The sequence below is a fragment of the Glutamicibacter sp. BW78 genome, from assembly GCF_002332245.1.
In the GTDB taxonomy this organism is placed as follows: Bacteria; Actinomycetota; Actinomycetes; order Actinomycetales; family Micrococcaceae; genus Arthrobacter_H; species Arthrobacter_H rhombi_A.
Map to the genome: position 1 here is coordinate 1 of NZ_NRGU01000030.1, position 57,671 is coordinate 57,671.

Sequence of the window (57,671 nt, forward strand, 5' to 3'; positions counted from 1 at the left end):
GTTCTTTATGAGTCAACGCGAGTACTTGCAATAATGGAAAGTACTTTCTAAACTGAGTGCGTCAGGTGGTCGGGCTCTCCGGCCCGGCCGCCCCGTCCCAGGAGTCGAGATGCACACAGCAGAGAAAAAGACAGTCAACGGCCAGCGCTACGCATGGATCGGCTTTGCCCTGGGCATCGCCTGCATGGTCGGCCTATTCATCTTCGGCCTGACCACGGGCAAACCCCAGCTCCCGGTCATGGCCGGATCCATCGGCGCCCTGCTGGGCGCCGTCTGGGCTTCCACCTCCGCGGCTGCCACTGCCGCCGCACGACGCGAGTCCCTGGAACCGGCGACGCCGGAACCCATGCCGGAAACCACCCCCGCCCATCCCACCGCCGAAGCCGCCCGTGGCTTACTGGACGAGGCGAGCCGGTTGGAGTCCGCCTCCCGCTCCGGAGCCAGCTGGCCGCATATCACCATGCTGCTGGGGCTGGGAGCCATCAGTTCCCTGACCATGATCTCCTTCTGGTTCGTTGGACGATTCGACGAGTCCGCCGTGGCCCTGCCGCTCATCGCCCTCTTGATCTGGCTTGGGATCCTGCTGGCTTTCATGATGGTCTTCGGGCGTTCTACCAAACGCGGTTTCGCCCGGCGTTGGGTGACGTTCATGGCGATCTGGGGTGGCCTCTGGGCGCTCGGCGTCATCCTCACGACCACGGTGTTTTCCGGCGAACTCTGGTTCACCCTCGTCATCGCCACGGCACTGACGCTGAACTCGGTCATCGGTGCCTGGTGGGAGGCGGACAAATGACCACGGCACAGGAGAACCAGGATGAGCACCCTCGGCTCAAACTCTCCGACCAACTCGCCCACCCCGTGCGCTTCTCCCTGGTCGCCGCCATCGCCGGCACCGACGAATCGGAGTTCGCCGTCGTACGGGATCATCTGCAGGTCAGCGATTCGGTCCTGAGCCGCCAGGCCTCCCAACTCGAAACGGCAGGGATCGTGAAGGTCCGTAAGGGCTTCGTCGGCAAACGTCCGCGGACCTGGTTTTCACTCACCTCCGAGGGGCGGGAGACCTGGGACCGGCACCTCGCAGCCCTGCGGGACATCGCCGACGGCGGATAGGGAACCGCGCTCCTCCTCCTTCTATGGCCACCTGTCGACTGCTTTGATCCTTTAGGCCTGGACCTTGCCCGTAGTGACGATCTCTGCCAGTTTTCGTCGATAGGTCGCGAGCGAGTGCTTCTCTTCAGCAGCCACCGCATCAATGGCAGCCTGGGTTGAGAAGTCCTCCCAGTTTTCATAAATTCGTTGCAAGGCATCCGCGATGGCGTGATGATCATTTGGCTGTATGTAAAGCGCCGAACCATAGCCGCGTGCGGCTTCACGCAACCCGCTCGTATCGCTGACCACTACAGGGCGTCCAGCCAGGATCCCCTCTACGGCGGTGTTACCGAAAGGCTCATCCACAGTCGACGGCACAACGAGCACATCAGCTTCGCCAAGCAGTGGCCAGATGTCCGGTGTGAAACCGGGGAAAGCCACCTGCTCTCCCAGCCCCAATGACCTCACCGAATCGTGCAAGTCCCTTTCGAACGCCTCGTTACCTTCAAAGGCAGCACCGGCGATCGTCAGGTGAGCCCGTATCCCTCTATCCTTCAGGTCCTTAATGGCTCGAATGGCAACATCTGGCCCCTTGCGCGTGGAAAGGCGCCCCAGAAAGAGAACACGAAGCTCGCCAACGAGCTCGGGGCGGACGATCTTTCGTTTCTTTGGACCGGGCACACCGTTGTAGAGAATAGTGCTGCGACGAGCCAAACTCGGCAACGCATCGGCCAGCACCCCAGTGCTAAATTCGCTATTGGTGACCACTGAACGAGAAGCTACATGAGGCACGTACAACGCGCGGCGCAGCCATCTCCCAGCAGAAGCTTCAGCTTCGTGAATATGACTAACTACGGGGGTTCCGGTCAATCTAGCCAAAATGGGCCACATCGGCAGAGTAATTGTATTGACGAGGACAACGTCGGGTTTAAACCGATGGATCATGCGAAGGCCCGCCAAAAAACCAACCGCCGAGTCCCGGACCAGTTCAGGCCAGCGCTTGGGATGCAGGAGCCTTTTTCGCAGGACAAGTGATGGTCCGTGAACCGTCGTAACGCCCTCTCCTCGCAAAAGATCGCTGAGGGGCCCTGTCGTGGGGATATAGGCGACCACTCGAATTCCTTGTTCAATCAGTCCGATCGCACTTTCCAAGACTACTCGGTCAGAGCCGTAGAGTTCTGCTCCCGGGTGGACAATCAAGCATGTGCGCGCGGCTTCGTTTGGCTTGTTCATTAATTATCCGCCATCTCCTAAACATGTGCTCCGTGGTGAAGTACTTCTTCCCGCTACTCGCCATCAAGGACTACGGCTACGCTGTACGGTACGGTCCGGAAACCAATTGGCGCTGTCGGAGGAGACAACCTGAGTAAGCACAATTTCGATCCGCAGCTTGTGACTACCCTAGTCGTCTGCTCAGCAAATATCTGCCGCTCTCCTACTGCCGCGTTTGCGTTATCTCAATTTAGTCGTCTGAGTATCCAAAGTGCCGGCATCCGCCCTGTAACCGGAGCAAACATTTGTCAGACGGCGGCTCATCAGCTGAGCGAAATCCCCGGTGGGTCGGAGTACGCTGGTGAATTCTCGTCTCAGGGAATAGAAACCGTGGACTTGCGTTCTTTCGAACTCATCTTGACGGCGACCGGATCAATAAGAGGAAAATTGGTTCAGCAAAACCCTGGTCTGCGGGGCCGCATCTTTACGCTCCTTGAATCAAGGCACCTCGCTGAGAGAGCGTTGTCTTCAGAGGAGTGCACCATCCTAAATGAGGGTGGAATGAGCCAGGTCCTCGTCCGACGTCGCGGCACACTGCCCACGCAGGCCCCCACCCGCCGGTGGCTGCGTGGAAGAAGCCCCTCTCCCCTCGATCTGATTGATACTCATGGCACGCGCAGCCAAAGAAAGCATGAAAAAACAATCGCCCAAGCACTAGCGGTGGGCTATAGGCTCGGAGAGTCCCTTACAAGTTGGTGCGCCACCCCGGAGGCATAATTTCAGGGGCGGCGCACCTCGTGGTGCGACTATTCTGCTTCTGCGGCCTTGACTTCGAGGTTGTCAATACTGACCTCTACTGGGCCATTGGTCGCGCCGCCACCTAGATACCCCGAAATCGAAATCGTTCCGGGCCCCTGCAACAAGGCCTCGTTGTCCGTCGAGCTAACAAGCCAGTCGCCGGGCTCACTCGAGCCAGCCTCCCAAACCTTGGCCCGCCACGTTGTTGTCGAGCTAGTCGTCTCCGTTTGGATCCGCACGTTCAGACGCTGTCCCGCCTTTTGCATATATCCGGGGAGCACCTTGTTCGCGACCATCGTTTCGACTCCGTTGACCTTCTTCACGAGCCCAACCTGCACGGAATTATCGGATCTGAATTGGATCTTCACCATGTAATTCCCGGATTCCGCCTGATGCAATCCCGTGTCGAAGTGAAGGTTGGCACCCTCCATCGTTTTGTCCGTCCCAACCACAAAACTAACGTCCAAGTCCGAGGCATTGACTCCAGACAACGATGTTGACCGGGTCTGGGATGGTTTTAGCTCCATCTTGCCCTCACCATCGGCAACGGAGAACCCCGCCTTGCCGGACCATTCCCCACCATCATCGGCCGTACCCCAACCCGTGGAAACATCACGGTTGAAATCATCACTGGCAACGGGGGCATCCGCGGGAGTTTCACTGACCTCGATGGACTTCTTCACGGTGTCCTTCGACCCCAAGCTATCCGTCACCGTCAGCACTACCTCATACGGGCCAGCCTCCGAGTAGGTGTGATCAGCAGTGACTCCCGACCCAACGGCCGAACCATCACCCCAATCCCACGAATACTCCATCGTGGCACCATCGGAAGCCTTCGAAGCACCCGCATCAACAGAAACCGCCAGAGCCGAAACCTTGGCCGTAAAGGCACCAACCGGCTTCGCGTGAGCCACCTCAATAGCCTTCGAAGCCACCTCGCTTTCTGCGCCCGTCGAATCCTTCACCACGAGCTTCACGGTATAAGGACCGGCCTTAGCAAACTGATGCTCCGGCTTTGCAGCGGTCGAACTCTTCCCATCACCAAAGTCCCAGGCATAAGACTTGATCGTTGCATCATCGCTAGCAGTGGACCCCGTTCCGTCAAACGCAACCGTCAACCCCGAAACCTCATGCCCAATCTTCGCCACCGGAACCGCATGCGGCGCAGTGGGTTCAACTTCAAGACTCGCCGAGGCGGAAACGCTCTTTGCGCCCATGGAGTCAGTCACGACCAGTTGCACCGTGTAAGGACCGGCTTCGGCGTACTCATGTTCTGGTTTGGAACCGGTCGCAGTTCCGCCGTCGCCGAAGTCCCAGGCGTACTCCTGGATCGTTGCCCCATCAGAAGCCGTGGAACCGGTGCCGTCGAAGGCCACGGACAAGCCTGTCGCGTCATGTCCTATCTTGGCGACCGGTTCGACATGTTCGACGCTCACGGTTGTGGATATGGGTTTGCTTTCAGCACCCATCGAGTCGGTGACGACCAACGTCACAGTGTAGGTACCAGTCTCAGCAAACTGATGTTCCGGCTTCGCCTTTGTCGAGTTTTTCCCGTCTCCAAAGTCCCATGCATAGGAATCGACCGTCGCATCGTCGCTGGCTGTAGAGCCTGTTCCGTCGAAAGTCACCATCAGCCCCGAAATCTCATGCTCGATCTTCGCCACCGGAATAGCATGCGGGGCAGATACCGTGACCTCCTTCGACGTCGTCGCTGAAAGGCCGGCGTCGTTTGTCACGGTGAGTTCCACGGTATATTTCCCGGGTTCTGCATACGCGTGTGTGGACGTTGCTCCGGTTCCAGGGCTCGTCTCGTCGCCGAAGTCCCAGCTATAACTAGAGATGGTGCCGTCACCCGGAGTAGAGCCACTGGCGTCAAAGGTTGCTTCGAGCCCCTCGGAATCGGCACTAAAGGAAGCAGTTGGCAATTCCTTGTCCGCACCGAGCGCGTAATGAGTTGCGGCTTGAGCCGGAGTCAAAGCGCTGTCGTATACAGCAAACTCATCAAGAGCACCAGCAAAGTATTCACTCGTCGGCCCGTTAGGCCACCCGCTGAGTGAGTCGCCGCCGACACGCCAATATCCGGTGTAAGACTGAGCTGAGATCGTTGAAGGATCTGAAGCAACTTCCTGCCCATCAACGTAAAGGCGCATACCATCCCCGCTTTGCGAAGCAGCCATGTAATGCCATTCTCCGTCGTTGTATGATTCGGTGCTGGTGACAGTCTTAGCCGCCCCGGGGTACGTCCCAAACACCATCCGACCGTCGTTACGCATATAGACATGTCGATCATAGGACGATGACAGTCCGCTCTTATTGGAGCCGTATCCGACGAGCTTCCCACCACGGCTCGTATCAGTCTTAAACCACATTTCTGTAGTGAAGGCATCTCCCACGGGAACATTCTTCGACGTTGCGATGAGACCATTCGCGGAACCTGAGAACGTGGAGGCTTCTGAATTAGCTCCTGCAACCCCGCCAGGAGTTGTGGTGCCGACACCTGAACTGACCGTTCCGTCATTGCCACCAATCCAGTCCTGCGCTGCCGTTGTAGGGGCGCCTCCCAATGGCCAGTACAGGGACGGTGAGTCAGCAAGGACTTCAGTCCGATACGCTGATGGCTCAGCACTACTCACATCTACGGAAACTTGGGAACTTGTTACTGAGTTTCCATCTCCATCCGAGACCGTCACATAATATTTTTGTGATGAGCTAGGAGCCAGACCGGTATCAGTTAAGGACACGGTAGGCAGGTCCCAGAACTTGGAGGCCACCGTCTTTTTCGCGACGGGCCCCGACTTCCCAACCCTCATTAATTCATAGGTCAGATCGATATCATCCCGGTCCCAGTTCGCTCCTATGGCGACTCTAACTGTTCCGCTTGCGTTCGATTTAGCCACCGGAGCCCAGCTAGCTTTAGAAATACGAGGCCCCTGTTTAGCACCCCCTGGTGGGTTTGATGAGAAGCGTACCAATCCCTGCTGACGCTTTCCGTTGAGCCCGACGAATTCGCCAGCAACCGACATGTAGTCGCCGTCTCCGACAATGGAGAAGCCTGCCTGGCCCATTCCCGACGCCGTGCCGGTATACCAATCAGGCCACCATCCAACGAAAGCCGGTGCGGGGTACCCGCTCCAATCCTTATAGATGTTGTTAACCCACGGGCTTCGTGACAACGTCCCCTTTGCTGCTGCGGTCAACGCTGTGGCATGACGCATATTCGATGAGGGGTTTTGGGGAACTCCTCCAGCAGACTCACAAGCATGTTCGTGGCTGGTGGTGTAAACCGTTTTGCCGTCCGAATAAACTCCATAATGGTCTCCGTGACAATCCGCTATCCAACGTATCTGTCCACTATCGGGATCCGCAGAAAAAGTTCCTTCCAAGTTTCCGGTTTCCACGTCGGCAAAAACCCATCCAGTGCCGTAGACGGCATTATCGTCTACCGCCAACCCCCAAATCCCTGCTTTACCGGCGCTGCCACCAGTATTTTTACCGTTCTTGACAGTGTTCGGGGCGTCCCAAGGGAGCAACGCCCCGGTCGTCAGGTCAAGAGCAGCCAGTCCGCGCTGCGAAACATCGTTCACAGTTGCAAAACGGCCAGCGACAATAAGCTTGTCCTTCTTAGCCGTCAACTTCATCGCGTCAACTTGGAGGTCCGTAGAAGGGGCCCATCCAAGAAGGCCACCGGATGTGTCGAATGCAGCGAACCCCTGCCGAGGGACCCCATTCCCAGCACCAATCAAACCACCGACATATACGGCCGATTCCGTAACCGCAATGGCATTGACATAGGCACCGCCGACGGACGCGCTGAAACCGTTGACCAGAGCACCTGTGGCTATGTCGAAGGCTGCAAGGTTCCACCGCGTTTGACCGTCCACATTGTTGAACGAGCCGCCAACATACAATCGTTTTCCGTCAGGAGAAACGGCCACTGATTTAACGGTCCCATTAATCTTGGGAGCGAAAGCGGTCAGTTCACCGGTTGTAATGTTGTAGGCCAGCATGTTGCTGCGAGGGATAAGGTTTTGTCCAGGTTCCGCTCCGGCAGGCCTGGCATTAGAGAACGATCCGCCCGCAAAAACAATATTTCCCGACATCGCTTGAGCCCAAACCACACCAGAATCGATCTGGGCCGTGGGCAGACCGTCAGCGGACATGTCCGTGTCGCTTCGTTGTTGGACGGGTGCTGGGACTGGCAGAATTTCCGCAGCAGCATGTGGCGCACCGCCAAGGACGAATGAAGCCGCGGCCAACACGATGGCGAAGATCGCGGCCAACACGGAGGTGGCACGCGAAGGGATGGTTTTCATGTGTGAGTCCCCTACTTTGGTCATCGGATCAGGAGGCGTTGCCGTTGAAGTCGGCGATCGATTTTCCGGCCAGATACTCGACGGATACGGTGAGGTTCTTCCGGTGCTTTTTAGGAATCAGGAAAACGTAGGTCGCCGTCTGGTGACTCCCAGGAGCTATCTCGCCCGAAAATGGAGAGTATGGATCAGAGGTCGTTGGTTGCGCTGGATCCCCGTTGGACTGCGTTATCGAGACCATCGCAGAATCCACATTGATCGCATTTTTTGATGAGTTCGTCAGCAGCACTTTGAGTCCGAGCGCAGGTCCGGCAATCTCTCCTGGTGTCTCAGCTTTTGTGATGAACGGCGTGACCTTTTCAACTTTGACGTGGACCCCCTCCGGCAACGCTGCTTCGCGGCCCAAATCAACCCGCCTGATCGAGCCTTTCTGCCGGCGTTTCACTTTTTCGCGAATATTCCCAGACGAAGGTGCGGGGACGGCTTTCGTCCGCGGCTTCGGAGCTTCCGCGTTGGTGCTCGACTTTTGTGGAGCACTACTCGCTGCGGTTGAAGTTCTTCCAGATGCGTTGGCTCCAGAGCTGCCGCCTGACTCCATGGAAGGTTTCGCCGCGACGGCTGGTGTCATGTCTCCCGCAGTGCTGCAACTGCAGAGACCCATTGTCATCGCCGCGATGGCAACAACCGTTGATAGTTGAACCATGCGCTTACGGTACGTCGGTCGCTCCATGCTAGGTGTCCCCCCCCCTGCAATTCCTTCAATTGGGCAAAGCTGCTCTCTGCGAGGAACATACCCGACTCATCCGATCCACCACACGCGTACTCGGTACTTGCTTCATCGTCGTTGCACCAGTAGTCATGCTGGCTCTCGGAAGTACCCCACTCGGCCCTCGAATGCTGGCCACCTGACCTGCCTGTCGCTGCTCAAGTTTCAGAGATTTTTGGTTGACCGCTGTGCTACATTCAAGTTTATACATCGCGTGAACGTAATCGACCTGAGGGGGTCAGGTGATGGCGGATACTCCCGCCCTGAAGACGACCTTTGCACTTATCGTGGTCAACTACGGCTCAAGCCTCTTGCTCGAGCGAAACCTATCGACAATTAATGTCAGGGATGCGGGCGGTTTTGTCGTAGTCGTGGACAACTTCACCAATCGTCAGGAAAAAGATCGAGTAGCTAACATGGCCGCGGAAAACGAATGGGATTTCCTGGCTCTCGATTCTAACGAGGGGTTCGGCGGCGGGGTCAATGCCGGCGCTAAGGTCGCATTCGGCCGAGGCGCAGAGAGCATTATTACCCTCAATCCAGATGCCTCGATCAACTCAAATGATCTCAAAAAACTCGCAGAAATCGTTCATGCAGAACCCGACCTGATGGTTGCGCCAACAATTCGAACAAGTCAAGGAAATATTTGGTTCGATGGTATGTGGCTTTTCCAAGAATCCGGCCGTGTCGCTAGCAACCGCCGACGCAAACAACCGCGCGGGGCAAAGGCCTCATGGATAACCGGAGCATGCTTTGCCATTTCGCGAGAATTGTGGCAAAAAGTCGGTGGATTTGACGACGACTACTTCCTCTACTGGGAAGACGTGGACCTGTCGCGTCGTGTGGTCAGAAATGGCGGTCGTTTATCAGTCGCCAAGAATCTGACCGCGATTCATGATGAAGGCGGAACCCAAAGACGCGCTGTCGACTCTCAAGCGAAGTCTGACCTCTACTATTACTACAATATTCGCAATCGGCTCGTTTTCGCAGCGAAACACCTAAGCCACCTAAAATTTCTGAGTTGGATTGCCCAGACTCCGTTCGTCTCATATGAGATTCTCTTGAATGGCGGTCGTCGACAACTCCTTCATTCTGTAGGCCCATGGAAGGCTTACATCCAAGGAATACTCAGCGGGATTATATTCGCATTGAAGATTAGACACCGATGAGCTGTCGTAGTCATCGTGCGGGGCTATCAGTAACTCTCGAGAGCCCGTACCCAATTACGTTCAAGTCCCTTCATCCACTTGCCTTCCTGCTATTTACAGGCGGGGGAGGGTCTAAATGAGCGCGGATTCGCTGAGCACTTTATTGGTTCTCGGTGCAGCGGCTGCTACCGCCGCGACAGCATTTATATGCTTCCGACAGACACCACGGCTGGTATTCACGGCCTGGGCCATCTGCTTGTTTTTCGTACCCGTTTGGATTGGTGCCCAAATCGGGGTTTTTCTTTCTTGTGTGACCGTTTTGGGACTCTTGATTATCGCTTCCGGTAATTGGGCGCGCCTGTCATTCTCTACCGCAGACGTCTTTGTAGCTGCATTCGTTTTACTCGTCTTCATCGCATACGCCTTCGGATGGACAACTTGGGGATATGCCAACGTCGTCCTCATTGCCTGGACCATCCCATATTTGACGGGACGTATCGTTCTTTCCAAGATCTCTACCAATTGGCTCTACTCAACAATCGCAATCGCGGCATCCGTAGCTGCCATACTTGCAATCATTGAATTTATGACCGGTACGAATATCTTCGTGCTCGCTCCAATGCACAACCGCCTTTACTCTGTCTGGGGTTCACTTCAAGTCCGGGGAGGTTTAGTCCGTGCTGAAGGCGCATTCGGGCATTCCATTGCCTTGGGCGCCGCGCTCGCCATGAGCAGTGCCTTTATATTGAGCACGAAATGGCCAATCTGGGTTCGCCTCACCTTGTTGGGAACTGTTGCACTGGCCACGGGCATAACGCTAAGTCGCATCGGTCTCGTCGGCCTCGTCGTCACGACTGTCGTCAGCTTGATCTTCCTGAAGGACCACATCACGAGATCGGCCCGTGTTGCCACGATAGCAATGCTCACCTTGGTTGCTGCGGTGGGAATTCCAAAGCTTGTGGCTGTATTCACACGAGCAGGACAGGAAGCATCGGGCAGCGCCGAGTACAGGGCAGACCTCTTCGTGTTATTGAAGGATATTTCCCCTCTGGGCATTGCTTCTAATTGGAGCGTCCTGCCAAATGGAAAAACGTACTATGGAACTTTCCAGTCAATTGACAGCGAGATGGTGCTGACGGCACTACGCTTCGGATTCCTTCCGCTCCTATTCCTGCTCTTTGGACTCAGCATGTGCGTTTGGACAGTAGTTCGTGGCCGCGCAACACCGGCTTCCGTGGCTCTCTTAGGACAGATTCCGGGTCTTGCGACGGTCGCGCTTATCACCCAGTACGCCACCTTCGTGTGGTTCGTTGCGGGGCTAGCCGTCGCCACTAGTTGTTTGCGGCAGAGTTCAGGTCCAAACCCGGGCCCAGAACCTAATACCCACATTCCCCGCCAGGAGTTCGCATGACCAGCAAAAGTATTACCGCCAACAATCGTCCAGCCCGGATGCTGATCGCATTAAAGAAGCGGTGGTACGTCGTCGTGGCTACAGCTCTCCTCGCAGGTGTCATGACATTCGCGTACTCAGCGACGATACCGCCTGTTTACCAAGCCAGCGCGTCATTATTTTTCTCCCTACGCGATGGAGATAGCGGGGCCGATATCAACCAGGGTCTTACTTACACGCAAAATCAGATGCTTTCTTACGCAGAGCTAGCCACCTCGTCGTCAGTCTTGGACAAAGCCTATAGCAACGTTAACGGTCAGGTATCTATGAACGAACTACGTCGTTCCATCAACGTCACTACGCCACAAAACACGGTAATACTAGAGGTCAAAGCCCGAGCATCTAGCCGTGACTTGTCTGCTCGTATGGCGAACAGCGTCGCTGATAGTTTGCTGGACGTCGTTTCAGAGGTCGCGCCAGCAGATTCGTCGGGCAAGCCGACGGTCGTAGCCAGGGTTATCGAGCCTGCGGCTCCTCCAAGGTTCCAATCAGCTCCGAATAAGTCAAAGAACACAGTGCTCGGTACTTTTATCGGAGGAATCCTGGCGTTTCTCGGTCTGTTTGTTTCGGTCCTACTGGACACTCGTATTCGGTCTGTGGCAAGCCTCAAGTCCATCACGGACCTGCCCCTGCTCGGAACCGCAGAACGCACCCCACGTTCCAACGATCGACGTCCTGTCGCCCTTCGTTTTCCCCGAGGAATGGCTACGGAGAAGTATCGGCAAATTCGAGCTGCCTTACGTTTCACTTCTGTGAGTCGCGAACTACGGACCCTCGTTGTTACTTCATCCATCCCTGGAGAAGGCAAAACCTTAACCTCGTTGAACCTGTCACTGACCATGGCCGAAGGCGTGGAACGAATTTTGCTCATAGACGCAGATCTACGACGGCCACGAGTTGCCGACTATCTTGGTCTCGAACCAAGTGTGGGCTTGACGACCGTTCTTGTCAATGGACTTCTTTTAAGCGAGGCCGTTCAGCATTTTGGCGATACAAGGTTAGACGTCCTAGCTTCAGGGGACGTCCCCCCAAACCCCTCGGAGCTATTGGATTCCAGACGAATGCGGGAGGTCTTGGCCGAAGCCAAAAAGACGTACGACATTATAATTATTGATACAGCACCAGTTCATTCTGTTTCGGACGCTTCAATTATCTCTCAAGAAGTCGATTCAACAATTATCGTAATTGACTCTTCAAAACTACGTCAGGCTCAGCTCGAGCAAACGAGGGACATTCTCGACGCCGCCGGAGCGCATATATCCGGTCTCGTCCTCAACCGGGTCAAACCGGCTGACCGGAAGGACCGCTATTACGAGACCGCGCATCACGACTCTTCCGTAAATGTTTCACCAAAGGCATCACCAGCAACTCATTCTCATACGCGCCGCCAACGACAAAGGGCTAAGGCAAGTGACAATAAATGAAACTTCGCCTAGGAATCGTAGTTACCTATCAGTCGTCCGCGGCAGGTGAGCCAAAACCACTCGAAACCTCCGGCCGTAGAGAACTGACCGAGTTTCATGAGTTTGTGTATCGAAGCGTTGCAGACCTGGGCTTAACTAATGGTTGTCTCCCGGCTGCACGTATAAGTGCAACGTCTTTATCACCGATCTCGGTGCAAGTTTTCAACGGCATATTACTTCTTCATTAGGTGCACATGGAAAAAAATGAGTTACCAAAAGCACTAGTAACTGGACTAGGTAGGAGAGCAGCTCGTGGTGCCGCTGTCACTGCTACGGGCCAAATTGGCCGAATACTCATCCAGCTCGTCTCTGTCGTCATTCTGGCGCGGCTACTCTCACCAAACGACTATGGCCTTTTTGCCATGGTCATGTCGATCGCTGGCATTGCAGAAGTTTTCAGAGACTTCGGGCTGTCGCAGGCAATGATTCAAGCCAAGAACGTCAGCCGCGAACAGAGGGACAGTCTTTTTTGGGTAAACAGTGGTATTGGGTTGGGCCTGACCTTCATCGTCTTCGGCTCTTCCTGGGGAATCGCTAAATTTTACCGCCACGAAGAACTAGTGGAACTGGCCCAAGGAGCCGCGCTAGTATTTTTCATCAATGGTCTTGCTACACAATACCGCGCAAGTCTAAGTCGGGCGCTACGATTCAAAGCACTTGCTTTTATCGAATTGTCTTCGGCGCTGGTAGGCATGAGCGTAGCTATATTCATGGGATTTATGGATTTTGGGGCCTGGTCGCTCATTGGTCAGTTACTTGCCCAAGCGACAGTCTTCTTTGCCTTCGCGGCCATCAGCTCCCGTTGGATCCCACGCCTGCCCAAACGATCCACATCCATCCGAGGCTTCATGCGCTTTGGACGCAACATGGTCGCAACCCAACTCGTCGGATACGTGGGATCCAATGCGGACCGTGTCATCATCGGGTCGTTTATCGGTGCTGCCCCCCTAGGGTTGTACACCCGTCCTTACCAACTGGTCATGAACGTCGCAAATCAGTTACGTGCACCAATTACCAATGTCGCCATTCCAATACTTTCTCGTCTACAAGAATCCCCGAGACGCTACTGGGAGTTCACTAAGATCGGACAAACTGCTCTCGGCTACTCGATCGTTGCAGCCTTCGGGCTCGCCGTTGGCGCTTCATCGCCATTAACACGAATTCTTCTTGGGGAGCAATGGCTGGATTCTGCACCTATCATGAGCCTGCTAGCGTCAGCGGCAGCACTCCAGACCTTGGCCTACTTTGGCTACTGGGTGTATGTCTCCAAGGGAATCACCGGCGTCCTCTTTAAGTACAACCTGCTTAGCGTCATCATCAAGATCGGTTGTTTACTCGTTGGCGTCCGGTGGGGGGTATCCGGCGTGGCCGCTGGATACCTAATCGCGACAGCTGTCTCGTGGCCACTTTCACTGTTTTGGATCAATAAGTCGATAGATGGCGTCCCCATCCGAGACTTGACCCTAAATTTCCTCCGAATGGCTTCGCTCGCTGCCGCCGCCGCAGGTGCCTCCTTCGTACTCAGCACTCTAACTCAAGAGCAAGGACCTTGGGTGTGCATCATAGCCTCTGTATGCGGGACTATCGCTGTATACGCGCTTTCTATCCTGTTCCCAGCCGTTCGCCGAGACATGCAGGAATTGTGGGTCCTTCGCCATCACTTAGCGCGAAAATAGCTCTCCAACGACGACAACTAGAAATGAAAGGTACTATGCGCATCCTCGTCCTATGGGCACACGAATCGTCAACAAACCTCGGAGTTGCTGCCTTGGCGCGAGGTTCTAGAGATCTTCTGCTTAAAGTGTGGCCGGAAGCAGATATCGAATTCGTCAATTATGGCGCCCGTCCGCTCCCAGTTCCTTGGGGTCGGCCACGCTCCCTTATTAGGGAACGCCTCATGCCTCGTGTCGGAATGCAAGAGTACTTAAGGCAGTTTGACCTAGTCTGGGACACCCGCTCCGGCGACAGTTTCTCAGATATCTATGGACTGTCACGTCACTTAACCATGGGACTCGTCTATGAGTTCGCGCTTCAAGCTGGAGCAGTCGGAGTCCTTGCCCCGCAAACAGTCGGGCCGTTCAATTCACGCCGAGCGACTTGGATTGCTCAACGAAATCTCAAAAGATCGACAGCGGTTTTTAGCCGCGATCCGGCTAGTAGCATAGCCGCCGAGAAACTCGGCACTAGACCAACCGCATTGAGTTCAGACATGGTCTTCGGAATTGATGAAATCTCAGCATCTAAAACTCGCGACGTCCTGCTGAACGTTTCTGGCCTTCTTTGGCGAGAAAACCCACATGTCAATGCCGAGAATTATCGGGAAGCCATGTTTCGGACCGCCGAAAACCTTCATGCGGAAGGACGACGAGTGTCGCTCTTGGCCCACGTCCTCGACTCACCAGATCCTGACAACGACGTCCCCGCCATTAGAGAACTATCGCAAACGCTCAGCTATAACCCTGAACTCATCGTCCCGACTGACTTGGACTCAGTCCGAGAAACCATAGCCTCGTCCAAACTCGTCATAGCTGCTCGCATGCACGCCAGTCTCAACGCACTTTCCCTTGGTGTTCCTGCAATTCCGTTGGCTTACTCTCGAAAGTTCGCCCCTCTTATGGATAGTCTCGGCTGGAAACACTCCTTAGACCTTCGCGACAGTCAGGAGCTTCCAGACGAGATCCTTGTACTGTCAAGGAAAAAGCAACTAAACCGAGACGCTCAATCAGCACAGCAAAAAGGTAGACGCTCACTAATGTCAGTTGCTGAAGAATTGAGGAAAATTCTGTGACGAATGCAAATCTCGGGACAGCTAAGGCAAGCCAGAAACTTGACCGGCAAATTTCGAAAGTCCTCAAGAACGATGCATGCTCAGGCTGTGGTCTTTGCACGCTCATCGACGGAGGACTAACGATGTCTATGAACACTGCGGGTTTCCTGCGTCCACGCCGAACGTCGGCCGGCCAGGCTCCGCCCGGAGCTGCAAAAGTATTCAAGCAGTCGTGTCCCGGAATGACAGTTCGTTCTAACGACGACCCCGATCTGAAACGTCATGAAACTATGGGATCTTTCGTCGGCGTTTGGAGCGGCCATGCTATCGAGGCAGAGACTCGATACCGTGGAAGCAGCGCAGGGGTGCTCACTGCTCTGACCACTTGGCTTCTCGAGAGCGGCCAAACAACGCGAGTTGCGGGAGCTCGTGCTGGCGACGACCCACGACGAACCGTTCCCGTGACGATCACGACGAAGGAAGAGGCACTTGCATCTTCAGGGTCACGTTATGCACCAGTCGCCACATTGGACAATTGCGATATTCTTGCCCAAGGAACAGCCGTAGTCGGAAAGCCCTGTGAGGTGTCCGCACTCCGCGCATTTCATGGTGTGGCCAGCAAGACGGAGGCCTCATCGCCAACTCCACTTATGCTTTCGTTCTTCTGCGCAGGAACTCCCAGTTCACACGCGACCGAAGCGCTCATTGCGCGGCTCGGCTTTCCGGCGGGCGAAATTCCTAAAGCGCTATGGTACCGAGGCCGAGGATGGCCTGGTAGATTCAGCGCAACCCTTCGTGGCACCACCCGGAGTATGTCGTACGACGAGTCTTGGGGGGATGTTCTTGGACCGGCAACTCAATGGCGATGCAAAGTGTGCCCGGATGGCGTCGGAGAAAGCGCGGACATAGCTGTCGCAGACTACTGGCAGTCTGACGCTTCCGGCTATCCGATGTTTGTTGAGGCCGACGGCTCAAGTGCGATCATTGCGCGGACTATTCGTGGTCGGGAAACACTCTTGCGCGCCGCAAAGGCCGGCATCATTGCCTTGGAACCAATCAAGATCAATTCATTGGCAGACGTACAGCCTTTCCAGGTACAACGTCGAAAGACACTTTTGCCACGGCTCGTCGGCTCCTTGCTCGCAGGACGACTCATCCCCAAATATACTGGGTTTCGGCTCACAAAGCTGGCACGTGAACGACCTCGAATCTTCGTCAGAGTGGCCCGCGGGACAGTTCGAAGAATTCGAACACGCGCGAAGTAGCCAGCGAGCATCGCCCGGGGGGAAATGCCGAAAACTGGCGCTTCCATCTCGGGTATTTTTGAATTCCGAATAGAGCTAAGCACTTGCAGATGACTACCTCTACTTGCAATGCGCCAGCCGCCATACATTTATGCAACCTGTAACAAGCAAAAGCTAAATTGATTTCATGTCCTTGAACCACTTTGAAGCGGCCAGGACCAAAAACAGCGCGCAAGCCAGCGCAAGTAAAGAGTAGACCCCGACGAATACAACGGGAAAACCCCACAGGATGAATGACAAGCAGAGAATTCCATAGTCAGTTGGTAGGAGCAAAACAGATCGTAGGGGTGAGCTCCCACCAGTCTCCATTGATTTCGGTGCTCCCCTAGCCACCTTGAGAAGATCGTTGAGGATCATCGCGAAGAAGGTGACCGCACCAACAATTGCAAACCCGATGGGGGCGAAGAGCCATACGTCGCTGTTTAGTGGAAAGTACCGGTACCACCCCACCAGTACCGCCAGATGGAGAGACGAAATCTTCACGGCATCGACGAAATGATCCAGCCACTCCCCCGCAACCGAGCCCCCTCCCCGCAAACGGGCAACCTGGCCGTCCGCAGAATCCCACGCGTAGCCAAGAGCAAGCAAGAGCCAAACGGCAATCGCCAAGATTCCTGAAGGTGGGACAACCGCCAGCAAAACAATGCCGCTGAACGTGAACACGGCGCTCACGAGCGTCACCTGATTGGGTGTCAACCCCAATGTGTGGGCGAAGGCGGCCAAGTATCTGCCCACCTTGCGATTGACGTATATCGAGTACCCAGGAGCTCCCTTGGCACGACCTTTTTGTGCGTTTTGCAATTGCCCCAGAGCTTGGGAAAAAGTAGCCCTCATTCGTACCTCTCGCCAAACCGTCTAGGTCCAGCCGCCCGCCGAAACCAATAGTTGTCAACGCGCTTGCGCCTTTTATCACTAGTGTAGATTATAGGCGGGGATTCGCCTCGGTCCCCCGCTTCGTTTCCGGCCTTGGCACTTTGAGAGTGATAGTGAGTAGAGGGAAAGTGGAAAAAATTCGAGTCATTGAGTCCTTCGGCGACTCGCGTCCAACGACGAATCCCTACATCACCATGCTGGGTGAGAGTCTCGAAAATACCCCGGGCCTCAGCCTCTTGCGTTTCTCCTGGAAGGCTGCCCTCACCGAAAAATACGACGTCTTCCATTTCCATTGGCCAGAGGCGTTGCTCGATGGTAAGACATGGTACACACGCCTTGGAAAGGAAGCAGCTTTCTTCCTGCTTCTCACGAGGATCCGGCTGCAAAAGATCGCGGTCGTCCGAACAGTACATAACCTAGAGCTCCCCCAAGGGCTCCCTTTCATCAGGCACCAGCTCGTCCGCTTCTGCGATGAAATGACCACGCTCCGGATTGCCCTCAATTCGACTACACCAGCCGCCCCGAACATTGCACAGCGTCTCATACTCCACGGTCACTACCGCGATTGGTTCGCATCGATGCCTCGCCATGACCAAGTGCCTGGCCGGATCGCCTTTACCGGGCTGATTCGTCGTTATAAGGGCGTGGAGAATCTCATTGGCTGTTTCAAACAGACCGAAGACGATCACCCGGAGCTCAGTCTTTCGATAACCGGAAAGCCGTCCACTGCGCAACTAGCCGAAACTATCCGGAGCGCAGCTTCAGCCGATAAGCGCCTCCATTTGTCCTTCGGTTATGTGGCGGAAGAATCCCTCGTTGCCGCCATCACGGAAGCGGAGCTGGTGGTCCTTCCCTATCAGTTCATGCACAACTCCGGGAGTGCACTGGCCGCTTTATCGCTTCAGCGCCCCGTTTTGCTCCCCCGCAACGAAGTCAACGAGTTACTGGCTCACGAAGTTGGAGCCGGCTGGGTCTTTCTGTATGACGGAGAGCTAACAGCTGAGCACCTTAAATCGTCGTTGGCGCTATTGCGAGACCACCCGCCCACAAGTGCCCCCGGACTATCCAATCGAGACTGGTCCGCTGCCGGCATACTCCACCGTGATGCGTTCCTTGAAGCACAGCGGATTGCGACTCGGAAGTGAACCAGCCACACCTGACCATTGCCGTCTTGACGTACCAACGGCCCAAACGGCTCCTCCACGCCGTCCGGGAGTTTCCGGGACATATCGTAGATTGCGAGAATCTGGCCACCGTCGATGTCCTCATAGTCGACAACGATCCCGCGGCATCGGCACGCTCCACGATCGAGGAATTGCAAGCGCCTTGGATCCGCTATGTCCACGAGCCGACACCGGGAATTGCCGCAGCGCGAAACCGTGCTCTCGCAGAGAGCCAGGGCTCTCGACTTCTAGCTTTTATCGACGACGATGAAGTGCCGAGAGACGGATGGCTGCGTTCGCTTCTGACGACATGGAATTTACATGATGCTGACGCGGTTTCTGGCCGCCTAGTATCCGTCTTTGGCGAGGATATCGATCCTTGGATCTTGGCAGGTGGATTCTTCCGCCGGGCCATCCATGAAACGGGAACTCCAGTTGCGATGGCCGCCACCAACAACCTTTTGTTAGACCTTGAGTCCGTTCGATCCAAAAGACTCCATTTCGACGAGTCGCTGGGCATGGCAGGCGGCGAGGACTCACTTTTTACATCCCAATTGGTCAACGCCGGAGGCAGGATTATTTTTTGCCAGGAATCGATCGTCGAGGATGAAGTCGACTCAAAGCGGACTACGCGCCAGTGGGTATGCCGTCGCGCATATAGCCACGGTCATACATACGTCATGACCATGCTCCGGCGCACGGAGAGTCCCATCAGCAGGCTTCGAATCCGAGTCACCTCATTCTGCGGTGGCATCGCAAGGATGCTCGTTGGCTGGTCCCGACACTTCTACGGGCGCCTCACGCGGACCCTGTATCAGGAGGCCCGTGGGGCGCGGGGCGTGCACCGGGGACGGGGGGTCTTCGACGCGGCCATCGGAATTGCCTACGAGGAATACGCGCGGTATTGATCGAGTGGTCATCACTAAATTTGTAGGATGACTACAAAATTAGGTGGAGACTCTCCGGAGCATGGCGTGGGATTACGTGGATAACCCACAAGCGCAGGTAGGCTCCAAACAGTAAAGTTTAAGGAGTTCCACCCGCCATGCCCCAGCTGACCAAGGTCCTCATCGCCAACCGTGGCGAGATCGCCGTCCGAGTCATCCGCGCGGCCCGCGACGAGGGCATCGCATCCGTCGCCGTCTACGCCGAACCCGACCGCGAGGCACTGCACGTCCGACTCGCCGACGAAGCCTTCGCTCTCGGTGGCCAGAGTGCCGCCGACTCGTACCTGGTGATGGACAAGGTCCTGGCGGCCGCCCAGGCCTCCGGTGCCGACGCCATTCATCCCGGATACGGCTTCCTCTCGGAGAACGCCGACTTCGCCCAGCGCGTCATCGACGCCGGGCTGACCTGGATCGGCCCCTCCCCCGCAGCTATTGCCCAGCTCGGCGATAAGGTACAGGCCCGACATATCGCCACCAAGGTCGGTGCTCCGCTGGTTCCCGGAACCAAAGAACCGGTCAAGTCGACGCAGGAAGTCCTGGACTTCGCCGATCAGCACGGCCTACCGTTGGCCATCAAGGCTGCCTACGGGGGTGGCGGCCGGGGCATCAAGGTGGTTCGCCATCGGGACGAAATTGCTGAGGCCTATGAGTCTGCTGTCCGTGAGGCCACCGCAGCCTTCGGCCGTGGCGAATGTTTCATCGAACGTTTTCTCGATGCTCCCCGGCACGTCGAAACCCAGTGCCTGGCCGACTCCCACGGCAACGTGGTGATCGTCTCCACCCGCGACTGCTCACTGCAGCGCCGGAACCAGAAGCTCGTCGAAGAGGCTCCAGCCCCTTTCCTGAGCGAGGAACAGACCCACAACCTTTACGAATCCTCCAAGGCCATCCTCCGGGAAGCGAACTACGTGGGGGCAGGCACCTGCGAGTTCTTGATCGGCACTGACGGGATCATCTCCTTCCTGGAGGTCAACACCCGCCTCCAGGTGGAGCACACCGTCTCCGAAGAAGTCTCCGGCATCGACCTGGTGCGCGAACAGTTCAGAATGGCCCGCGGGGAAGAGCTCGGATATTCAGATCCCCAGCTCCGGGGCCACTCCTTCGAGTTCCGCATCAACGGCGAGGATGCCGGACGCGGGTTCATGCCCGCCCCCGGGACCATATCCACGCTCCGCCTGCCCACCGGGCCCGGTGTCCGCGTCGATTCGGGGGTGGAACAAGGCGAAACCGTTTCGGGGAATTTCGACTCGATGATCGCCAAGCTCATCGTCACCGGCGCTACCCGCAACGAAGCCGCCGGCCGGGCCCGTCGTGCCCTGGATGAAATGGTCGTCGAGGGCATGCCCACGGTGCTCCCCTTCCACCGCGCGGTCATGGCAGATCCGGCTTTTGTGCCCGCCACCGGCCCTTTCACCGTCCACACCCGCTGGATCGAGACGGAGTACGAGAACACCATCGAGCCGTGGAGCCCTTGCGGGGCTGCCACCGAGAACTCGGATGAGCGCCAGAAGGTCACCGTGGAAGTCGGGGGCAAACGCCTCGAGGTCATCCTGCCGGCCGGTCTGGGCGGCTCCTCAGGGAGCGCGAAGAGCAATGGCAAGTCCAAACGTAAACGCACCAACCGGAGCGGTTCGGGCAGCACCACCACCGGCGACAGCCTGACCTCACCCATGCAGGGAACCATCGTGAAGGTTGCCGTCGCCGATGGCGACATCGTGGCCGAAGGTGACCTTGTCGTCGTGCTGGAGGCCATGAAGATGGAACAGCCACTGACAGCCCACCGCGCGGGAACCATCACGGGGCTGACCGCCACCGCGGGAGAGACCGTATCCGCCGGGGCGGTCCTGGCCAGCATCCTGGACTAAACCTCCGGATCATGACTGAAGGCCTGCCACCCTCTCGGGTGGCAGGCCTTCAGTGGTTCGGGAAGGAATTAGGCGACGTTGTTCTCGAAGTCCTGGTCCTTGGTCTCGCCGGTCATCAGCAAGGCCACCATCGTCAGTGCCGCAGCTGCCGCAAGGTAGACGCCCACCCAAACCGTATTGCCTCCTCCTGCTTGCCACAGCGCGATGGCCACGAAGGACGCGGGGGCCGCTCCGATCACCGAGGACAGATTATAAGCCACGGCCGAGCCCGTATAGCGCACATTGGCAGGGAAAAGCTCCGGCAAATAGGCCGCCATCGGCCCGAAAGTCAGCCCCATCAGCGATAGCCCGATGATCAGTCCGACCATGGCGGCCCCGGTACCGGGGCCGAAGAACAGTGTCCAGGAGGCACCGAACACGAGGATCAGCAGCGAAACACCCAGCAGGAACCGGCGCCGCCCGAACTTCTCGGCCAGCGGTCCTGAAATGAGGATGAAGATCCCGAAGAACACCATGCCGATGATCAGCATCCACAGGAATTCGGTCCGCGGAACGCCCAGGCCCGGCACGAAGGCTGCCTCGGCTGCGGCATCAAAGACCTTGCCCTTGGCTTCGGCTGCGGCGCGGGCCTGATCGACGGTGGCCGCCGAGGTGCCGTAGGTCAGCGTGAAGGACGTCATCAGGTAGAACAGCACGTAGGTGGCGAACATGATGATGGTGCCGGCCAGAACAGGGCGCCAATGGAATTTGAAGGTCTGCTTGACCGGAGACTTCATGACCTTTTTCTGGGTCACGACGTTCTGGAACGGTACAGATTCCACCAGCTTCAACCGCACATAGATCCCGACGCCGACGAGGACCGCTGAGAGGATGAAGGGCACCCGCCACCCCCAAGCCTGGAACTGCTCAGGGGAGAGCCCCAGCTGCAGCCCGACGAAGACCAGGTTGGCGATGATGAAACCGATCGGGGCACCCAACTGCGGGAAGGTGCCGTAGATGGCGCGTTTATTCGGCGGAGCGTTCTCGGTGGCCAGTAACGCAGCACCCGACCATTCGCCGCCCAAGGCCAGTCCCTGCGCGAAACGCAGCAGGACCAGCAGCAAGGGCGCCAACACCACGAAGCCACCACTGGCCTCGGGCAGGAAGCCGATAAAGAACGTCGCGATGCCCATGGTCATCAGCGAGGCAACCAAGGTCCCCTTGCGTCCCACCTTGTCTCCGAAATGGCCGAAGAGCACCGAACCGAGAGGACGGGCGAGGAAGGCGACCCCGAAGATCGCGAACGAACTCAGGATGGCGTTGATGTTCGTGGCATTGGGGAAGAACAGCGCCGGGAACACCAAGACGGAAGCCGTCGCATAGGCATAAAAGTCGTAGAACTCGACCGTCGTCCCGATCATGCTCGAGAAAATCACGCGACCTCGCGTGTTCGCTTTCGGCGAGGCGGTGCTGGGCATACTGGACACTATCGTGACCCCTTTGCTGCGAGATGATCAATATTCTTGGGCAATCCTAGAACTTTTGACTAGAAGCTTGCCGAAGTGTCCACATAATGGACACTTTCAGTTCGAGAACAGTTTCTGGCGAAGACCAATCTCGCCCCTTCATCGACACGGCGGCGCACTGTTCAGTCACATCTATGCCGACCCGCCTCGAAAAGGTCGATCTTCTCTCACGGCGCGTGTTTCAAGCCAGCGCCCAACCCTGCTCACGACAGGTGGCGCAACAAATAAGAACCGGAATCTGGTCCCTGATACGAGCCAGTGAACCGTCAGGGAGAGCCCAAGTATCATGAAGGTGACCAGCATGGGATACAAAGAGCCCCAAAAGGCCGACCCAAAAACAGCCTCTCGGAACTCGGTACCGACTTGACTCTGGCCAAACAAAAGCCAGATGTACAAGAATAGAGCGTGCAAAACATAAATCGCGAGCGTTCGGCGGCCTATCGTCTGCCCTAAACGGCGAATTATCTTCAAGTCGCCCATTTTGATAACCACTGCAAGAGCCAATGCGGCGAAAGAAAGTTGAACCACCAGTCCCAACGCCCCCTGTATGACCTCGACGTTTACCCTTCCATGCACAAAGAGGGCCATTGGCGGCACCATGAGTAACACCAATAGATGCCATAGCCGGACCTTTTGAGTCATCTGGGACAGCCAACGGGCGCCATAAACTCCCAGCGCAAAGAAAATCATCGATCCGGGCAGTCGAGTCCACATGGCTGGGCTTTCGGACCATGCATGCATAGCGATAAAAACAATGACTAGAGTTGCCAAAACGCACCACGCCGGGACTTGTCGGCAAACGGCCAACACGGGCACGAAGACTACTAGAGCAAATATGTACCAAAGCGTCGTATCAGGAAGAACCAGATTAAGAGCGAAATCGCGGACTCCAGTTATCCGGTGTGGAAGGTCCCCTGTTGTGAAGAGAAAAAATGCACCGTAAATACCGAGCCATAAGAAGTAGAAGTAAGCATTCGTGAAAATGTTTACGTATACACCCGAAGCGCCAAACCCGCGTCGGATTTTTTTTGACGCCAACATTCCTGACAAGAGCAGAAGCATCGGGATCCGGATACTGCCCATCAGCCCATTCTGAAAGGACCAAAAGCCACTTAAAGGTGGATTTTCGGCACCAGGGATGTCGTGATAATCCCAGAGGACAACATGGAACAATACGATGGCGATAACAGATAAGCCCCGAGCGCTATCGACCCACGAGATTCGCCCTAAGGTTGCCTCTGGATCGGAGTAAGTGCGGGACATGCGATGAATCCGATCCACCACGTAGCTAAGCGAGATCAGTCGCCGACTGCCCGCAGGAAGATTCCTACGGCAAGACCAGTATGGTAGCTATGCTTCCCCTCGTCTAGAGGTGTTTATGCAACCGGCGTGCCGCTTCGGAGACCGAACCGGACAGCGAGGGGTAGACCGTGAAGGTCTGGGCCATATCGTCCACATGCAACCGGTTCTGTACGGCCAGTGCGATCGGGTAGATCAGTTCGGAAGCACGCGGGGCGACCACCACGCCGCCGATCACCGTGCCGGAACCCCGGCGGGCGATGATCTTCACGAAACCTTCCTTGACGTTCATCATCTTCGCCCGGGCGTTGGTGGCCAGATCCAGCTTGATGATGTCGCCCTGGTATTTGTCCTCGTTCACTTGGGCTTCGGTCACGCCGACGGTGGCGATCTCGGGGCTGGTGAAGATATTGGCGGAAACCTCGTGGGTCTTCAATGGCCGAACCCCGTCACCCATCAGGTGGGCAATGGCGATACGTCCCTGCATGGCCGCCACGGAGGCCAAGGCGAAGACGCCGGTGCAGTCCCCTGCCGCATAGACGTTGGGGGCAGTGGTGCGTGAGACCCCATCGACCTGGATATGGCCGGAGTCGTTCATTTCGATGCCGGCCTCCTCCAGACCGATACCCGCGGTATTCGGAATGCCGCCGACAGCCACCAAGCAGTGGCTGCCTTCCAGGACCCGCCCGTCGTTGAGCGTGACCTTCACGCCATCGGCGGTCCGGTCCACGGCCTGGGCGCGAGATTTGGCCGCCACTTCCAAGCCGTTGGCCTCAAACGCTTCCTCGAGGACCGCCGCGGCATCCGCGTCCTCGCCGGGCAGTACTCGTTCACGCGATGACACCAGGGTCACGCGACTTCCCAGCAGGCTGTAGGCCGAGGCGAATTCGGCACCGGTCACACCGGATCCGACGACGATCAGGTGTTCGGGTAGTTCCTTGAGGTTGTAGACCTGCGTCCAGTTGAAGATGCGTTCGCCGTCGGGTTTGGCGGTCGGCAATTCGCGGGGGTGGGCACCCAGGGCCAGCAGGATGGCGTCGGCTTCCAGGGTCTCTTCACCCCCGTCGTTGCGGGCAACGGCGATGGTGCGGTTGTCCAGCAGTCGCCCTTCCCCGAGGACGACCCGGACTCCGGCGCGTTCGAGGCCGATGCGGATGTCCCTGGACTGGCTATGGGCCAGTTCCATGAGTCGGGCGTTCACCACGGGCAGGTCGGCACTGGCGTCCGCCTTGCCCTCGACGGTGACGCCGAAGGAGCCGGCACCGCTGACGCGGCGCATGGCATCGGCGGTGGCGATCAGCGTCTTGGAGGGAACCACATCGGTCAAGACCGCCGAACCGCCCATGCCTGCCCGTTCGACGATCGTCACCTCGGCGCCGAGTTGGGCAGCCACGATGGCCGCCTCATAGCCGCCCGGTCCGCCGCCGAGGATGATTAGCCGCTGGGATGTTTTGCTTTGTTCTACGCTCACGCCAGCCCATTCTCCACTACCGGCGAGCAACTTGCACACCAGCCCCTGTACCGGCAGCGCGGTATCCACCGGTAGATTGGTGGGGTGAACGATTTCAACGATGCCCCCTTCCGAATGGCCGACGAAGCAGCTGCCGCCCTTGCCGAACAGACCGGCGTGCCAGCCCATGACATTGCCCTGGTGCTGGGCTCTGGTTGGGGGGAGGCCGCCGAACTGATCGGGGAAACCACCCACACCCTGGATGCGGCGACCCTTCCGGGTTTTCATGCCCCCGCCGTCGTCGGGCATACGGGAACGATTCGTTCCATCCTGACGCCCGCCGGGAAGCGGGTTCTGGTACTGGGGGCACGCACCCACTATTACGAAGGTCAGGGCGTCCGCTCGGTCGTCCATGGGGTCCGCACGGCAGCTGCCGCCGGCTGCACCACGCTCGTGTTGACCAACGGTTGTGGCGGTCTCAACGAGGCCTGGACCCCGGGGACACCGGTGCTGATCAGCGACCACATTAATCTCACCGCTGCTTCACCGCTCGAGGGTGCCACCTTCGTTGACCTGACCGATCTGTATTCCTCGCGTCTGCGCGCGATCGCCCGCGAGGTCGACCCGAGCCTGGACGAGGGCGTCTACGCCCAGTTCGCCGGCCCGCACTACGAAACCCCCGCCGAAGTGCAGTACGCCAAGCGGATCGGAGCGGACCTGGTGGGAATGTCCACCGCTCTGGAGGCCATCGCCGCCCGCCACGCCGGCCTGGAGGTCTTCGGTATCTCGCTGGTGACCAACCTCGCCGCCGGGATCAGCCCGGTCCCCTTGAGCCATGCCGAAGTCATCGAGGCGGGCCAAGCCGCAGGACCGCGGATCTCCGCGTTGTTGGCCGATATCGTCGGACGTATCTGAGTCCTCCGGCCGCCCAGCAGCATCTGACCGAACCTGAGGAGCACCGTGAACCCCGCATCCGCACCGTCCGACGGCCTTCTGGCCCGCGCCGCCGCGTGGGCTGCCGCAGACCCTGACCCGGCTACCGCCGCCGAGCTCACCGGACTGGTGAGCGCGGCGAGGAACGACGCCGATTCCCGCGAAGAACTCGCTGATAGGTTTTCCGGACCCTTGGCTTTCGGGACGGCAGGCCTGCGAGCGGCCCTGGGGGCCGGCCCGAACCGGATGAATCGCGTCGTCGTGCGGCATACGGCTGCCGGTGTCGCACGGTATCTGCTCGACATCGCTGCCGGAGCGTACACCCCCCGGGCCGTGGTGGGTTTCGACGCCCGCTACAACTCGGATGTCTTTGCCGAGGAAACGGCAGCGATCTTCACTGCCGCCGGCATCGAAACGTTCCTGATGCCTGCCCTGCTGCCCACCCCGGTCCTCGCTTGGGCCGTTCTGGCGTTGGGGTGCGAAGCAGGGGTCATGGTGACCGCCAGTCACAACCCTCCCCAGGACAACGGCTATAAGGTCTACCTCGGCGGCCGGGCCGTCACCGACGCGGGCCAGGGCGCCCAGATTGTCGCCCCCATGGACGTCGATATCGCCGAGCGGATTGCCGCCAGCGGCCCGCTAGCGGGCATCGAACTCGCAGAGGCCGGGTGGACCGTCCTGCCCGCAGCCGGCGAACCTGGAGATATCCAGGCCCGCTACCTTGAGGCGATCACTTCCCTGGTCCCGGCCGATGAGGCCGAACGGGCGAGCCGTTCGGCCCTGCGCATCGTCCTGACCCCGATGCACGGTGTCGGGGGCGACACGATGGCGCGGGCCTTCACCGCTACCGGTTTCACCGATATCCGGCTCGTTGCCGAACAGGCAGAGCCCGATCCGGACTTTCCTACGGTCGCCTTCCCCAACCCGGAGGAACCCGGGGCCATCGACCTGGCTGTGGCCCTCGCCCGGAACGCGGACGCCGATCTGGTCATCGCCAACGACCCGGATGCCGACCGCTGCGCCGCGGCCGTGAATGATCCGGCCACCGGATGGCGGATGCTCACCGGCGACGAGGTCGGCGCCCTGCTCGGCACCCATGTTGCTCGTCGGCTCTCCCGGGCGGAGGCCCCGTCGGGGCCTCCGCCGGTTTTTGCGAATTCGATTGTGTCTTCCCGATTGCTCTCACGGATCGCTGCCGGTGCCGGTATCGCCCACGGGGCCACCTTGACCGGCTTCAAATGGATTTCCAGGGTTCCAGGTTTGTCCTTCGGCTATGAGGAGGCCCTGGGCTACTGCGTCGCCCCGGAACTGGTCCGCGATAAGGACGGGATGTCGGCAGCCCTGCTGCTGGCCGAATTCGCGGCCCACCTCAAGGCCTCCTCACGCAGCCTGCTCGACGAGCTCGACGAGTTGGCCCTGGACCACGGGGTACATGCAACGGATCAACTCTCGGTCCGGGTTTCCTCGCTTGAGGAACTCGACCAGCTCATGGCACGCCTGCGGACCCGGTCCCCCGCCTCCTTGGCCGGTTCCCCGGTGATAACCGTCACCGATCTGGCGGCGGGGACCGACGGACTACCGCCCACCGATGCCATGCTGTACATCACCGAGGATGACAGCCGGGTCATCGTCCGCCCCAGTGGCACCGAGCCCAAACTCAAGTGCTACCTCGAGGTCATCGAACCGGTCGCGTCACCCAAGGATCTGCCCGCCGCCCGCGAGCGGGCCCGGCAACGATTGGCCGCGGTGCGCACCGACACCGGCACCGCCCTCGGCCTCTAACCCCCACCACCTGAAAACCACCGAGAGGTAGACATGACCCAGCCCACCGGCGCCACCATTGCCGCCTATATCGACCACACGCTACTCAAGCCGGACGCCTCGCGCGAGGCAGTGCTGAAGATCGCTGCAGAAGCCGCGGAATACGGGTTCAAATCGGTGTGTGTGAACCCGCTCTGGGTGGCCACCGTCGCCCGGGCGCTCAAGGATTCGAACGTCCTGACCTGCTCGGTCATCGGTTTCCCTTTCGGGGCAACCACCACCGCAGTGAAGTCCTTCGAGGCCGCGGGGGCGATCGCCGATGGGGCCAGTGAAATCGATATGGTCATCGACATTGCCGCGGCGCGCCGCGGTGATCGGGACGCCCTGGTCGCCGATATCGGCGGTGTCGCCGGCACGGTGCACGACGGCGGTGCGATCCTGAAGGTGATCATTGAAACCTCCCTGCTCGATGACGAGGCCAAGGTTCTGGCCTGTGAGGCAGCAGTCGAAGCGGGAGCCGATTTCGTGAAGACCTCCACCGGTTTCGCCGGCGGCGGGGCCACCGCGGAAGACATCACCTTGATGCGCCGCACGGTCGGGGAAGGCCTGGGGGTGAAAGCCTCGGGAGGGGTCCGTTCCCTCGCCGATGCCCAAGCAATGATCGACGCCGGAGCCACCCGGCTTGGAGCCAGCTCAGGAGTTGCTATTGTAGAGGGTGAGCAGGGAACCGCCGGCTACTAGCGCGAGCGCGCACCACCGCCAGCCGGCGCTGGACAACAAGGAGAATCACCGTGTACTCAGATGGCAAGAGCAAGGCCTATTCGGGCCAAGGCAACTTCGCAGGCAACTTCCTGGCTTTCGCCGTGTTCTTCATCCTCTTCTTGGGCGCCTTGTACTCCTTGACCTTCTGGACGTTGGAAAATGCCTGGTTGCCTGGCCTGGCCTGCTTCCTTCTGGCCTTCCTGGCGTTCGGGATCCCCCAGCACCTCTTGGGCCGCGCCGATTCGCACCAGGCTGATCGTGTCGTTGCCGCCGAGGTCGTCAAGAAGTAAAGCAACACCCCCACGCAGAGAAGGTGCCCACCGGTTTTCCGGTGGGCACCTTCGTCATTACCGCAGGTAGTTTTAAGCTTTTTTTAGGTACTCTCCACGGTGGCTATACGTACCATCCTGAAGTACTTTTGGCCAGAAGCGTCCTAACATAGGCACGCAGTTGCCATCGTGGGGAGAAGCGTGAAACTCGGGGAGTTGTTCGATGCCAAATCGAATGGTCTGAACTCGATTCGACTCATTATGGCGGTGGGTGTGATTGTCTATCACTCGTTTCCAATCACAGGGACCGTCATCGCTTACGGTCCGGTCCACCAGCTACTGGGACAGATATTCGTCGATGCGTTCTTCGCGATCTCTGGTTATCTCATCGTGGGATCATGGGTACGGCGTCCTCAATTTTTTGAATACATACTTGCCCGCGTCCTTCGGATCATGCCCGCCTACTATGTGTGCTTATTGGTCACCGGCTTCATTTTCGTACCTGTCTACTTGCTACTGACCCAAGGGTCGTGGACCTCCTGGTTATCCGATTCCGCAGAGTACGTCAGAAGTAATTTCGCCCTTTGGCAAAACCAATACAACATCGGCTCTACCTTGGGCGAAGTGCCATATCCGAACGTGTGGAATGGTTCGCTGTGGACGCTCGCATGGGAGTTCCTTTGCTATTTGGGAGTCCTGGCACTTGGCCTCACCCGTTTGCTGAGCAAAAGGATTTGCCTCGTGCTATTCGTCGCTTGTCTGGCGACGTCCTGCCTTGTCACCTTCACCGAGGTCTCGCACTTCTGGCTCAACAACGGCTCTCGATTCGGACTTATGTTTCTGGCCGGGGCTTTGATCTACTTTTATCAGGACCGTCTGGTAGCAACTCGCGCAGCCCTGATTGCTGCTTCGATAGTTGTCTGTGGCAGCATGTTCCTGCCTGACTACCGCATCATCGCCGCCCTGCCATTGGCGTATTCCTGCATCACTTTGGGGGGGTTCTTAAAGCATTCAATATTCCGGCTAAAAAACGATATTTCCTATGGTGTTTACATCTACGCCTTCCCCATCCAACAACTTCTCGCGGTCACTGGTTTTTATGCTGCCGGGGTCGGACCGTTCGCCATAGTTGCGATGATCATCACCATCTGCTTCGCCACAGGTAGTTGGTTTGCCATCGAAAAGCCGGCAAACAACCTCCGTCGGCGTATTGGTAAACGACGCGCTTCACCAACGTTGGCCTGACGTCGTTTCATTCAATTGAAGCTCGCATCACAAAAAATCTACTCTCCAGTCTCTCGGTGCACAGCAGCTGCGAACACGTTAGTGTGGGAAACGGGTTCCATACCGGATCCCACGCTTGAGCTAAGGAGGATTGCAATGCGCATCTTTACGTTTCTGGCCGGAGCAGCGGTGGGATACCTGGTCGGCGCCCGCGCTGGCCGCGAGAGGTATGACCAGATCCGCGATAAGGCCCAGGACCTGTGGAATGACCCCCGTACGCAGGAGAAGCTGAACGACGTCGGCTCCACGATCAAGGAAAAGGCGCCCGATGTAGGTTCGGCAGCCGCTTCCGCGGCAGGCACCGTCGCCGACAAGGTCAAGGAAACCGCGACCAATGCTTCGCACCGCGCCACGTCATCCGACTCCGATACCCCGCCTCATGCCAGCGACCACGTTTCCGATCCGTCGCTGGGCTCGGCAGGGGGCACCAGCGATTGGGCCGATGAGGGTGGCGCCACGCCATCGGGTCCCAGCGTCGTCAAATAGCAGCACGATCAACCCATCGGGGCCTTGCCTCGGTGTCCGGCTCGGCCCGGTCGAACCAGCACGGTTCGGCCGGGCCTCGCTCGTGGTGCCGGCGTCTCAGTCCTCGAACAGGGCCTCCAGCACCTGGCCCGCCCAGGTGAGGATCTCGGCGTCGGCCAGGTCGCGCCCACCGACCGGGGCCGTCTTGGGTTTGGGGATCATCACTGCATCCAGGGCCGGCTTGTTCTGCGCCCCCTTATACATGCGATTCAGGCGCAAGAGTTTCGATTCGGGCAAGGTGGCGGGGGCGAACTTGATGAAGTTTCCTTGCATCGCCACATCCGTCAGCCCCGCCGCACGCGCCCTCACCCGGAAACGGGCCACCTCGATCAGGTTGACCACCGCTGCCGGCGGTTCGCCATAACGGTCGGCGAGCTCGGCGACGACGCCATCGATGCCCTCGGTATCGGTGGCACCGGCCAGCTTGCGGTAGGCCTCCAGGCGCAGCCGCTCCCCCGGCACGTAATCGTGCGGCAGGTGGGCGTTGACCGGCAGCTCGATCTTCATATCAGCCACCTTCTCTTCGGTTTCGCCCTTGAAGTCGGCCACGGCTTCGCCGACCAACCGGATATACAGGTCGAACCCGACCCCGGCGATATGCCCCGACTGTTCACCGCCCAGCAGGTTGCCCGCACCACGGATTTCCAGGTCCTTCATGGCCAGTTGGAAGCCCGAACCCAACTCGTTATGGGCCGCTACGGCCTTGAGCCGTTCCAGGGCCACCTCCCCCAACGGTTTCTCCGCGTTCCAGAGGAAATAGGCGTAGGCCCGGTCGCGGCCGCGCCCCACCCGGCCACGCAGCTGGTGTAGCTGGCTCAGGCCGTAGTTGTTCGCCCGGTCCACGATCAGGGTGTTCGCATTGGAAATATCCAGACCGGTTTCGATGATGGTGGTTGAGACGAGGACATCGAATTTCCGATCCCAAAAATCCACGATGATCTGCTCGAGCCTGGCTTCGCTCATCTTGCCGTGCGCAACTTCGACCCGGGCCTCGGGGACGATTTCACGCAGCTTCGCGGCCACCGAGTCGATGGAGGAGACCCGGTTGTGGACGAAGAACACCTGCCCTTCACGCATGAGTTCACGCCGGATCGCCGCAGAGACTTGTTTATCGGTATGCGGACCGACATAGGTCAGCACCGGATGGCGCTCCTCCGGCGGGGTGGCCAACGTGGAGGTCTCCCGGATCCCGGTCAACGACATCTCCAGGGTCCGCGGGATCGGTGTCGCCGACATGGCCAGAACGTCGACGTCGGTGCGCATCTGCTTCAGCGCTTCCTTATGTTCGACGCCGAAACGTTGCTCCTCATCGACGATCACCAACCCCAGGTCCTTGAACTGGACTTCCTTCGAGAGCAGCCGGTGGGTGCCGACGACGACGTCGATCGATCCGTTCTTCAGCCCCTCCACGGCCTCCTTGGCCTCCTTGGGTGTCTGGAAACGCGAGAGCGATGCCACCCTGACGGGGAAACCCGAGAACCGGTCGCCGAAGGTCTCGACGTGCTGGCGGGCCAGCAGGGTCGTGGGCACCAGGACGGCCACTTGTTTGCCGTCCTGCACCGCCTTGAATGCCGCACGCACCGCGACCTCGGTTTTACCGAATCCGACGTCACCGGAGATGAGCCGGTCCATCGGGATCTCCCGCTCCATATCGGCCTTGACCTCATTGATGGTGGTTAGCTGATCTGGGGTCTCGATGAAGGGGAAGGCCTCCTCGAGTTCGGACTGCCAGGGGGTGTCCGCGGCGAAGGCGTGGCCGCGGGAAGCCATCCGGGCGGAGTAGAGCCGGATGAGGTCGGCGGCGATCTCCTTGACCGCCCGGCGCGCCTTGGACTTCGTGTTCGACCAGTCGCTGCCACCCATCTTGGACAGGGAAGGGGCCTCACCACCGACATAGCGGGTGACCTGGTCCAGCTGGTCGGTGGGCACGAAGAGCTTATCGCCCGGGGCCCCGCGTTTGGACGGGGCGTATTCGAGGACCAGGTATTCGCGGACGGCCCCCGAGGTTCCGCCGACCTTGCGCTGGATCAACTCGAGAAAACGGGCGATGCCATGTTGCTCGTGCACCACGAAGTCGCCTTCGCTTAATTGCAACGGATCCACGGCGTGACGACGACGGGCGGCCAGTTTGCGGGTCGACTTCGCCGAATAGGCGCTGGACCTGCCCAAGAGGTCAGCCTCGGTGAGCAACCCCAATTTGAGCGAGTCGAAGACGAAACCCCTGCCGGCCACCGCCGTCGTGATTTCGATGAGCCCCTCGGTGGGGGTGTCGTCCACGCTGTCCACCCGGTGGCACGGAATCCCCGCGTCGTGGAAGAGCTCGGCCAGCCGGCTGGCAGGGCCCGGCCCGTCGGTGGCCACGACCACGCGCCAGTTGTCCCTGACCCGGGAGCCGATGAACTCCATCATTTCGGCCACGTCGCCCTGGTATCCGCGCGGTTCACGGGCCTGAACATTGAGCGAATCAATATCCAGTTCGATGTCCTCGTCCTGGGTCAGCGACGTGATCGACCACCAGCTGACCTGGGAGGCCAGGGCGTTGGACCGGGTATCGGCCAGGGTGGAGAAGTTTCCGGCATCCAAAACGTCACTGATCCCCTGGGTCTGGAGGAGATCCACGGGGGCTGCACCGCCGTCGGAGGCGGTGGACCAGGCAGCAGCCAAGAATTCGGCATTGGTTTGGGAGAGGTCGTGGGAGCGGGTTCTGACCCGTTCGGGTTCCATGATCACCGCAACGGAATCTGCCGGTAGTTGGCTGACGAACGGGACCATGCCATCCACCAGGACCGGCGCCAGGGACTCCATACCCTCCACGGCAATGCCACCGGCAATCTTTTCCAACATGTCCGCCGCTGCGGGCATCGACTCCTTGAGCCGGGCGGCGCGGGACATCACCGACGGGGTGATCAACAGTTCGCGGCACGGTGGCGCGTACAAGACCGTGGGGTCGGCAATACCGCCTTCGGATTTATCTGCCTTGGAGAAGGACCGCTGGTCGGCGACGGCGAACCAGCGCATGGATTCGACCTCGTCACCGAAGAAGTCGATACGGATCGGGTGGTCCTCGGTGGGTGGGAAGACGTCAAGGATCCCGCCGCGAACGGCGAACTCACCGCGGTGGGTCACCATATCCACGCGCGCATACGCGGCGTCGGCCAGTTCGTGGACGACCGCGTCGAAGGGACGCTCCTCCCCCAGGGCCAAACGCACCGGGGCCAGATCCCCCAGTCCTTTGACGAGCGGCTGGACCACCGAACGGATGGGGGCGACGACGACCTGCAGGCTGCCGTCCGGGTGGGCCAGTCGGCGCATCACCTTCAGGCGTCGTCCCACGGTGTCCGAGCGCGGGGACAACCTCTCATGCGGGAGGGTCTCCCAACTCGGGAACTCGTCCACGGCACCGTCGGGCAGATAGGCGCGCAGGGCCCCGGTGAGTTCTTCGGCCTCCCGGCCGGTGGCGGTCACCGCCAGGACGATTCCGGTACCGGCGGCGGAGAGCCCATCAACGATTTCGGTGACCAAGGCGGCCCGCAGCCCCGCCGGCGCAGCCACCTGGAGATCCTGACTGCGATCGTCGAAGCCCTTCGAGGCGTAGGTGCGCACGCGCGCATAGGACGGGTCGGCGGCCAAAGCCGCACGAAGGCCAGTCAGGGCCATGGGGTTCCTTCCGGGAAACAGCACAAAAGCCCGGAATCCATACTGGATCCCGGGGAGGGTGCCAGCTTACCGCGATTCACCTCCGGACCCGTAGCATGGTCCCAGACCGCGCTGTGCCTCCCGGGCCGGTGCACGAGACCATCCACGCTGAACCCAGAGCACAGGAGTGCCATGCCGCTGAATGCTTCCACCTCGCTGCCGTACCCCGTTGACGCCCTCACCCGGGTTTTCACCCGGAAGGACTTCGCCGAGCACATTAGCCAGCGTGCCGGTGCCACCTTGAACGATTTCACCCTCTCCGGGTCCACCGATGCGGCGTTCACCCTGACCACGACCCGGACCGTCCCCACCGACCGGCTCCCGGATCTGGTCAAAAAATTTGTCGGGGCCACCTTATCGCTCACCCAACGCGAGAACTGGTCGGCGCCGGCTGCCGATGGCAGCCGGTCCGCAGACATCAAGATCGAGGTTGCCGGAGCCCCCGTTACCGTGACAGCTGTGCAGAAGCTCATCACCGACAGTGAGGGAACCACGGTCGAGCTGGATGGCAAGGTCAGCTCCTCGATTCCGTTCCTGGGCCCCAAGATCGCTTCCAGCGCCGAACCGATGCTGGCCAAGGTCCTGAATCTGCAGACCAGCGAAGCACGTACGTGGCTGGACCAGAAGCAGTAGCCTCCACCGGCCGGCGTCGCCGCGTCGTGGCGCTGGGCGTCACGGCGACGATTTATCTCCTCGCGGTGGCGTTCATCGTCTTCTGGCCGGTCCCGGTCGACCGTCCTGCCCAGGACACGCTGCCAAAGTTGTTGGAGAGCTGGCATGCCGCCGGGGTCCCGTTGTGGGTGGACTATCAGCTGATTGAGTGGCTGGCCAACGTGGTCATGTTCCTCCCCTGGGGTGTGCTGGGCACCTTAATTCTGCCCCGCAGCTGGTGGTGGCTGGTCCCCTTTTCGGGGCTGCTGGCCAGCGCCGCGGTGGAAAGCGCCCAATACGTCTTCCTCCCGGCCCGCTTCGCATCCGCCGCCGATATCGTGGCCAATACCGCGGGTGCAGTGATCGGATATGCGGGCACCGCACTCGTCATTTTTTGCGTCAGGCGCCGCGCGAAGCGGTAGGATCGTTGACGGTGAGCCGGGAAGTCTGGTCGGCAATGCAACAACCATGCCCACTCGAAGTTGAGGACGATTCATGACCAATCCCGAACCCGCCCCTCCACGCCAGACCATTCTGGGTCTGGGGAGCTATCGCGAATCCCAACGTATTGGTGCGATCCTGCGCAAGGAAACCGTCGGTGGACTGGTGCTCATCGTCGCGGCTGCCGTCGCGATTATCTGGGCGAACACGCCCTGGGGCGATAGCTACTTCGCCCTACGTGACCTGCACCTGAATATCCCGGTGCCGTGGATCGACCTCGATTTGAGTCTGGGCCATTGGGCCTCCGATGGCCTGTTGGCGGTGTTCTTCTTCCTGGTTGGCCTGGAATTGAAGAAGGAATTCGTGATTGGGGACCTTCGCGATTTCAGCAAGGCGATCGTCCCGGTCACCGCGGCCTTCGGCGGCGTGCTCATCCCGGCACTGATCTACGTGGCGCTCAACATCAGCGAGGGCGGCTCGACACTGCATGGCTGGGCCATCCCCACGGCCACCGACATCGCCTTCGCCGTCGCCGTTCTGGCGGTGATCGGCTCAAGCCTTCCCTCACCCTTGCGGATCTTCCTGCTGACCTTGGCCGTCGTGGACGATCTGATCGCCATCATGATCATCGCCATCGTCTATACGGACACCCTGGATTTCCTGTTCCTGGGTCTGGCCCTGATTCCCTTGGCCTTGTTCTTCTTCATCTCCCACCGGTACCAGAAGTACTTCGCCACCCGGGCCTGGACCGCCTGGGTCATCCTGTTGCCGCTGGGCATCGTCACCTGGGCTTTCGTGCTGCAGTCGGGTATCCACGCCACGGTGGCCGGGGTCCTCCTGGGCTTCTCCGTCCCGGTGCTCCGACACGACAAGAGGGAGGGTACGGGGGTCGCCGAGCGTTTCGAGCACCGCTTCCGCCCCTTGTCCTCCGGTTTCTGCGTACCGATCTTCGCGTTCTTCTCCGCGGGTGTGGCCATCGGCGGTGTCGAAGGCATCACCAAGGCCATGGCCGACCCGGTGGTCTGGGGCATCGTGGCCGGGCTGGTGCTGGGCAAGCCCATCGGCATTCTGGGCTCGACCTTCCTGCTCACCAAAACCCGACATGCCAATCTCGACCCGGCGGTGCGATGGGTCGACTTGCTCGGGGTGACCTTGCTGGCGGGTATCGGCTTCACCGTCTCACTGTTGGTTTCCGAGCTGAGCTTCGGGCTCGAGTCCCCGCACTACGAACATGCCAAGGTGGCCATCCTCACCGGTTCGTTGCTCGCCGCGGTCCTCGGCGCCGCCTGGCTCATTCCCCGCAACCGGAGGTACCGGAAGTGGGAATTGGAAGCGCAGCGAGACGATGACGCTGACGGCATCCCCGACGTCTACCAGCAAGACTGATCCGCCGGACGACGGCGGGAAGGATCCCGCCGTCGTCCGCTGGTCCGGAAACGGCCGGCCCCCCCTCCCGCGCGCCGTGGCGGGGACTCTAAAGACGTGCCGGCCCGGTGCCCGCGTCGAGGAGCGACTGTTCGGCAGCCACCCACGCCAACATCGCGCATTTGACCCGGGCGGGGAACTTCGAAACCCCGGCGAAGGCCGCAGCATCCCCCAGAACCTCCTCGTCCCCTTCGAGGCTTCCGCGTGAACGCATCAGGGTCCTGAACTCGTCGGTCAGCTCCACGAGGCTTCCCCTGCTGGACCCGGCAGCCAGTTCGGTCAGCACGGAGGCAGAGGCCATCGAGATCGAACATCCATCGCCTTCCCAACTGATCTTCGTGATCGTCTGGTCCTCTATTTCCACCCGAAGTCGAATTTGGTCGCCACAGACCGGGTTGTGCTGATGAGACTCCCCCCAGACATGCCCGGCCTCGGGGGTGATCAGTCCCTCCCCCCGACGTCGTTTGGCGTGGTCGAGGATCACCTGCTGGTATAGCTGTTCCAACTCACTCATGCGCCCACCCCGAAGAACCCCCGCACATCGGCCACCGCATTGAGGAACGTGTCCACGTCCTCGGCAGTGTTGTAGAGGTAGGTGCTGGCACGGGTGCTTGCCGTGACGCCCAGAGCACGATGCAACGGTTGCGCACAGTGGTGTCCGACGCGTACTGCCACCCCACGGCTGTCCAGGAACTGTCCCACGTCATGGGGGTGAACCCCCGGGATGTCGATGGTTGCCGTGCCGATACGCGCTCCCGTAGTGGGGCCCAGCTGGCGAATCCCCGGAATCGAGGCCAGACCGGCGGAGAGCCGTCCGCCCAGGTATTCTTCCCAGGCTGCGATCCGTTCCATCCCGACCTCGTCGAGGTAGTCCACGGCGGCGGCTAGTGCGACGGCCTGGGAGATCCGCTGGGTACCCGCCTCGAAACGGGTGGGTGCGGGCAGGAATTCGGCCCGTTCCATCGTGACGGAAGTGATCATCGAACCCCCCGTCAGGAAGGGGGGCATCGCATCGAGTAGTTCCCGGCGGCCGTAGAGTGCTCCGATGCCGGTGGGGCCCAGCATCTTATGGCCGGAGAACGCCATGAAGTCGACGCCTAGCGCCTTGACGTCCACGGGGAGGTGGGGCACCGATTGGCAGCCGTCCAGGACCGTGAGGGCACCCACGGTAGCGGCCAGGCGGACCAGTGCTGCGACATCGGTGACGGTGCCCAGGACGTTGGAGACGTGGGTGAAGGCTACGATCCGGGTGCGGGGCCCCACCAGATGAGCCGCCAGGTCCATGCGCAAGGCGCCTTCGGCGTCGACCGGGATGTATTTCAGGCTGGCACCGGTACGCGCTGCCAGTTCTTGCCACGGGATGAGGTTGGCATGGTGTTCGAGCTCGGTGACGAGGATCTCGTCCCCCGGGCCGAGGGCGAACTGCCGTCCGGCGTCGCCGCCGCGCCCAAGGCTGGCGTTGGAGAACGAATAGGTCAGCAGGTTCAGCGCCTCGGTCGCGTTCGAGGTCCAGACGATTTCCTCGGTGGCGGCGCCTACGAACCGCGCCGTCTTCTCACGGGCTTCCTCATAAATATCGGTGGCTTCCACCGCCAGGCTATGAGCTCCGCGATGGACGGCGGCGTTGAAGTTCTCGTAGAAGTGTTGCTCGGTATCGAGAACGGATTGAGGTTTCTGCGAGGTGGCGCCGGAGTCCAGATACACCAGGGGCACCGAATTGATGCTGCGTTCCAACAGCGTGAAGTCACCTCGCAGACGCCGCACTTCGGTGTCGTCCAACGGGGCCAGGGGCTGGTCGGTCTGATCCGCTCCGCGGGGGCCGGTAACTGTTTCCACGCTCGTTAAATCCTTGGATCGGGAATGATCGGCGGGGCATCGGCCCCGTGGATTCCGCAACGAATCCATGACCTAATGATCGCACGGTCCGGTGGGTGGGTTCACGTCAGTGCTGCCTTACCCACCGCCTGCGGGCATGAAAAAAGGGGCCGGTAGCAGGATGGGGGTGGCCCAGTCTCAGAGGCCTCCAGCTACCGGCCCCGCTTAAGGGAGCCATATGGCATGGATTGATAGTATGTGAAATTGTTGTCAAACAAAAACCGGACCGAATTTTCTGGGCACCGGCTGGCTAGACGCCATGATGTTTCTGCTGCGCCGCCTGCAGGCCCTCGCGAATGAGTAGTTCCGCGGCATCGGCGGCATCATCGAGCAGGAAGGGCAGTTCCTTGCGTTCGGTGGTGCCGAAATCGCGCAGCACGAAGTCTGCAGTTTCCATCCGTCCGGGAGGCCTGCCGACGCCGACACGGACCCGGTAGTAGTCCTTGGTCGACAAGGCCTTCGAGATATCGCGGAGTCCGTTATGGCCGCCTTCTCCCCCACCGAGCTTCATTTTAATGGTGTTGAAGGGAATATCGATTTCGTCATGAATCGCAATAATGTGCTCTGGATCCACATCGAAGAACCGGGCCAGGCCGGCGACCGGGCCACCCGAGAGGTTCATGTACGTCATCGGTTGGGCCAGAATCAGACGGGGACCGCCGATACCCAGGCGTCCTTCGAGGACCTGGGCGTTGGCCTTATGCGCTTTGAAGGAGCCGCCCAGACGGGTCCCCATCTCGCTGAGGACCATTTGGCCCACGTTATGCCTATTACGGGCGTAGCCGGGCCCGGGGTTTCCGAGCCCGGCTACGATCCAGGTGTTGCTTGCCATCAGAGCAGGTGGTTTCCCTACTCTGCAGACTCGGCGTCAGCCGGAGCGGCAGCCTCGGTGGCCTCGCCCTCTTCTTCTTCGTCGCCGAGATCCTGGACCTTCGGCTCATCGATGGTGGCGATGACGGTGTCTTCTTCGATCAGCAAGGTGACGCCCTTCGGCAGCACCAGATCGGAAGCCAGCACGTGGTTGCCGATTTCGCGGCCTTCGACGCTGACGGTGACCTGCTCGGGCAGGTTGGTGGCGTCGGCCTCAACGTAAACCGTGTAGGCATCGACCTCCAGGACGGCGCCCGGAGCAACTTCACCCTCGAGGTTGATGGAGACGTCAACGTTGACCTTCTCGCCCTTCTTCACGGTCAGCAGGTCGAGGTGATCGACGGTCTGGCGCAGCGGGTGGCGCTGGATGTCCTTGGCCAGCGCCAAGTGGGTCTTGCCCTCGACGTCGATGGTCAGCAGGGCGTTGGAGTAACGCACGGCCAGCGTGGTCTCCTGGTTCGGCAGCAGAACGTGCAGCGGCTCGGCACCGTGCCCGTAGATCACTGCGGGGATCTTGTAATCGCGGCGGGCCTTGCGGGCAGCACCCTTGCCAAAATCGGTGCGGATCTCTGCTGGCAGAACGACTTTGTCGTGAGTCATGGAATATCTCCTGGGATGATGGGGCTCTTGCGGTCTGTCCAGGCATTTCGGGGGTCCGGACACCGAGCGAAGCCGATCCCGCAGGATGGACGCCGAGGGCGTTGGGCCTTGTCGATCACGGAAGCCACCGGATGAACATCCGGCAGTTCCCTCGCCTGGGCACTGCGCACTAGTCTAGCAGCACGAAACGGGGCCGGTTTCCACTCGAAAGTGGAAACCGGCCCCGCCCCGTCGTCGTCGCTTGTTTTTAGGCGTTGCCGTCGAACAAGCTCGTGACCGATCCGTCTTCGAAGACCTCCTTGATCGCGCGGGCGATCAGCGGGGCAATCGACAGGACGGTGAGCTGTGCGAAACGCTTCGAATTCGGGATCGGCAGCGTATTGGTCACCACGACCTCACGGGCCCCCGATTCGGAGAGCCGCTGGGCTGCCGGATCGGAGAGCACTGCGTGGGTGGCAGCGATGATGACATCCTTGGCGCCGGCATCCATGAGCACGCGCACGGCACCCGAGATGGTGCCACCGGTGTCGATCATGTCGTCGATCAGTACGCAGGTACGGCCCTTGACCTGTCCGACGACGGTCTTGGAGATCGCCTGGTTCGGAACCGTCAGATCACGTGACTTGTGCACGAAGGCCAACGGTGCCCCGCCCAGTCGTTCGGCCCACTGTTCGGCGACCCGGACGCGGCCGGTATCCGGGGAGACGACGGTGACGTTGTCGACCTCGATGCGGGTGCGGATGTAATCGGCGAGCAACGGGATGGCGAAGAGGTGGTCAACCGGTCCGTCGAAGAAACCCTGGATCTGCGCGGTGTGCAGGTCCACGCTCATGACACGGTCAGCACCGGCGGTCCGGTAGAGGTCGGCGACCAGGCGGGCCGAGATCGGCTCGCGGCCGCGACCCTTCTTATCCTGACGCGCGTAGGGGTAGAACGGCGAGACCACGGTGATGCGGCGAGCGGATGCGCGCTTCATCGAATCAATCATGATCAGTTGTTCCATCAACCAGTTGTTCAAAGGTGCCGGGTGAGCCTGGATGACGAAAACGTCCTTGCCACGCACGCTCTCACCGGAGCGGACGTAGATCTCACCGTTGGCGAAGTCATAGGCAGATAAGGGCAGCAGTTCGGTATCGAGGGCCGAGGCTATCTCTTCGGCCAGCTCCGGGTGTGCACGGCCGGCGGCCAACACCAGCTTGTTGTCGACGTTGTGGCGCAGTTCGCTCATGTGTTCACTTTCTGACTCGGGAGGTTTTCGTGCTGTCTGGTGGGTTCAGTCGGTGGCAGGAAGTGGGTTGGCATCGGTGGTGGTGCGGCTGGCGTGCGCAGCTGCCTCTGCGGCGGCACTCCCGGGACGCTTGGCCTCGGTCCAGCCTTCTTTGTTGTGTTGCGGGGCCACGGACAGGGCCAAGGCCCCGGCCGGAACGTCTTTGCGCACGATGGCCCCGGCGCCGGTGTAGGCACCATCGCCGATGCTCACGGGCGCAATGAACACGGTGTTGGAACTGGTGCGCACATGCGAGCCGATCACGGTGCGGTGCTTATTGACGCCATCGTAGTTGGCGGTGATGTTGCCGCAACCGATGTTGCTGTATTCGCCAATCTCCGCGTCCCCCGCATAGCCCAGGTGGGAGAGCTTGGAACCACGGCCGACCGTGACATTCTTCGTTTCGTAAAAGGCCCCGATCTTGCCGGCTTCTCCCAGGTTCGTGCCCGGGCGCAAGTAGGCGAAGGGTCCCACCGAGGCGCCGGCTGCGATGACCGATGACGTCACGTCGCTGCGCTTGACGACGGCGTTCTGGCCCACTTGGGTGTCGGTCAGTGTGGAATCCGGTCCGATGACACTTCCGGTGCCGACTGCCGTGGACCCGTGGAGCTGGGTGCCAGGCTTAATGGTCACGTCCGGGGACAGCGCGACCGAGGCGTCGACCCAGGTAGTCTGCGGATCGATGACCGTCACACCGGCCCGCATCCACTGCTCGAGGATGCGGCGGTTCATTTCCTTGCCCAGCGAAGACAGCTGGGCCCGATCATTGGCCCCTTCGACCTGCCACCGGTCCGAGGTGACCACGGCAGCAACGCGTCCGCCGTCGTTGCGGGCGATACCCAACACGTCGGTCAGATACATTTCGCCCTGCGCGTTGTCGGTGGTGACAGTGGCCAGTGCGTTGCGCAGGACCTCGGCATCGAAGGCATAGATCCCGGAGTTGACCTCGTTGATGGCCAGCTGTTCTGCCGTGGCGTCCTTATGCTCGACGATCCCCTCCACGGTGCCGTCGGCGGAACGCACGATGCGGCCGTAGCCGGTCGCGTCAGAAAGTTCAGCGGTCAGAACGGTCACGGCATTACGCTCATTCTCGTGCGCGGTGACGAGGCTACCAATGAGCTCGGTCGTCAACAAGGGGACGTCGCCGTAGGTCACCACCACGGTTCCCGTGAGGTCGCCAGGAAGCTGGTCGAGACCGACCTGGACAGCACGTCCCGTTCCCGGGATCTCGTCCTGATCGGCGATAGTGATGGCCGGTTCGATATCGAGCAGGTGCTTGACGACGATTTCTCGTTCGAAGCGGACGACAGCTACCAGGCGTTCGGGCTGCAACCCCTGGGCCGCAGCGATCGCGTGTCCGACGAGGGAACGTCCGGCAATCTCATGCAAGATTTTCGGCTTCGCGGATTTCATTCGGGTTCCGGCACCTGCTGCGAGGACGATGACGGCGGCCGGTGTGGTGGCTTCCACGCTCAAGTTCTGAACTCCCTGCGATGTTGGCGTCTGCGGACCCGGAGTCCGGGCCAGCCCAGTCTACCGCTTCAAGTTGGGAGCCGTATCCGCGTCGGCCGAAGATGTACCGGCGTATTCTCGAGCAGGCACCGTTCAGGCTGCATCAGCTGGAGGCACGCACGATAGCCGTTTTCGTCCAGGTGCAGCAGTATCGATAACCACGATTCAAGTACTCTTCAGCCCAAAACGAGTAGTAGTCACGGGTCCGCCGCCCAGGACTGCTACGTATGCTCAAGAGCATCGGCACGCTTGTCCGCGTTCAGACCCGACTACCTCCGCGGAGGCCGCCACCTTGCTGGCTACACGTCACCGTAGATCCCGGAGAGTAGACGTGTCATTGCACGACGGAGCCCGGGCACCGCGACGCACTACATCGACTGGGGAGATCAATGTTCAAGAATCGTGAAAAGAGTACGGGCCCACTATCTGTGGCTCTCGTGGGAACTAGAGGCGTACCTGCACGCTATGGCGGTTTCGAAACCGCCATCGAGGAAGTCGGGCGCCGGTTAGTCGAACGCGGCCATGAAGTGGTGGTGTACTGCCGTCGGCCTGAAGCCGGCGCCCCGCAACCCGACGAGTATTTGGGCATGAAGCTGGTGCACCTGCCTGCCATGCGCCGGCGGACATTGGAAACCCTGAGTCACACAGGCCTATCAGCTGCGCATTTGCTACGTCATCGTACCGATGCGGCCATCGTTTTCAATGCCGCAAATGCGCCGTGGTTGCCGCTGCTACGAGCAGCGAAGATCCCCGTGGCCACCCACGTAGACGGTTTGGAATGGCAACGAGCCAAATGGGGTCCACTCGGCAGCCGGTACTACCGAACCTGCGAATCCCTCGCAGTCCGCTGGTCTGATGCACTCATTGCCGACGCCGAAGGCATCGCCGAGTACTACACCGACCGATTTCATGCACCCACGAGCTTGATCACCTACGGAGCCCCGTTGCTCGATTCCGAGGCCTCGGACCGACTTGCGGAACTGGAGTTGGAAGCGGGGCGCTACCATTTGGTAGTTGCTCGTTTTGAACCGGAGAACCACGTCGACATCATTGTCGACGGTTACGCCCGTAGTTCAGCCAAACTCCCCTTAGTGGTCGTTGGATCGGCGCCCTATAACGACGTTTACACCCGAAAGGTCCATTCCTTAGCGGACTCCCGCGTCCGGTTCCTCGGTGGTGTTTGGGACCAGGAGCAGTTGGATCAGCTCTATGCGAATTCGGCGGTCTATTGGCACGGGCATTCAGTTGGCGGTACCAATCCATCTCTGCTGAGAGCTTTAGGAGCCGGAACTGCAGTCAACGCGTTTGATGTTGGCTTCAACCGTGAAGTCCTGCGTTCCGCAGGAGAATTCTTTCAAACGGCGGCAGACATTCCCGCCTTAGTCCAGAGCGCTGAGTCCGACCGAACAGCGCTGGAGTCACGTGCAGCCCAATCCCGCCTCGAGGCCGGTCGATATGATTGGGACATCGTTGCCCGAGACTACGAACGACTTTGTTTCAAACTGCGAGACGACGCCCAAGGGCCGTTACGTGCCTCGCGCCGCAAGTCTCCCACTCGATCGACCAGCAGCATCAAGTAGTCACCGAAGAAGGTGGGTGGGTTCGGAAAAGATATCCGAATCCACCCACCTTCCCTCATTCCAAGTTCTTCGAAGTTCACCCCATTGCTGGGGCCGGATTAATTACTGGTCTGCAGTGCCGGCATGGGCCGCCGGTTCAATGCTTGAAGAGCCTCCCGGAGCTTCGTCGACGAGGTATGCATCGTGTAAGGGAAATACACGACCTCGACGTTGACTTCAGAGAAGCGGCGCTCAAGCTCCAGGCCTTTGGCCGTCCCGCGCCAATCATCGCCCTTGAAGAAGATGTCGAATCCGACGTCTCTCCACGTTTCTACCCGATCCGGCTTCGTCTCCGCGACGGCTCGATCCACGCATCCCAGGCTACTCACGATTTCCAATCGTTCTCGCAATGGCACAACTGGCTCCACACCCTTCGTAGCAAGGCAGAGTTCATCGGAGACGACTCCAGCAATGAGAAAGTCGCAGCGTTCCTTTGCCATACGAAGAATGTTCAGGTGCCCAACATGGAAGAGGTCAAAAGCTCCTGCTGCGTAGCCAATCCGTGTCATGAGTCGGACCTTTCTGAAGTGAATGTAACTGGAATGAACCCGAGGCTGGAACTCAAGATTTGAAGGTAGTGCCCCATCAGTAGGCGCCTGCCGGACTCACCATGACTTTGAAGGTCCGCCACATGATCATCAGATCCCCAGTTACGGACCAGTTCTCCACGTAGTAGAGGTCGAGCCGCACGCTTTCTTCCCAATCGAGGTCTGAACGACCGTTGACTTGCCAGAGTCCTGTCACGCCAGGCTTGATGTACAAGCGCCGATGTGTATGACCTTCGTAGGCCTCTACCTCGACTGGGAGCGGAGGACGAGGCCCAACCACCGACATGTCCCCTTTGAGGACGTTATAGAACTGAGGCAGTTCGTCGAGGGAGTACTTACGCAGCCATCTGCCAACATGGGTCACCCGTGGGTCATGTTTCAGTTTGAACAGCGGCCCGGCTCCTTCATTTAGGCCGGCCAGTTCATCTAAGTCTTGCTCCGCGGTTTCGACCATGGAACGGAACTTATACATGGCGAATGGCTGCCCGTTCCGTCCCGTACGTTCTTGCTTGAAAAAGACACCGCCCTCGCTATCGCGGCTGATCAGGAAGCCGATCAGCAGAAAAACAGGCGAGAGCAGCACCAACGCGATCGAGGCAACAGCAAAATCCATGACTCGTTTGCCGACATGGCGGAGTCCCGTGAACGTCGGTAGCTCGACGTGCATCAGTGGTAACCCCTCAACGGGGCGCATGCTGATCCGTGGACCAGCCACGTTGGTCAGTGACGACACGAGGATGACTTCAGTCCGCGCACGTTCGAGCCGCCAACCCAGATCTTGAATGGCCCGTTGTCCTCCCTGAAGCGCCCCAGCAACCACAACGGCATCGGCACCCAGCCTGCTGACACTCTCCTCGATCCCCGCCCCGCCACGGATGACCGGCAAGTTGGGGTTCGTCGCACGAATCAGAGCTTCGGCATCCGCGTCGGCTTCACCGTCGACGACCACACCGACGACGCGGTAGGCGGCTCCAGTTTTCTTGGCCAGTTGCCTCACCACGTAGGGCGTGTCCTTGGCCTGGCCGTAGACGAGCACGTCGCTCAGGGCATGGCCCAATGCGCGCTGCTTCTGAAGCCAGTGCCTCCAGCCCCAGCGCCCGAGTAGTAGCACTATGAGCCCTATCGGCAGTGAGAGGATCACAAAGGTTCGCAGGCCGGTATCGGTGCCAAGCAGCGCTATAACAGCGATGAAACCAGCCAATGTGAACGTAGCATCAACTACAGCCTTGTATTCGAAAACCCCGATAGCGATCCGGCCAGCAGCGCGGCTTTGGAAGAGCTGCAGGCTGGTCAGCCAGCAAATGGCGACGCCGAGTGCCAAGAGCGCGGTTCGCGTGACGCCTGCATCCTGGACGGATGACGAACCAGAGACACGTGAGACATACTCACCGAAGGCACCCATTTGCGCCATGCCGAGGCTAAAAGCGATTCCTGGGATTGATACAGCAATGGTGACTAGCAGGGCATCGGTCACAAGGAGCCGGCGCCGGTAACGGTTGCGCCAATGAACGGCGGTAGCGCGCCGCGGCGCAACGGGATGGGCAACAGCTGACGACCAACGTGGCTGCAAGCCGAGGTGCGCGCTGGAGATTCGATCGCTGAGCTGTGTCATCGGCTCTCCTCGAGCCCAGGCAGTGAAATCCGAACAGAATAAACAATTGGTGTTGCAGCAACGCGCCCAATCATCAGGTCCCCCAACAAAGTCCATACCGGCATCCCGACCGTATCTAGGGCCGGCAGGCCTTCAACCAAGGCCAAGTAGGACTGACGTTATGATGTGAATTTGCTCGGTACACGAGTGAAGAGGTACTTGTTTTTGCCCCTTTTGCTCGTACTAGAACACCCACTTCGTACTCACCGCGTACACCTGCTTGTTTTCGGGAGTTTGCTGGTCGTACATGAAGAAACAAACAGCCTTCGAGTGGCCGTCACCAACGAAACTGCCCCGCCTCCGTCATTCATCAGGACGGAGGCGGGGCATCAGGTTAAGGAGTCGGCGGCCGCTGGGGGGCTGAACCTCGCAAGGCTCACTAACCGCCGACTCCGCTTTTGGGGATTCGCCAGCTTCCATAAGCGCATTCACAGGCCAGCGTTTCGTTGGACATCAGAGGGGATGGCCCCCCGTCGTCCTACAGTCGATCCTACGGACCGGGGGCTGGTCTCACACGCGTGTCATATACCCCAACTGAGACTCGAAACTACGCAAGTCACGACGGGTTCCTACCTGTAAGGAAACGCAGCTCCATGAGTTCCGAGCGTTCTGAGATCCCCAGCTTGGAAAAGACTCGGTACAAATGACCTTCAACTGTTCGTTGTGACACGGTCAAGGCCTTGGCAATCCGAGCATTGTTGTGGCCTCCGCGAGCTAGCTCAACAATTTCTTCCTCACGGCTCGTTGCGGTCGTCAAGTTATTGAGACAGTTTCGTAGTGGTTTTCTTTACGCGGCCAGGGGTTCCTGAACACGGGTTTGGTGGCTGGCCAAGGCAATTGCTGGTGGGATGCCGCCGGCCCGGCGATTTGGCCTGCGCCGGTTGTACCAGGACTCGATGTAGTCCATGACCGCGTTCCTGGCAGCGAGGCGGGTGGCGAAGTGCTCGTGGTGGTAGAACTCGGTCTTCAAATGCGAGAAGAAGTTCTCTGCGACGGAATTATCCCAGCACACGCCCACGGCACCCATCGACTGGGTGATCCCGTTGCCTGAACACCATGCTTGGAATTCCTCGGACGTGTATTGCGCCCCTCTGTCGCTGTGAAAAATAGTGCCCGGATCAACGAAATGGCAGTGGTCCCGTGCCATTCTCAGCGCCGAGGTGCAGAGGCTGGCGCGCATGTGATCGGCCATGGACCAGCCGATGACCATACCCGTGCAGAGATCGATCACCGTGGCTAGGAAGAGCCATCCTTCACCTGTTTTCAGGTAGGTGATGTCCCCGACCAGCCGGGTGCCGGGGGCATCGGAGGTGAAGTCCCTTCGGCCGTCTTCATCGAGCATGTGGTTCTCGATGTGGGCGGTCTTGGCCTGGGGATCCTGCACGGTTGTGGCTTTCCATGCCTTCGTGCGCACCGCCCGCAGGCCATTGGCCCGCATGATCGCCCCGACGGTCGGGGCCGAGACCTTGGTCCCGACGGCGTTGAGCATCAGGGTCAGTTGATCTCGTCCGGCGCGCTGTTTTTCCTTGCTGAACAGCGTGGTCACTGCCTCGGTGAGCTGCTCGTGGCGCACCGCCCTCGGCGTAGGGCCCGCAGGGCGGCGCCAACGGTAGAACGATGCCCTGGAGACTTTCAGCGTCCGGCATAGCCAGGCGATGGAGTGGTTGGCCTTCTCTGCTTCGATGAAATCGTAGAAGTCCTCTACTTCTGCTTCGCGGCAAAGAAGGCGCTGACTTTTCCCAGGAACTCGACCTCGGCCTTCAGCTTCGCATTCTCTGCCAGTGTTTTTTGGTGTTCGACCCAAGGCACCGGGCCCTTGGCTTGGGCGGTGCCGGTCGTCTCGGGGTTCGCCAGACGGTACCTGCGGACCCAGTTGCCCAGGGTGCTTGGTTTCACGCCGATTTCGGTGGCGACCTGGTTTACCGAGCGGTCCGATCCCAGGACGAGGCGGACTGATTCTTCACGGAAGGCTGGATCGTAGTTCTTCTTGCTGCTGGCGGTCATCTGAAACGAGGGCTCCAATCAAGCTGTCTCACAAAACCATACGGCCGCACGTCAGCTCTGCCAGCGACAGTGTCTGAGCGACAAACGTATCTGGGGTGAGCTGATGCTCATGCACCAGCTCTTTGAGTTCCCGCAGCACCGCACCGCACGCTCTTGCGTCTCCCTGGGTGGAATATATCCTGGCCGCACGAGCCAGAGCTTCCGCAGCTACGCGGTACTCTCCTGCTTCCGCTGCTCGTACGGCGTGCTCATGCAACGCTATCGGATCTCCGACTAGCGTTGGCGCCGCCAGCCGAGTGAGAATCGCAGCGCGCGGCCCCTCCATTTCTGCCGACAGATTAAACAGCATGTCGTTCTGAGCAGTGCTTCCCCGAGTCACTTTTTCAATCCTTGATACGGACATTGCGAGTACTTCACGAGCGATCAATGGGTAGGAAATCAATTCCTCGGACTCGCTGCCCGCGATTCCTGCGGACACTGCCCGCTCCAATAAGAAACGAGGAGAAGCCGTCGGTTCCTTGCCTCCTGCACTTTGTGTCAAAGCTTCTTGCCCATCCGATCCGACAAGGCCGTCCAGCATCGTTCTGTTTTCACCAAGCCGCATACTGACCGGGGTAACGGAGAATTCATACATGGCCAGCGCCAACGACAACAATTGCAAGGGATCTCGCAATTTGAACTCAGAAATTGAGTCCAAAAATGTTTGATGCGCCAATTCTGTCTTCCCTTGAAGCAATTGGCGTAGCCCCTCCAGCAACGCCAGAGTTCCATGTTCATACAGAAGACGCCGAACCGAAGTTCCCCGTCGTTTCGCTAAGAATTCCTCCGCTTCGGTGTATCTCCCTGCAAATAGAAGACTCCAAGCGATCCGGAATCGCACGTGCAAGGCATATTTGTTGGAGTTTGGCACCGCCCCTTCCACTTCACGCATCGCCTGTTTGGCGAGCTCAAGAGCGGTCTCAGTCTTCCCTTCCACCGAGTACAGATCCGTAAGGAGAATCAGAGCTACCACCCGCCCTTCTGATGCCGCCTCCGAGCCGTCTAACAGGGAATGCACCTTTTGGATGCAGCGTTCTCCTGATCCAGAGTTGTTCGTTCTGCGCCACGTTTTCAGCAGACTGGAAGTGTGGCGATACTGGTCATTTTGCAGTGCGAAGGCTGCCCTATTGTGCGCCTCGCCTGAACGTCGATCCCATATTTCGTCAAGGTAGTCCAGTTCCTGATTGCTTGCTCCCAACAGCAGGAGAGTCTTAGCAAGGAGGTTCAGAGCCTGCTGCAGCACAGTAGGGTCTTCGGTTCTTTCGGCCAGCCGCGTTAGCGTTGCTCGGGCCGAATAATATCTGCCTAAGCCCAGCAACGTCCAGGACTCGGTCAAGATGCCTCCATCCGAGCTCGAGGAAACACCGGCAACTGCACAAATCTTCCACGCTAACTGATAGTCCAAATCACTATTGGCCTGCGTAGCCGCTTGCAGCACCACCTCATCTGGAATATCAGCGGAAACTTCAAGCCCCCACAGAACCTGTATTGGCGTCAGTGGCAACTTCAGAGTCTGGCGGCACTCGTTCCATTGTGTATGTAGCTCCAGGCTTCTCCCCGGAGCCGTGATGTGTCGAAGAACGCTGCCATGGATTTCCGCTCTGATTTGGATCAGACCGGCCCGATCAGCAACCAGAATTCCGGCTTCGATGAGGTGTCTGTAATGCCCACCCCCGCAAGCAGCCAGAAGTGCCCGCGGCTGTGAACCACCTAATGCCAAGACTTCCAACGCCCGTTGTTGTCCGACCGGCAAATAGGAATGCATCTCGCGTACTAGGTCTATGAGTTCTTCATCCGGTTCGGGCGCCATCCGGGCAAACATCCACCGTGATCGTGTTTCCGTTCCCGCAGCTAGCGGCTCAGCAGCGTCGACCAACACACCTTGATCTAGGGAGGAACGGACAAAGGCAGTGACGAAACTGGGGTTTCCACCGCTCATGGCTCGGATCACCTCGACGGTTCCGTCAGTTAGTTCGCCACCGGTCAAGTCCTGGGCCAGTGCGCGTACTCCCTCAGTATCCAAGGGTTGAACCACAATAGTCACCACGAGACCAGTTTCCGTGAGTGAGAACAGTGTAGAGTCCCCCTCGATGCGTCCAGCCCCGATGGCGATCAGCTTGATCGCTGCATTCTCAACCAACATTGACAGCGCAAACGACGTTTCAGCGTCCAAGAACTGGGCATCTTCCACGACCACGATGGGAGGGGTCTGACTCGTTTCCGTGCTGGCAATCAGGGTATGGATCTCTCGCAACACCTGGACCGGATCCTCCGTCCGCTCCAATGTACTCAGATAAGGAGACAGCGCACCGTAGGGCATTTTTGACAGGGTGCTGCTGCAATGCAGCCTCATCATCGGAGTCGCTATCTCGGGTTGCGCCAAGACGGAACGGACCAAGCGGGTCTTACCAGTTCCTGGACTGCCGATCACCAGTACTCCTCCCTGACGTGGTGATTGGAGAACCTTGAGTAGTTCAGCGAATTCAGGAGTTTCGTGGGGCTGCTTCCGACGTGCCGGGTAGATCACTGTGCGCTCACCGCAATCCGATCTGCCCCATCCAGATCTGCCAATTCCTGCCTGTTTCGAACGTGGAGTTTGGAATAGACCTGATAGAGGTGGCCTTCAACAGTCCTGACGGAGACACCGCTCAGGCGGGCAATAGCCGCGTTGGACATCCCCGCGATAACTCTCCGGGCTATTTGTGCTTCTCGTTTCGTGAGCTCACGCATCCACATCGGTTCTTCTCTTTCAGCCTGCGCGAGTTCGGCTTCTCCAATGGGCGCGGCGTCTTCAATACGGCGGAACCGAGCAACGACAGCGCCAAGCCGCCGCCGTTCTCTGTGGCCGAGCATAGCCAGCAATGCATTCCCGGGCTCTACCGCAAAGATCACTTGCCCCAAGTCAATGAGTTGTTCCAAAGCTTCAGCAAGCATCGCCGCATCAACGGTCAACACACTTCGAGCCAGCTTCACGTAGCAATCGGCTACTGGCCCTTGTCGTTCACTGTCCAAAGCGATGAGACGTGGGGCAGCATCGGCGTCGCCCATTCGCAGAGCCATCGCCAGCGAGTTCATTTCCAGGATCCGACTGCCCCCTCGCCGAGCTCTCTCGGCCATCACGTTCAACCGTAAAGCCGCAGTCTCCGGGGTATCCAGGATCGCAACGGTCATCGAGGCAAACACTTCCGACGCCCAGGTGAAGAAGTTCATGGGTGTAGTTCGTTCCAAGACAGTTTGGGTTCTTGATAGCACCTCAAGCGCTTCGGAGCCCCGTTCCTGGTCCGCCAGGCAGAAGGCCACGGCGGCCTCGACGACCGTACGCTGTACCGTTTCTGGCGTTACTGACAGCTGCTGGAAAGATGGCCAAAGAGTTCCCAAAGCTGTGTCAGACCCACCCGACAGGCCGTCGAGAATACCGAGAACTGTCTCTCCAAAAGTGATCGCCCGCGGGTTCTCGTAGGTCCCGTCGGCAAGCTTTCGAGCCGTATCGGCAGATTCCCACCATTCGCCGGCCAAAAGCTCTACCCGCAGCATGGAGATTTCAATATCCGCGCAATCCGCTGAGGTCAGAACTTGGTCAAGGACGCCAGTGTTGCGAAGTCCTTCGATATCGGAGCGGATGTGTTTCACGATTCCCATGGCCTTCTCCGGAGTCGTGGACATCGCCCAAGCCTCCGCTTGCACCGCCATGGCACCCAACTGGAGAGCTTCCGTGGCCCACAACGTTGCATGCCCCCTACCGAGAGTACTGCCTTCAAGGGAGGAGCTCCGCTCGTCGTCGTCGTCTGCTGATGAATGAATGGTTCGCAAGGGCGCATCACCGTAGAACAGTCCCTCGACCAGGGCTGGTCTTCCGTCCACGAGCGCCATACGTGCACGCATGATGCTCACCATCTGACGCGCCTCGATCAATCGTGTGTCATCGGGCTGCTCCACGACAGCCGCGGAAATCGTCTCAATTGCCCTAGCGATCGTGGATCCTGCCCGTCCATTGCGTCCAAGAATTATCAAGGCATCGACTTCGGCCTTGAGAATTGACATCTGACAAAGCGAGTCCTTGGCCCAGGAATCAGCGGTGTAGCCGCCATGCTCCGCATATTCCTCAATGACGGCCACCGATGCCTCGAAGTTTCCTAACTCCAACATCGCGTTTACTTCCGTCATGACTTTTGCTGCCTGTGCATCCACGTGCAGTTTGCTCAGCGTCAGGTCAATATTTTCGGGCTGATCCTCCTGAACACGATCGCGTAGCAAATGGGCCATCAGCGGAATCTTGATCCGCACCTCTCCCTTTGGTTTTTCACTGACAGTGATCAGACCGCGAGTTCTGAGGACGCCGATCGTATCCGCCATCCCCACGCGGTATAAACAATCCAGATCAACAGGACCCCCGTAAGCCAACAAGCCCAGCAGTTCGCACTGTCGGACTTCAAGTCCGTCGAGGGCTCGCGAAGCGTGGGCTCTCATCGCTGGTCCGACGTTCAAGGCTCCCTGAACGAAAACCCAGTACCCTCCTTGACGCGCAAGCTTTTCGTTGGCGACCAATTCGCGTACCAGTTGGTGCAGGAGGTCGCGATTACTGAGGGTCAGGCGCCACAGCGCAGCTGCAGCGAACATTGAAATCGGTCCGCCTAGCTCCTTCTCCAGATAAAGCCGGGTTTGCCTGACATCCATGTTGGGGACTGCTACCAACGCCAATCGACCAGAGCGGTGCAGCGCGAGAATATCTGCCGGTAGTTGACCGAGGCGTTCGCAAGCAACTACCAGACAGATTTTGTTCATGGCAGCCAACTGGGCAAGGACCGCCGCGGAGTCGTCGTCTATGAGATCAGGACTTCCCAAAGTCACGACCGTGCGACCCTCCTCGCTGCCCAGCAGCTCAGCCAGCGCGTGAACCAACTCATGCCGGGTCCCCAGCTGATTCTCCTTTACCTGTGCCAGCATGAAGGAAAGGACGCCGTGCTTGATGCGGGCAGCGTAGGCGCTGCCGATCAAGTGAATGACTGGTGGGGCAGGGCGGAGGTTTTCAAGGGCCTCGTCGAACGCGGCTCGGCGTCCGCTACCGGGGGCGCCAACGAGGACCGCTCCGGTGCTGCTGCTGCCCACAATTTCCCGCAAAGTACGTGATGGATGCGGAATAGCAGACATAGAAGCCCCTGCCGTCGCACCCCTACTGACGATGCTGGAATATTGAATTGTTGTCTTCGATGAAAACTGCACGACCCCTACCGTCCCCAGTTCGGCTAAATTCACGGACTCGACACGTAAAGCATCACGCCCTCCCGAAAATCAGCCTAAGTCCAGCCGCGGGATGAATCACCAGTAGATGCAACATTCCATCACTCGTCTTTATGTACTCGTACTTAAGTGTGCGAAGTCACATTCTGCAATTCGACTGACTGCCCGTTCACGATTCCACGTAGTTCCGCACGGTTAGCCACGTTCAGTTTCGCGTAGGCCAGATAGAGGTGGCTCTCGATAGTGCGTACGGACAACCCCAGTTTGCTAGCGATCTCACTATTGCTGTCGTCTACGAGCACGTAGTCGACGATCGCCCGCTGACGTGGGGTCAGGCTTGACCATGCCTTCTCACTGCCCACCGCGCTAACCGACCGTGGCTTCTCGTGGTGGGGAGCAGCCGCCGTCGGGAGCTCTTTCTGCTCCGGGCAAGGGCCGTTCATCCGTTCAAGTTCTTCCTGCACGAAGTCCGCCAACAGATAGTGACCCAAGGAGCGTAAAAGTAATGCCCCATATTCAAGCTCGCGCGGGTCAGCGGTCTTCAAGCCACGGACAGTCCAGGTGCAGGCTTCGGCGAATCTTCCGTCGGACCGCCCTGCCGCTTCCTCTAAAAGCTCCCTGGCGGGAGAATACCCCCATTGCAGGGCGGCCGAGAGGGCCATCAGTTCTTGTGAAACATTACCGAGTTCACGGTCCCGGGCGGCGAAGGCCATTACCCACTCAGTAGCTTCATCGACGCGTCCGACCAAGGCCATCGCATGGGCCCAGAAGAACCCGCCGGCCCAACGAATCCGCCAGATACCGCCGGTCGCCTCGAGGGGTTGTTGTTCCACGGCGGCCAAGGCTTTCAGGGCTTCCGATCGGTTCCCCGACTTGGCCCAGGCAAAGGCCCGGATCGAATATGCCAACGGAAGAACATCGAAGCGTTCCAACGCCGTGAGCTGGGGGATTTCACGCCGCAAGTGGTAGATACACATCTCGAAACGTCCGGCCAGTGCCTCGGCGATGGCCGTATAAAGTGACCCTCTGCCTTCCCTTCCCGGGGCGGTCGATGCGGCGTCCCAGCCCCTGGCCAAGGTACCGACCGCACGGTTCCATTCCCCCGTCGCCAACTCCAGATGAAAGAGGCCCATACGACTGCGTTGGATCAAGAAAGGTACGCTCTCCGTTTGCTCCAGCATCCTGAGGAGTTCACGGCTCGATTGGAGGCCGGCGGCCACGTTTCCGGTGACGACCTGCGCCTCATGCGTCAGTTCCTGCCACAGCCATCTCACGCTATCGGGTAAGTTGGGCTCCTCATGTTCCGCCAGTAGCTGCCCAAAATCTCCTTTCCAGGCGGATCCGATCAGCTCCAGGGCTTCTGTCGCTTCCGGAGTTACACCCTCCACGACTGGTCTGGACGGCTCTTGTGGACCCTCCTGCCCTAGCAGCAATGCCAAGGTCTCGGTGTTCATGAAATAGCCGGCGGCCAGCAGTGCGGCGATCCGGATGCTGGTGGCTCGTTCGGGAACTTCGGCCGGGTCAATCATCTTCAGTAGCTCGAGGGCCTGCATGGGTGTGTAGGAGTGAAGTTGACGTTCGGCACCCTCCAGGAGCCGGTCAGGCCTCACGTCGATTCCGCACCTGAGTTTCCACGACACCAGCCCCACTGGAAGAGGGATATCCGCCGCTTCGATATGAGCCGTGACCCGGTCCAAGAGGTTCCGGCTGCGGCCCGGGGGAACCTGATCGGCAATCGCCGCGGAGTTGATGGCCCCCCGCAGGCTCGCATCCCGGGAGGCCGACTCCTCTAGACGCAAATAACCCAGCTCATGAACCGTATCCACTGCGTTTCCGCAGATTTCCAGCACGGTATTCAACGGCAGGTCATGGGCCAGGGCCAGAAGTTCAAAGACCTGTCGAACCGCTGGGTCCAATTGCGCCAGTCGTTGCTTCCAATGTCTGACCAATCGCGGGCCTGCTGGGGAATCGGCTCCGCTGACGACCCAAACGCCGTCCGCGTGGACGAGGTAGCCCACCTCCACCCAGTCGGCGGAAATCATGCGCATCATCGACCGGTTCCCTGCCCCGCTATTCCAGATGGTGTAGGCGGCACGCTCGCTCAGCGGCCCACCAATCCCGCGCTGGAGGTACTCCGTCGCGCGGATCAGCGACAGGTCAAGCACCCGGGCGCGATCCAACCTCAGGTAACGGGACAGGGCTGCGTCCGGAGCCCCTTGCGGGTCGGCACTGACCGCGACGACGACTGCCCCGTGGCGGATGACCAGACGGGAGACCAGTTCGACCTCTGGACCGTCGAAGGCCGAGAGGTCCGCAATGAAGAGAACCAGCCCTGGTGCCGGCGGTTCGTTGACCAACCGTTCGAGTTGCTGACCGGTTTCAACGTCGGGCGGGCAGGAAAGCTCCATCTGCCCATTTCTGGCTCCGATCCGCTGGACGACTTCGCTGGCCATCTCGTCTTGCCCGGCACCGGGTTCGCCATAGAGCAGCACTCCGTTGCCAGCGGCGGCCCTGCGCGCCACGTCGGTGATCCACAATGCGTCCGATTCCAACCACCACGAGTGCCCACGCGTCCCCAGGCTGTGCCACTGAGTGTGCACCGTTGACCGCCTTCCCCCGGAACGAATGATGGCCGGCGGGCTGGCGCGAGCCATCAAAATCATCCTAAGCCCTGCCTCAGGACAGCGCGATGGGGACAGCGGGAGATCGGCTTCTCTATGACGCTTTATAGGGGGTTCCGCCCATAGGATTCGAACCTATACTCCACAGCTCCAAAGGCTGGGGTGCTGCCATTACACCAGGGCGGATCATGTCCCGCAGGGGGAACACGGTTAACTATTCTGCCATAAACCCGAGCAGCTACTGTCCGGCGGCTTCGGCAGCTTCCAGCCAGGCCTCTTCGAGGGCCTCATGCTCGGACTGCAGTTCCTTAAGCTCGGCGTTCAGTGCCGAAAGGCCATCGATGTCCATGCCCGCAGAAGCCGTGGCCATCTTCGCGTGGAGGCGTTCCTCCTGCGCCGAAAGTTTGGCGAGTTTCCTGTCGATCCTGTTGATTTCTTTGCGAGCCTCACGTTTCTCGGCCTCGCTGACCTCTGCACCGGAGGCAGCCGCACCTTTTCCTGCGGCCTCGGGGGCTGCCGGCCCGGTGGTGGCTCCGCCGGTTCCGGCCCCGGAGCGCAATTCCAAGTACTGTTCGACGCCGCCGGGCAGGTCGCGGATCTGTCCGTCGCCCAGCAACGCCACCTGGTGGTCGGTGACGCGCTCGAGGAGGTAGCGGTCGTGGCTGACCACC

General features: G+C 59.4%; 42 protein-coding genes and 1 tRNA gene (1 of these 43 running past the window's edge). 20 read left to right on the top strand and 23 right to left on the bottom strand.

Annotation, left to right across the window (positions count from 1 at the left end):
* Positions 1–109 precede the first annotated feature (109 nt).
* On the top strand, positions 110–793 hold the full coding sequence (locus CIK75_RS16200) for a hypothetical protein (RefSeq protein WP_096223268.1): 684 nt from the start codon (positions 110–112) through the stop codon (positions 791–793).
* Entirely contained in the window at positions 790–1,110 is a 321-nt protein-coding gene (locus CIK75_RS04450; RefSeq protein ID WP_096223269.1) for a transcriptional regulator, read from the top strand. The genes CIK75_RS16200 and CIK75_RS04450 overlap by 4 nt, the downstream gene beginning before the upstream one ends.
* Positions 1,111–1,161: 51 nt before the next feature.
* Here CIK75_RS04450 and CIK75_RS04455 read toward each other — a convergent pair whose 3' ends face one another.
* The 3 genes from CIK75_RS04455 to CIK75_RS04470 all read right to left on the bottom strand — a co-directional run bounded on the left by CIK75_RS04455 (position 1,162) and on the right by CIK75_RS04470 (position 8,112).
* Complete coding sequence (locus tag CIK75_RS04455; protein ID WP_096223270.1) at positions 1,162–2,322, bottom strand: glycosyltransferase family 4 protein; 1,161 nt, start codon at positions 2,320–2,322, stop codon at positions 1,162–1,164.
* 785 nt (positions 2,323–3,107) lie between these two features.
* Positions 3,108–7,412, bottom strand: a complete 4,305-nt coding sequence (locus CIK75_RS04465; RefSeq protein WP_158225892.1) for a PKD domain-containing protein — start codon at positions 7,410–7,412, stop codon at positions 3,108–3,110.
* A 28-nt stretch (positions 7,413–7,440) separates the two neighbouring features.
* Positions 7,441–8,112, bottom strand: a complete 672-nt coding sequence (locus CIK75_RS04470) for a DUF4352 domain-containing protein (RefSeq protein WP_158225893.1) — start codon at positions 8,110–8,112, stop codon at positions 7,441–7,443.
* 308 nt (positions 8,113–8,420) lie between these two features.
* Between CIK75_RS04470 and CIK75_RS04475 the strand changes: the two genes are divergently transcribed.
* From CIK75_RS04475 to CIK75_RS04495, 5 genes are all read left to right on the top strand, one after another.
* Positions 8,421–9,344 (top strand): glycosyltransferase family 2 protein, encoded by a 924-nt coding sequence (locus CIK75_RS04475; protein ID WP_096223274.1) that lies wholly within the window; start codon positions 8,421–8,423, stop codon positions 9,342–9,344.
* 115 nt (positions 9,345–9,459) lie between these two features.
* Positions 9,460–10,734, top strand: a complete 1,275-nt coding sequence (locus tag CIK75_RS04480) for a hypothetical protein (RefSeq protein WP_096223275.1) — start codon at positions 9,460–9,462, stop codon at positions 10,732–10,734.
* On the top strand, positions 10,731–12,197 hold the full coding sequence (locus tag CIK75_RS04485) for a polysaccharide biosynthesis tyrosine autokinase (protein WP_096223276.1): 1,467 nt from the start codon (positions 10,731–10,733) through the stop codon (positions 12,195–12,197). Before CIK75_RS04480 ends, CIK75_RS04485 begins: the two co-directional genes overlap by 4 nt.
* Positions 12,198–12,430: 233 nt before the next feature.
* Positions 12,431–13,912: a lipopolysaccharide biosynthesis protein gene (locus tag CIK75_RS04490; RefSeq protein ID WP_096223277.1), complete on the top strand. Its 1,482-nt coding sequence runs from the start codon at positions 12,431–12,433 to the stop codon at positions 13,910–13,912.
* Positions 13,913–13,947: 35 nt separating this feature from the next.
* Positions 13,948–15,024, top strand: coding sequence for a polysaccharide pyruvyl transferase family protein (locus tag CIK75_RS04495; RefSeq protein ID WP_158225894.1), 1,077 nt, complete (start codon positions 13,948–13,950; stop codon positions 15,022–15,024).
* Positions 15,025–16,421: 1,397 nt separating this feature from the next.
* On the opposite strand, the gene CIK75_RS04505 is transcribed toward CIK75_RS04495, so the two are convergent.
* On the bottom strand, positions 16,422–17,030 hold the full coding sequence (locus CIK75_RS04505) for a CDP-alcohol phosphatidyltransferase family protein (protein ID WP_343251887.1): 609 nt from the start codon (positions 17,028–17,030) through the stop codon (positions 16,422–16,424).
* Between the two features lie 278 nt (positions 17,031–17,308).
* Here CIK75_RS04505 and CIK75_RS04510 point away from each other — a divergent pair, with 278 nt between their 5' ends.
* From CIK75_RS04510 to CIK75_RS04520, 3 genes are all read left to right on the top strand, one after another.
* Positions 17,309–18,325, top strand: coding sequence for a glycosyltransferase (locus CIK75_RS04510; protein WP_096223281.1), 1,017 nt, complete (start codon positions 17,309–17,311; stop codon positions 18,323–18,325).
* The gene (locus tag CIK75_RS04515) at positions 18,322–19,251 is read left to right on the top strand and encodes a glycosyltransferase (RefSeq protein ID WP_096223282.1); all 930 of its coding nucleotides are present in this window, start codon (positions 18,322–18,324) and stop codon (positions 19,249–19,251) included. The genes CIK75_RS04510 and CIK75_RS04515 overlap by 4 nt, the downstream gene beginning before the upstream one ends.
* Positions 19,252–19,388: 137 nt before the next feature.
* On the top strand, positions 19,389–21,155 hold the full coding sequence (locus tag CIK75_RS04520; protein ID WP_096223283.1) for a biotin carboxylase N-terminal domain-containing protein: 1,767 nt from the start codon (positions 19,389–19,391) through the stop codon (positions 21,153–21,155).
* 68 nt (positions 21,156–21,223) lie between these two features.
* Here the strand turns inward: CIK75_RS04520 and CIK75_RS04525 are convergent, their stop codons facing one another.
* From CIK75_RS04525 to CIK75_RS04535, 3 genes are all read right to left on the bottom strand, one after another.
* On the bottom strand, positions 21,224–22,612 hold the full coding sequence (locus CIK75_RS04525; RefSeq protein ID WP_096223284.1) for an MFS transporter: 1,389 nt from the start codon (positions 22,610–22,612) through the stop codon (positions 21,224–21,226).
* Between the two features lie 180 nt (positions 22,613–22,792).
* Positions 22,793–23,923 (bottom strand): acyltransferase family protein, encoded by a 1,131-nt coding sequence (locus tag CIK75_RS04530; protein ID WP_096223285.1) that lies wholly within the window; start codon positions 23,921–23,923, stop codon positions 22,793–22,795.
* A gap of 103 nt (positions 23,924–24,026) precedes the next feature.
* Positions 24,027–25,430: an NAD(P)H-quinone dehydrogenase gene (locus CIK75_RS04535; protein ID WP_241895293.1), complete on the bottom strand. Its 1,404-nt coding sequence runs from the start codon at positions 25,428–25,430 to the stop codon at positions 24,027–24,029.
* Positions 25,431–25,544: 114 nt separating this feature from the next.
* On the opposite strand from CIK75_RS04535, the gene CIK75_RS04540 reads away from it, so the two are divergent.
* The 6 genes from CIK75_RS04540 to CIK75_RS04565 all read left to right on the top strand — a co-directional run bounded on the left by CIK75_RS04540 (position 25,545) and on the right by CIK75_RS04565 (position 30,904).
* Positions 25,545–26,324 carry a purine-nucleoside phosphorylase gene (locus tag CIK75_RS04540; protein WP_096223287.1) on the top strand — a complete coding sequence of 260 codons (780 nt, stop codon included), beginning with the start codon at positions 25,545–25,547 and terminating at the stop codon, positions 26,322–26,324.
* Positions 26,325–26,369: 45 nt separating this feature from the next.
* A complete protein-coding gene (locus CIK75_RS04545; RefSeq protein ID WP_096223288.1) occupies positions 26,370–28,124 on the top strand; it encodes a phospho-sugar mutase in 1,755 nt (584 codons plus the stop codon).
* Positions 28,125–28,157: 33 nt separating this feature from the next.
* A complete protein-coding gene (gene deoC / locus CIK75_RS04550; protein ID WP_096223289.1) occupies positions 28,158–28,844 on the top strand; it encodes a deoxyribose-phosphate aldolase in 687 nt (228 codons plus the stop codon).
* Positions 28,845–28,894: 50 nt separating this feature from the next.
* Positions 28,895–29,155 carry a hypothetical protein gene (locus CIK75_RS04555; RefSeq protein WP_087000585.1) on the top strand — a complete coding sequence of 87 codons (261 nt, stop codon included), beginning with the start codon at positions 28,895–28,897 and terminating at the stop codon, positions 29,153–29,155.
* A gap of 180 nt (positions 29,156–29,335) precedes the next feature.
* Positions 29,336–30,379: an acyltransferase gene (locus CIK75_RS04560; protein WP_096223290.1), complete on the top strand. Its 1,044-nt coding sequence runs from the start codon at positions 29,336–29,338 to the stop codon at positions 30,377–30,379.
* Positions 30,380–30,514: 135 nt separating this feature from the next.
* Positions 30,515–30,904 (top strand): YtxH domain-containing protein, encoded by a 390-nt coding sequence (locus CIK75_RS04565; protein WP_096223291.1) that lies wholly within the window; start codon positions 30,515–30,517, stop codon positions 30,902–30,904.
* 96 nt (positions 30,905–31,000) lie between these two features.
* Here the strand turns inward: CIK75_RS04565 and mfd are convergent, their stop codons facing one another.
* Positions 31,001–34,600 (bottom strand): transcription-repair coupling factor, encoded by a 3,600-nt coding sequence (gene mfd / locus CIK75_RS04570; protein WP_096223292.1) that lies wholly within the window; start codon positions 34,598–34,600, stop codon positions 31,001–31,003.
* Between the two features lie 171 nt (positions 34,601–34,771).
* Here mfd and CIK75_RS04575 point away from each other — a divergent pair, with 171 nt between their 5' ends.
* The 3 genes from CIK75_RS04575 to nhaA all read left to right on the top strand — a co-directional run bounded on the left by CIK75_RS04575 (position 34,772) and on the right by nhaA (position 37,117).
* Complete coding sequence (locus CIK75_RS04575; protein WP_087000579.1) at positions 34,772–35,272, top strand: DUF2505 domain-containing protein; 501 nt, start codon at positions 34,772–34,774, stop codon at positions 35,270–35,272.
* Positions 35,251–35,712: a VanZ family protein gene (locus CIK75_RS04580; protein ID WP_087000577.1), complete on the top strand. Its 462-nt coding sequence runs from the start codon at positions 35,251–35,253 to the stop codon at positions 35,710–35,712. The genes CIK75_RS04575 and CIK75_RS04580 overlap by 22 nt, the downstream gene beginning before the upstream one ends.
* A gap of 73 nt (positions 35,713–35,785) precedes the next feature.
* Positions 35,786–37,117 (top strand): Na+/H+ antiporter NhaA, encoded by a 1,332-nt coding sequence (nhaA, locus tag CIK75_RS04585; protein WP_087000575.1) that lies wholly within the window; start codon positions 35,786–35,788, stop codon positions 37,115–37,117.
* A gap of 88 nt (positions 37,118–37,205) precedes the next feature.
* Here the strand turns inward: nhaA and sufU are convergent, their stop codons facing one another.
* From sufU to glmU, 6 genes are all read right to left on the bottom strand, one after another.
* A complete protein-coding gene (gene sufU, locus CIK75_RS04590) occupies positions 37,206–37,670 on the bottom strand; it encodes a Fe-S cluster assembly sulfur transfer protein SufU (RefSeq protein WP_087000573.1) in 465 nt (154 codons plus the stop codon).
* Positions 37,667–38,944, bottom strand: a complete 1,278-nt coding sequence (locus tag CIK75_RS04595) for a SufS family cysteine desulfurase (protein WP_241895335.1) — start codon at positions 38,942–38,944, stop codon at positions 37,667–37,669. Before CIK75_RS04595 ends, sufU begins: the two co-directional genes overlap by 4 nt.
* Positions 38,945–39,281: 337 nt before the next feature.
* Positions 39,282–39,863 carry an aminoacyl-tRNA hydrolase gene (pth, locus tag CIK75_RS04600; RefSeq protein ID WP_087000569.1) on the bottom strand — a complete coding sequence of 194 codons (582 nt, stop codon included), beginning with the start codon at positions 39,861–39,863 and terminating at the stop codon, positions 39,282–39,284.
* Between the two features lie 17 nt (positions 39,864–39,880).
* Positions 39,881–40,501 (bottom strand): 50S ribosomal protein L25/general stress protein Ctc, encoded by a 621-nt coding sequence (locus tag CIK75_RS04605; protein ID WP_087000567.1) that lies wholly within the window; start codon positions 40,499–40,501, stop codon positions 39,881–39,883.
* A 247-nt stretch (positions 40,502–40,748) separates the two neighbouring features.
* The gene (locus tag CIK75_RS04610; RefSeq protein ID WP_087000564.1) at positions 40,749–41,729 is read right to left on the bottom strand and encodes a ribose-phosphate diphosphokinase; all 981 of its coding nucleotides are present in this window, start codon (positions 41,727–41,729) and stop codon (positions 40,749–40,751) included.
* 45 nt (positions 41,730–41,774) lie between these two features.
* Positions 41,775–43,244, bottom strand: coding sequence for a bifunctional UDP-N-acetylglucosamine diphosphorylase/glucosamine-1-phosphate N-acetyltransferase GlmU (gene glmU, locus CIK75_RS04615; protein ID WP_096223294.1), 1,470 nt, complete (start codon positions 43,242–43,244; stop codon positions 41,775–41,777).
* Positions 43,245–43,669: 425 nt separating this feature from the next.
* Between glmU and CIK75_RS04620 the strand changes: the two genes are divergently transcribed.
* Entirely contained in the window at positions 43,670–44,860 is a 1,191-nt protein-coding gene (locus tag CIK75_RS04620; RefSeq protein WP_096223295.1) for a DUF1972 domain-containing protein, read from the top strand.
* A gap of 98 nt (positions 44,861–44,958) precedes the next feature.
* Here the strand turns inward: CIK75_RS04620 and CIK75_RS04625 are convergent, their stop codons facing one another.
* The 9 genes from CIK75_RS04625 to CIK75_RS04670 all read right to left on the bottom strand — a co-directional run.
* Positions 44,959–45,408, bottom strand: a complete 450-nt coding sequence (locus CIK75_RS04625; protein WP_096223296.1) for an adenylyltransferase/cytidyltransferase family protein — start codon at positions 45,406–45,408, stop codon at positions 44,959–44,961.
* A gap of 76 nt (positions 45,409–45,484) precedes the next feature.
* A complete protein-coding gene (locus CIK75_RS04630) occupies positions 45,485–47,059 on the bottom strand; it encodes a sugar transferase (RefSeq protein ID WP_096223297.1) in 1,575 nt (524 codons plus the stop codon).
* Positions 47,060–47,885: 826 nt separating this feature from the next.
* A complete protein-coding gene (locus CIK75_RS04640) occupies positions 47,886–48,902 on the bottom strand; it encodes an IS3 family transposase (protein ID WP_143413267.1) in 1,017 nt (338 codons plus the stop codon).
* Positions 48,800–49,102 carry a transposase gene (locus CIK75_RS04645; RefSeq protein ID WP_096223300.1) on the bottom strand — a complete coding sequence of 101 codons (303 nt, stop codon included), beginning with the start codon at positions 49,100–49,102 and terminating at the stop codon, positions 48,800–48,802. The genes CIK75_RS04640 and CIK75_RS04645 overlap by 103 nt, the downstream gene beginning before the upstream one ends.
* Positions 49,103–49,130: 28 nt before the next feature.
* The gene (locus CIK75_RS04650) at positions 49,131–51,668 is read right to left on the bottom strand and encodes an AAA family ATPase (protein WP_343251889.1); all 2,538 of its coding nucleotides are present in this window, start codon (positions 51,666–51,668) and stop codon (positions 49,131–49,133) included.
* A complete protein-coding gene (locus tag CIK75_RS04655) occupies positions 51,665–54,394 on the bottom strand; it encodes a helix-turn-helix transcriptional regulator (RefSeq protein WP_143413268.1) in 2,730 nt (909 codons plus the stop codon). Before CIK75_RS04655 ends, CIK75_RS04650 begins: the two co-directional genes overlap by 4 nt.
* Positions 54,395–54,504: 110 nt before the next feature.
* The gene (locus CIK75_RS04660) at positions 54,505–56,931 is read right to left on the bottom strand and encodes a LuxR C-terminal-related transcriptional regulator (protein WP_158225895.1); all 2,427 of its coding nucleotides are present in this window, start codon (positions 56,929–56,931) and stop codon (positions 54,505–54,507) included.
* Positions 56,932–57,114: 183 nt separating this feature from the next.
* A tRNA-Gln gene (locus tag CIK75_RS04665) sits at positions 57,115–57,186 on the bottom strand.
* A gap of 52 nt (positions 57,187–57,238) precedes the next feature.
* Positions 57,239–57,671, bottom strand: the final stretch of a protein-coding gene (locus CIK75_RS04670; protein ID WP_096223304.1) for an ABC-F family ATP-binding cassette domain-containing protein. 1,382 nt of this gene lie beyond the right edge of the window; 433 of the gene's 1,815 nt are visible here — the last part of the coding sequence; its start codon lies off the right edge, out of view — the gene reads right to left on this strand; it ends in the stop codon at positions 57,239–57,241.

Bases quoted from the DNA above. Each gene is read 5' to 3' on its own strand.
- CIK75_RS16200 (WP_096223268.1), top strand. From the start codon at position 110: ATGCACACAGCAGAGAAAAAGACAGTCAACGGCCAGCGCTACGCATGG.
- CIK75_RS04450 (WP_096223269.1), top strand. From the start codon at position 790: ATGACCACGGCACAGGAGAACCAGGATGAGCACCCTCGGCTCAAACTC.
- CIK75_RS04455 (WP_096223270.1), bottom strand. From the start codon at position 2,322: ATGAACAAGCCAAACGAAGCCGCGCGCACATGCTTGATTGTCCACCCG.
- CIK75_RS04465 (WP_158225892.1), bottom strand. From the start codon at position 7,412: ATGAAAACCATCCCTTCGCGTGCCACCTCCGTGTTGGCCGCGATCTTC.
- CIK75_RS04470 (WP_158225893.1), bottom strand. From the start codon at position 8,112: ATGGTTCAACTATCAACGGTTGTTGCCATCGCGGCGATGACAATGGGT.
- CIK75_RS04475 (WP_096223274.1), top strand. From the start codon at position 8,421: ATGGCGGATACTCCCGCCCTGAAGACGACCTTTGCACTTATCGTGGTC.
- CIK75_RS04480 (WP_096223275.1), top strand. From the start codon at position 9,460: ATGAGCGCGGATTCGCTGAGCACTTTATTGGTTCTCGGTGCAGCGGCT.
- CIK75_RS04485 (WP_096223276.1), top strand. From the start codon at position 10,731: ATGACCAGCAAAAGTATTACCGCCAACAATCGTCCAGCCCGGATGCTG.
- CIK75_RS04490 (WP_096223277.1), top strand. From the start codon at position 12,431: ATGGAAAAAAATGAGTTACCAAAAGCACTAGTAACTGGACTAGGTAGG.
- CIK75_RS04495 (WP_158225894.1), top strand. From the start codon at position 13,948: ATGCGCATCCTCGTCCTATGGGCACACGAATCGTCAACAAACCTCGGA.
- CIK75_RS04520 (WP_096223283.1), top strand. From the start codon at position 19,389: ATGCCCCAGCTGACCAAGGTCCTCATCGCCAACCGTGGCGAGATCGCC.
- CIK75_RS04525 (WP_096223284.1), bottom strand. From the start codon at position 22,612: ATGCCCAGCACCGCCTCGCCGAAAGCGAACACGCGAGGTCGCGTGATT.
- CIK75_RS04530 (WP_096223285.1), bottom strand. From the start codon at position 23,923: ATGTCCCGCACTTACTCCGATCCAGAGGCAACCTTAGGGCGAATCTCG.
- CIK75_RS04540 (WP_096223287.1), top strand. From the start codon at position 25,545: ATGGCCGACGAAGCAGCTGCCGCCCTTGCCGAACAGACCGGCGTGCCA.
- deoC (WP_096223289.1), top strand. From the start codon at position 28,158: ATGACCCAGCCCACCGGCGCCACCATTGCCGCCTATATCGACCACACG.
- CIK75_RS04565 (WP_096223291.1), top strand. From the start codon at position 30,515: ATGCGCATCTTTACGTTTCTGGCCGGAGCAGCGGTGGGATACCTGGTC.
- mfd (WP_096223292.1), bottom strand. From the start codon at position 34,600: ATGGCCCTGACTGGCCTTCGTGCGGCTTTGGCCGCCGACCCGTCCTAT.
- CIK75_RS04575 (WP_087000579.1), top strand. From the start codon at position 34,772: ATGCCGCTGAATGCTTCCACCTCGCTGCCGTACCCCGTTGACGCCCTC.
- nhaA (WP_087000575.1), top strand. From the start codon at position 35,786: ATGACCAATCCCGAACCCGCCCCTCCACGCCAGACCATTCTGGGTCTG.
- sufU (WP_087000573.1), bottom strand. From the start codon at position 37,670: ATGAGTGAGTTGGAACAGCTATACCAGCAGGTGATCCTCGACCACGCC.
- pth (WP_087000569.1), bottom strand. From the start codon at position 39,863: ATGGCAAGCAACACCTGGATCGTAGCCGGGCTCGGAAACCCCGGGCCC.
- CIK75_RS04605 (WP_087000567.1), bottom strand. From the start codon at position 40,501: ATGACTCACGACAAAGTCGTTCTGCCAGCAGAGATCCGCACCGATTTT.
- CIK75_RS04610 (WP_087000564.1), bottom strand. From the start codon at position 41,729: ATGAGCGAACTGCGCCACAACGTCGACAACAAGCTGGTGTTGGCCGCC.
- CIK75_RS04620 (WP_096223295.1), top strand. From the start codon at position 43,670: ATGTTCAAGAATCGTGAAAAGAGTACGGGCCCACTATCTGTGGCTCTC.
- CIK75_RS04625 (WP_096223296.1), bottom strand. From the start codon at position 45,408: ATGACACGGATTGGCTACGCAGCAGGAGCTTTTGACCTCTTCCATGTT.
- CIK75_RS04630 (WP_096223297.1), bottom strand. From the start codon at position 47,059: ATGACACAGCTCAGCGATCGAATCTCCAGCGCGCACCTCGGCTTGCAG.
- CIK75_RS04645 (WP_096223300.1), bottom strand. From the start codon at position 49,102: ATGACCGCCAGCAGCAAGAAGAACTACGATCCAGCCTTCCGTGAAGAA.